Genomic DNA, 57,671 nt, shown 5'->3' on the forward strand with positions numbered 1-57,671 from the left:
GGTGACGTGGCTCTGCTCCTGGGCGGCCACGGCGATCTGATGGGCGCGCTGGACGATGTCGTCGAAGCTGAAGACGGTGGTGCCCAGTGTGGCGGCGACATTGACCGCCTGCTGCACCGACTCACGGGTGCGATGGGCGCCGTTCTGCATCGTCGAGACCGCCGCACTGGAGGCCTGACGCAGTTGCGAGATCATCTCTTGAATTTCGTTCGCCGAGGCCTGGGTTCTCCCGGCCAGCGTGCGCACCTCATCCGCCACCACCGCAAAGCCACGGCCCTGCTCGCCTGCGCGCGCCGCTTCAATGGCGGCGTTCAGGGCCAGCAGGTTGGTCTGCTGGGAGATCGATTTGATCACCTCCAGCACGCTGCCCACGCGCTCGATGTCATCGCCCAGTTGGGTGATGGCGCCCGCCGCGCCGGCAATGTCCGTTGCCAGCACTTCGATGGACTGGCTGTTGCTGTTGACCTGATCCTGGCTTTTCCGCGCATCGCCCAGGGAACGGCGGGCGGTGTCGGAGCAGTCGGTGGTGTTCTGGGCGACTTCGTTGGCACTGGCCGACATCTCGGTGATTGCGGTCGCCAGTAAGGTGTTGTCCTGACGCTGGGATTCGGCCCGCTCGGCGACGCCTTGGGACAGCTGCGCCAGCTCGTTGGCCTGGCGTTCCAGAGACACCGACTCCTCGGCGATGCGGTGCAGCATGTCGCGCAGGGAACCGGCGTAGCGGTTGACCGACTCACGCAACGCACCGATCTCGTCGGCCCGCACGATGGCCAGTTGAGTATCGATCTGACCGCCCTGCCCCAGACTCGATATCTGCGCGGTGGTTTCCTCCAGTTGAGCCAACAGGCGCTTGCCGGCCAGCCAGGCCAGACCCAGCAGCACGCCAAGCAGCGGCAGCAGAAACAACAGAATCTGTCCGGTGAGGCGGTTGGCCAGGCCGACGACGCGGGCTTCCGGAGTCACCAGCCCAATGCGCCAGCCCGTGCCGGCCATGGTCGCCAGGGTGACGTAGGCCGGGCCGTTGAGCCGACCGTCGTGCTCAATCCTCAGGGTCGAGAGGGCCGAAGTGTTGCTCGCGAGCTGATCAGCCACCGGCTTCAACCAGGGTTGTTCCTGGCTCAAACCGGTAATGGTCAGCAGGCCCTTGGTGCCCTTCGCATCGGGGAAATACAGCAAATTCCCCGAAGGATCGACCGCAAATGCGTAGCCGTCCGTAACGCCGCCTTTCTCTTTGAGGAAAGCTGCCAGACCATCAAGTTTCAAATCGATGGTCGCGACACCGGCGAACGCGCCCTGCGCCCGATAAGGGACGCTGCAGGTGGTCATTGCCACGCCGCTGACCGGGTCCTGATAAGCATCGGACCAGACGCAACGTCCCGCCGGTGCGGACTTGGCCCCGGTGTACCAGGATTCAGCCTGATAAGGCGGCGTTTTGGCCTGATTGTATTCGTCCGAGAAGCCCAGTCGGTTGCTGGCGTCCCGTGCCCAGAAAAAACTGCGACGTTCGGTGCCTGGGGAAAAGGCATTGGGCTCCGGCCACACGCCGCCACCGGCGATGGCGGAATCCCCCTGGCTGTCGATCAAGCCGGGGAAATTGCTCATGTACAGGGTTTCTTCGTGGGGCAGTGTCTCGGCCAGCAGCGCCATGGCGGCAGCGGTCCCCTCGATGCGGCTCAATGGCAACGCCAGCTGACGGGTAATGGCGCTGGCTGACTGCTCCGCCGACTCGGTGCCGGCGGCCACCAGTTGGGGTTTGCCCCCCAGGGTCATGACCGCGAAAATCGCGACGGCCGTGAGAATCAGCAATGTCAGGATCCCCAAGGTCATTCGTCCAGCAATACGGCGGGGAATCAACGACATGGTCAAGCTCCGAAGGAAATGTAGGGCTACATTTGCAACGGCCGTGACAGGGAAAAGTTGAAGCCGGACCGAGGTTTAAACGACATGGGCGACAGGAGGTTATAGGACGACTGGCCAAACGACTCCCCGCCCGCCCCGTTCAGACCTCCATTGCGTCCCGCGCCACCCGAATGTGGTCGGGCAGCTCCGCGGAATGCTCCAGCAACCACGCATCCAGCGTATGCCCGACATGGGTCAGCACGGCCTGATCGGGCTTCACCGCTGCAATGATCTGCAGCGCCACATTCACATCATTGTGGTTGCGCGGCGTCTGCGGTTGCGGCGGCATGGAGCAGTCGAGGACCAGCACGTCGAGCGCCTGGCGTTGCAAAAAAGCCTGTGTGTCGTGGGGCAAACCGACGGTGTCGGTGAGATAGGCGATGCGGCGGCCACCGCCTTCCAGCAGGTAACCCAGCGTCGGCTTGGAGTGCAGCAGCGGCAGCGCGGTGACTTGCAGTTCGCCCAGGGCGCGGCTTTCGAACGGCATGAAGGGCTGACTGAAATCGAGAATGCCGGGGTGTTTGTACAGGTCCGACAGCCCTTCCGGGTCCACCGGGCCGTGTACCGGGATCACCAGCCCTTGGCCCCAGCGCAGGTGCAACAGGCCCTGTGCATGGTCGGCGTGGTAGTGGGTTTGCAGAATGCCGCTGAGGCTGCGGGGCGGAAAGCGTTCGGTGAGGTCGGGCAAGCCGCTGTCAATCAACCAGCGTTGCTCCCCCAGTTCCACCAGCGCGCAACACGGGCGGCGGCGCAAGCGTTGGTCGGCGTGGGCGGCGCGACAGGCCGCGCATTCGCAGCCGTAAACCGGGACTTGCCGCGCATCCCCCGTGCCCAGCAGGGTCAGGCGCATGCGGGGGTTCGCTCCAGTCGCTGCAACAGTCGGGCGACGGTTTGTTCCAGCGCACCGGAGTTGTCTAGCACGATCAGCGACGGGTCATTCACCTGCAAATCGTCAGCAAACTGGGCATTGCGCGCCAGTCGGGTTTCGATGTCTTCGGCCGATTCCCGTGCCCGGCTGAGTAATCGATCCCGCAGCACCGATTGATCCACCGTCAGCAGCACCACCCACAGCGACGGATACCGCGACCGCGCTTGGGGCAGATGGCCGCGCGAGCCGTTGACCAGCACGTCGTGCCCGTCGGCCAGCCATTGATCGATCTCTTTCGGGATGCCGTAATGCAGGCCGTTGGCGGACCAGTCGAGTGCAAACGCCCCCTCGGCCTGCAGCGCCTCGAAGCGCTCGACGCTAACGGCCTGGGCCGCTTCGCCCTTGGCTTCCGCCGAACGGGTGATGACCCGACGCACGATGCGGCAGTCCCGCGCAGCCAACGCCTCGCGGGCCGCGTCCAGCAGGCTGTCCTTGCCCGAACCCGACGGCCCGATGAGATAGATCAACCTGCCTGCCATCAGAACACCCTCTTCGCTTGTCGCCAGACTTGTTGAATGATTGGCAGTGTGCCGATAGCCCGGGCGTGGATCAGGTCGGCGCGCAGGCCGACGCGAATCTCGCCGCGATCGTGCAAGCCCGCCGAACGGGCCGGTGCCAGGCTCACCGTGGTCACGGCACGCGCCAGTCCGGCGCCTGTCGAGTCATCCGCTGCATCCAACTGGGCGCCCAGGGTGAATGCCGCCTGCAACAGGCTGGCCGGATAGTAATCGCTGGAGAGAATATCCAGTAGCCCTTCTTCGGCCAGTGTCGCCGCCGCGATGTTGCCCGAGTGCGAGCCGCCGCGAACGATGTTCGGCGCGCCCATCAACACGCTCATGCCCAGACGCCGGCAGCCCTGCGCGGCCTCGAGCGTGGTCGGAAACTCGGCGATGCTCATGCCGTAGGCCGCCGACTCCTCGACGTGGGCCAGTGTCGCGTCGTCATGACTGGCCACCGAAAGCCCGCGTGCCAGGCAGATGTCGACGATGGCCCGGCGATAACGGTCGCTGTAGGTCTTGGAGTTGGCGACCTGCTCAACGATGAATTCGTCCATCTGCTCAATGCTCAGGTGGTATTTGCCCATGTAGTACTCACGGTACTTGGATTCGAGGGCGAACTGGCGCTGGCCCGGCGAATGGTCCATCACCGACACCAACTGCACCAGCGGCTGCTCGACCAGGTCGCGGAACACGCTGAGGGTGTCGGGGTGGCAAACCTCGCAGCGCAGGTGCAGGCGGTGCTCGGCGCGGGTCATGTCGGCGGCGTTGGCCTTGGCGATCGCGTCGACCATGCCCGGCAGTTGCTGCATGCGATTGCCCTTGGGATTGACGTCGCCGATGGACAGCGCGTCGAACACCGTGGTGATGCCCGCCGCGATGATTTGCGCGTCGTGGCTCATCACCGCCGAGGCCGACGGCCAGTCCACACCGGGACGCGGGCTCAGGTGTTTTTCGAGGTTGTCGGTGTGCAGCTCGACCAGCCCCGGCAGCAGGTAATCGCCGTTGAGGTTTTGCGCCTGGGACAGCTGGCTGATGCTGTCGTCGACTTCGCTGATCAACCCGTCGCGCAGGACCACGGTGCCGGTGAAGACCTGCTCGGCGGTGACGATCTTGGCGTGGGTCAGGATCTGTTCGTTCAGCATTGTTCGGTCTCCTTCGGGCTTGATGCCATGGATGCCATTGAGGCCTGCGGCTCAAGGTCGGGCGGGGTCATGTCCAGATGACGGTCGGACACCGCTTCCCGGGCCAGTCGGTCGTGGAAGATGCCGATCACCGCAGCGCCGGCGCTCTTCGCCTCATTGATCAATTCGAGGACCACCTGGCGATTGCCGTCGTCCAGCGATGCGGTCGGCTCGTCCAGCAGCATCACCGGCCACGGCACCATGAAGCCGCGGGCGATGTTGACGCGCTGCTGTTCGCCACCGGAAAACGTCCCCGGTGCCAGTTGCCACAGCCGCTGCGGGATGTTCAGCCGAGCGAGCAGATGCTCGGCGCGGGCCTGGGCGTCTTCGCGCTTCCAGCCACGGGCCAGCGCCGGTTCCATGACCACGTCGACGGTGGCGACGCGAGGAATGACGCGCAGAAACTGGCTGACGTAGCCGAGGGTGTGCTGGCGCACTTGCAGCACCTCCCGGGGCGCAGCGCCGACCAGTTCCAGCCATTCGCCCTGATGCTGCACGCGAATGCTGCCGCCTGCCGGCAGGTAGTTGCCGTACAAGGTGCGCAGCAGCGTGCTTTTGCCCGCACCGGAATGGCCGTGAAGCACCAGGCATTCGCCGCCACTGACGGCGAAGTTCAGGCCGCGCAGCACGTTGAGCACGACGCCGTTCTGCTGGTGCAGGGTGAAGGTTTTCGAGAGGTCACGGACCTCGATCAACGTGTTCATTGAAGGCATCCCGAAAGGCGGATCATGGCTGCAGCACCGAAGACACCAGCAGCTGCGAATACGGATGTTGCGGATCGTCGAGGATCTGGTCGGTGAGGCCGGTTTCGACGACGTGGGAACGGCGCATGACCATGAGCCGATCAGCGAGCAGGCGGGCCACGGCCAGGTCGTGGGTGACGATCACCACCGCCAGGTCCAGCTCGCGCACCAGGCCGCGCATCAGGTCGAGCAAGCGCGCCTGCACCGAGACGTCGAGGCCGCCGGTGGGCTCGTCCATGAACACCAGCCGTGGACCGGACACCAGATTTCGGGCGATTTGCAGGCGCTGCTGCATGCCGCCGGAAAAGGTCCGCGGCAGGTCGTCGATGCGCGCCGGGTCGATCTCCACCTGATTGAGCCAGTCCAGCCCCGCCGCCCGCAGCGCCTGATAATTGCGCACGCCCTGGGCCATCAGCCGCTCGCCGATGTTGGCCCCGGCCGACACCGCCATGCGCAGGCCGTCCCGAGGGTTCTGCTCGACGAAGCCCCATTCGGTGCGCAGCAAGGTGCGCCGCTCGGCCTCGCTGGCGCTGTACAGGTCCAGCCACTGGCCGGCGCTTTTGTGGGTGTCGGCGAGGCGGTAATCGATGACGCCGCTGTCGGGCGGGCAACGGCCGCTGAGCAGTGAAAGCAGCGTCGACTTGCCGGAGCCGGACTCGCCGACAATGCCCAGCACCTCGCCGGGGTACAGCTCGAAACTGACGTCCTGGCAGCCTTTTTCAGGGCCGTACAACTTGGTCAGGCCACGCACCTTCAGCAGCGGCTGGGTGCGATCGCTGACGGCATCGCGGTCGATCTGTTGAGCAGCGTTCATTGCGTGGCCCTCCCCTGACTGACCCGTTGCGCGCAGTAGTCGGTGTCCGAGCAGACGAAGCTTTGGGTGCCCTGGTCGTCGAGGATCAGCTCGTCGAGGAACGAGTCCTGGCTGCCGCAGATGGCGCAGTTGTGTTCCCACTTCTGCACTTCGAAGGGGTGATCTTCGAAGTCCAGGCTGGTGACGCGGGTGAACGGCGGCACCGCGTAAAGACGCTTCTCTCGACCGGCGCCGAACAGCATCAATGCCGGGCTCATGTCCAGCTTGGGGTTGTCAAATTTGGGGATCGGCGACGGGTCCATGACGTAGCGTTCGTCGACGGTCACCGGGTAGGCGTAGGCCGTGGCGATGTGGCCGAAGGTGGCGATGTCTTCGTAGAGCTTGACGTGCATGACGCCGTAATCATTCAGGGCGTGCATGGTGCGGGTCTCGGTTTCCGACGGTTCGATGAAGCGCAGCGGCTCGGGAATCGGCACCTGATAGACCATGATCTGGTCGGCGTGCAGCGGCGTTTCCGGGATGCGGTGGCGGGTCTGGATAATCGTCGCTTCGGGGGTGCGCTCGGTGGTGGCGACGCCGGCGGTGCGGGCAAAGAAACGGCGGATCGACACGGCGTTGGTGGTGTCGTCGGCGCCCTGATCGATGACTTTGAGCACGTCCTCGGCGCCGAGGATCGCAGCGGTCAGTTGCATGCCGCCGGTGCCCCAGCCATAGGGCAGCGGCATTTCACGGCCACCGAAGGGCACTTGATAACCGGGAATCGCCACGGCCTTGAGCAGGCCGCGACGGATCATGCGTTTGGTCTGTTCATCCAGATAGGCGAAGTTGTACGCCTCGTCTCGCGGCGTCGGCGGTAATGGCTGTGGGCGTGGCGGCGTGGCGGCATTCATTGGGCCTGCTCCCTGGAGGGCGTGCGCAGTTTGCGGATCAGTTCCAGTTCGGCCTGGAAGTCCACGTAGTGCGGCAATTTCAAGTGCGAGACGAAACCGGCGGCTTCGACGTTGTCGCAGTGGGCCAGGACGAATTCTTCCTGCTGGGCCGGCGAGACGATTTCCTCGCTGTATTCCCCGGCGCGCAGCGAGCGGTCCACCAGCGCCATGCCCATGGCTTTGCGTTCGGCGTGCCCGAAAGCCAGGCCATAGCCCCGGGTGAACTGCGGCAGCTCGGTGGCGGAACCGACGAACTGGTTGACCATCTCGCACTCGGTCACTTCGATGGCGCCGATGGAGATCGGAAAGCCCAGCTCTTCCGGCTCGATCCACACCTCCACTTCTCCCACCCGAATCTCCCCGGCAAACGGGTGATTGCGGCCGTAACCGCGCTGGGTCGAATAACCCAGCGCCAGAAGAAAGCCTTCATCGCCCCGGGCCAATGCCTGCAGACGTTCGGCGCGGCTGGCCGGGTACTCCAGCGGCTCGCGGGTGATGTCGGCGACTGGCGCGCCGGTGTCCCGTTCTTCCTTGATCAGGCCTTCTTTTGCAAGCAGCCCCAGTACCCGCGGACAGTCCTGAACAGCGGCGTCCGCCAGGGCTTCAGGGCCTGGGAATTCGCCTTCGGCCAACAAGGTGAAATCCAGCAAACGGTGGGTGTAATCGAAGGTCGGGCCCAATAGCTGCCCGCCCGGCACGTCCTTGAACGTGGCCGACAGACGCCGGTTGAGCTGCATGGCTGAGGTGTCGAGGGGCAGGCTGGCGCTGAAGCGGGTCAGCGTGGTGCGGTAGGCGCGCAGCAGAAAGATCGCTTCAACCAGATCGCCGGCCGATTGCTTGATCGCCAGCGCCGCCAGTTCGGCGTCGTACAGCGAGCCCTCGGTCATCACTCGGGCGACAGCGAGCGGCAGTTGCTGACGGATCTGTTCCACGCCCAGCTCGGCAACCGAGGTGTCGCCCCGGCGCTGTTTCGCCAGCAGTTTGTGGGCATTGTCGATGGCCTGTTCGCCACCCTTGACGGCGACGTACATCAGGCCACCCCTCTTGACGGCTGAGGCTTGAACAGCACCTGGGTGCTGCGCGGCAGGCCGAGCAATTCATTGCCGGCGACGAAGAACACGTCGATGCCCCGGGGGAAGTCATTGCGCGCTTCGCGCTCCTGCCAGAACGCTTCCTGCAACGGCAGGCTGACGTGGTTTTTGCTTTCGATGCCCGGGCCGCGCCAGGCCAGCTGCGTGCCACCCTGCAGACTCGGCAGCTGGACCAGCAGCGTGCAGGACTGATCGGGATAACGGTCGTTGCCCAGGTCGAAACCGCTGAGATCGTCCAACTGGCTGTCGTCGAGCAGCGCGAAGCGGGCGTTCTGCCGGTCGCTGACGATCGGGCAGCCACAATGGAAGGTCAGGTTGGCGCGAATGGCCTGGGTGTCGAACGTCGGCGCGAGCCACAGCGGCGTGTCGATGTCCAGCAGCGCCAGACACAGGGCGTGGCTGGCCGCAGCAAGGCCTTCGAGGTGCGGCGGGGTTTGCGTGGCGAGCAGGCTTTGCGCGACACCGGGACCGGCCAGCGCCTTGAGGGCGGCGCGAAAACTGCGCTGGGCATCCAGCACTGGATCGGCGAATGCCGGTTGCAACAGCGAAGCGGGCAAGGATTCAGTGGCGAGAGAGGTGCTCATCAGTTTTCTCCTCTGACCAAGGTGAAGAAGTCCACTTTGGTCGCGGCGGTTTCGGCTTGTTGTTGAGCCCGACGCAGATCCTGCGCGCGGGTCAGCGGGTCGATCAGGTCAGTCATCCAGTGCGCCTGTTGGGCGCCCTGCAAATGCGCGTCGGCGAGGGCGGCGAGTTCGGCGTGGGCCTTGTCGCGCCCGGCCAGGTAGCTGAAGCCGGTGCGGCCGTCGGCCAGGCGCACCACGCAGCGGGTCACGGTCATTTCGCCGACGTTGAACGGCGCACCGCTGCCGCCCATGCGGCCCCGCACCAGGGTCATGCCAATTTCCGGCGCACGGATCAGTTGGTAGTCGGCGTCACGCAACGCGGCTTCATGGGCCAGCAGTTCGGCGCGGCGGCTGCGCGCGAGCACGCCAATCCAGTGCTGGCGGACAGCGTGGCCGGGTGTTTGGGCGTCGGGCGCGCTGGAAGAAACGGGTGTGGCAGTCATCAAGGGCATCTCCGTCAGGTGACGATCTGATACTGGAAGCGGTCGGAGCGGCTGGTGGAATGGGCGATCTCCACCGGGTCTCCGTGCGCATCGTGGGAAAGGGTCAGCACCGTCAGCGCCGGCAGGTGACGCGGCATCAGCAGCACGCTGGCTTCTTCGCGACTGGGCAGGCGCGCGCCGATCAGGCTGAAAGTGCGGGTCAACGGCAACTGCCGCTCGGTGAGGAACTGGCGCACCGAGCCGCTGACGTAGTCGGCGATCAACGACGCGCGGGTGGCGCAGTAGCGGTGGCGAATCAGGCAGACCGGCTGGCCGTCGAGGCGGCGCAGGGTTTGCAGTTCGATCAGCGGCGCGTGGGGTTCGAGGCCCAGATGCCCGGCCTCTTCCGCTGTCGCCGTGCAGTGACGGCGTTGCAGCAGCACCGCTTCGACGCCATGGCCCAGCGCCGCGAGTGATTCGCTGTAGGCGCTGTCGGCCGCGACCGGGTACACCAGCGGACGGCCCAGCACCTGGGTGCCTTTGCCCTGGCGGCGCAGCAGGCTGCCTTCGCGCACCAACTCGTCGATGGCCCGGCGCACGGTGTGCCGGTTGACCTCAAAGCGCGCCGCCAGCTGGATTTCGGCGGGCAGGTATTCGCCGGCGGTGTAGCGGTCGAGTTCACGGCGCAGGGTTTGCGCCAGTTCGAGGTACATGGGTTCTCGGTGTAGGGCTTCGGATTGTCTAGACAACTGCATGGCTAAAAAAAGGGTTCGCACCCTCTCCTGTCGTGGTCATTAGATGAACTGCTTGCGCAGGCGCTGGGAGAAGATGTCGATGACGCTCACCACCACGATGATCACCAGCAGCACCGAGCAGGTCTGGGTGAACTGGAAGGCGCGGATGTTTTCCCAGAGGATCACGCCGATCCCGCCGGCACCGACCATTCCCACCACCGTCGCCGAACGCACGTTGGATTCGAAGCGGTACAGCGCGTAGGAAATCCACAGCGGCATCACCTGCGGGATGACCCCGAAGATCACTTCCTGCAAGGCACTGGCGCCGGTGGCTCGAACGCCTTCGACCGGGCCTGGATCGATCGCTTCCACCGCTTCGGCGAACAGCTTGGCGAGCACGCCGGTGGTGCTGATCCACAGCGCCAGCACGCCGGCGAATGGGCCGAGGCCGACCGCCACCACGAAGAGCATGGCGAAGACCATTTCGTTGATCGAGCGGAACGAATCCATGACCCGGCGCAGCGGTTGATGAATCCACCACGGCGTGATGTTGTCGGCGCAAAGGATGCCCAGCGGCACCGAGCAGACGATCGCCAGCAGGGTGCCCCACAGGGCGATCTGCACGGTGACGATCATTTCCTTGAGGTACGCGCGCCATTCGTGGAAGTCGGGCGGGAAGAAGTCGGCGGCGAAGGTCGCCATGTTGCCGGAGTCGCGGTACAGGGCGAGCGGGTTCATTTCCGCGCCGTGCCAGGCCCAGGCCAGCATCGCCAGGAACAGGCCCCAGCCCAGGTATTGCGGCCAGCTGCGCTTGCCAGCGGCCTGGATGTAAGCAGCGTGAGTGGTCATAAAAAGTCCGGTTGCGATCGGGTGAGGCGTCATGACTGGCGCGCCGTGCCTGCACGGGGCTTACCCCCACAGGCAGGCGTGCCCCGTGCATCAACCCGCCTTGGCGGTGCCTTGTTTTTCCAGCTCGGAAATACGGTCCTGCAGCTTCGCCAAACCCGCGTCGATGTCTTTCAGGCGGGTGGCCTTTTCGTCGGCGCTGAGGGTGGTGCTGGCCGTGGTTTCGGTCTTCTGCTTGAACAGCTCGAGCTGGCGAATGGTCAGCAACTGGTCATCCGAGGACTTGAGGAACTTGCCCATCTGCATGTTCTTCAGCACGGCCTTTTCTTCGTCGGTGTCGCCGTAGTTGGCGAAGAAGTCGCGGATCTTGTTCTTCTCCGCGTCGGACATGCCCTTGCGCCAGACCATCGGGTCGGCCGGGATCAGCGGCGATTTCCAGATCACCTTGAGCATTGCGGCCTTGTCGGGCTGAGTGACTTCCAGACGGTCCCAGCTTTCGGTGTTGAAAGTGGCGACGTCCAGTTGCCCTTTGGCCACGCTGAGGGCGTTGACTTCGTGGCTGGAATTCAGCGTACGTTTGAAAGCGGTGGCGGCGTCGACGTGGTTCTGCGCGAACACGTAGTAGCCCGGCACCAGGTAGCCCGAGGTGGAATTCGGGTCGCCGTTGCCGAAGGTCAGTTCCTTGGCGTGCTTGAGCATGTCCTCGACCGAATTGATCGGGCTGTCCTTGCGCGCAATGATCACGCTCCAGTAGCCGGGCGCACCGTTGGCCGCAGCGGTCTGGGCGAAGATCTCGCCGCCGGAACGGTCCACCGCTTCCATGGCCGCCTTGTTGCCCAGCCAGGCCACGTCGACCTTGTTGAAACGCATGCCCTGAATCAGGCCGGCGTAGTCGGAGGCGAAGGTGGCGTTGACTTTAAGCCCGGTCTTTTTCGACATGTCGTCGAGGAACGGCTGCCACACGCTTTTCAGGTTCTGCGACGACTCGGTGGACATGATGCCGAAGTTGATGACGTTGTCATCGGCCTGCGCGTTGCCCAGCAGGCAACCGGCGACGACAGCGGCAGACGCGAACACGCGCCCGATACGGTTCAACATGGGAAACTCCCGGAGCTGGTTTTGGGTGTGGGGTTGGGTGTTGCCTGTTACCGGTGCCGCCACTGAGTCAGGCGCGAGCCATCATCAGTCGCGACGGTCGTTCGGTGTCCCGCGCGCTGCCGTCGAACATCAGGCTGGTGTCAGCGTCGGCGCCATACAGGTCGTTGAGAAACTGGCTGTTGAGCTCGGCGCCGTCGCCGTCGAAGTGAATGCGCCCGCCCTTGAGTGCCACGGCACGCGGGCAATAGCGCACGGCGTAATCCACTTGATGCAGGGTGACGACGACGGTCTTGCCGTCCCGGCGATTGATGTCGGCGAGGATTTCCATGACCTTGCGCGCGGACTCGGGGTCGAGGGAGGCAATGGGCTCGTCGGCGAGAATGACTTCGGCCTGCTGGGTCAGCGCGCGGGCGATGGCCACCCGCTGCTGCTGGCCGCCGGACAAGGTCGAGGCCCGCTGCGGCGCCAGATCGGCAAGGCCGACGCGGTCAAGGTTGGCCATGGCCCGGGCTTTCTCCTCGGCGTTGAACAGCCCCAGGCTGCCACGCCAGCGAGGCATACGCCCCAGACAGCCGAGCAGGACGTTGTCGAGGACGCTGAGTCGATTGACCAGATTGAACTGCTGAAAGATGTAGCCGATGTCAGCGCGCAGGCGGCGCACTTTGCCGTTCAGCCGGCCCGAAGCCTGCACTTCCCGGCCCAGTACCTGAACGCTGCCGCCGTTGCTGCGATCACAGCAGGCAAGGCCAGCCAGATGGCGCAACAGCGTGGATTTGCCGGAACCGGAAGCGCCGATCAGCGCGACCATTTCCCCGTGTTGTATAGACAATGCAAGGTCAACCAAAGCGGTCTTTCGGGCGAATGTCTTGTTCAAGCGGTCGACGTGGATGGCTGCGGTCATGGGCTTCTCTGGTGTTTGGATTCCAGCGTCCTGCCGGGGATGAATGATCAGCCGCACGACCGTCCTTGGCCGCGTTCGGTGCGAGTGACATTAGGGGCAGCCTGTGGCAGTTCCATGAATCGACGATGACGGCGGCGTTTCACTTCGGAGACGGTTTGATGCGGGATTTTTCGGGGGGTTTGTGGACATCACGAGGTTAAAGGGCGGTCTAGCGGCGGTGCGGGCTAGACAAGTTGGAGGGTTGTTGAGGATTCAGTGGAGGGGATTGCGGAAGGGCTGAAACAAATAATTCGTGCCGTTGGTCCATTGGCAGAATGCGATGCCGCTAGTGGGACCGGCTTTAGCCGGGAAAGCGTCGGATGTCACGTTGCGGAATTTAGGGTGTTCAGACTGGCCTCTTCCCGGCTGAAGCCGGTCCTACAAGAGCACCGCATCCCGTCAGTGAGACCTGTGACGCGGAGCGTCAGGGGATGCATTCCCACGCGGAGCGTAGGGAACGATCACCTCGTACCTAGTGGGACCGGCTTCAGCCGGGAAGCTTTTGATCTTGATTTGCTTTTGATCTTCATACGCAAAAGGCTCAGTCACCGCCAATCGCGACTTGGGTGCAGGCTGAACGGAGGTCTCGCGGAGTGGGCCGAGCCGCATGGATGCGGCGAGAGCTGCCCCCCGCCATGGATGGCGGATGGCAGCGGGCCCACGGAGCGAGACCGGAGTGAAGGAACCCTGAGGAACGAAGGGCCCAACCGAGAGCAGGCACTTTTGCTTACTTTTGGTGCTTTTCAAAAGTAAGTCGCCGAAGGCGAAACAGTCTGCCCCCAGGCAGACGCCCTTGATCTAGATCCGGAAAGTGCCGACCAGATGCTGCAGCCGTGCCGTCTGATGCTCCAGATGCGCACAAGCATCCAGAGTAGATTTCAGGTTATCGACGCCCTCCTGATTCAGCGTATTGATCTCCGTAATGTCGACATTGATCGACTCCACCACCGCCGTCTGCTCCTCGGTCGCGGTCGCCACCGACTGGTTCATGCCATCGATCTCACTGATCCGGCGGGTCACGCTATTGAGCCGTTCGCCCGCCTGATTGGCGATGGTCACACTATTCTCGCTCTGGCGCTGGCTCTCGGTCATGTTGATCACCGCATCGCGCGCGCCGACCTGCAACTCCTCGATCATGCCCTGCACCTGCTGCGCCGAATCCTGGGTGCGGTGGGCCAGATTCCTCACCTCGTCCGCCACCACCGCAAAACCACGCCCCGCTTCCCCTGCCCGCGCCGCTTCGATGGCGGCATTGAGCGCCAGCAGGTTGGTCTGCTGAGAAATACCGGTAATCACTTCCAGAATCTGCCCGATGTTGGCGGTCTTGTTGTTCAGCGTTTCAATGTTGGCGCACGACTCGCTGATCTTCTCCGACAGCTGATTCATCGCCGTGATGGTCTGGCTGACAACGCCCTGCCCTTCGCTGGCCAGTTGCGTGGCCTCGCTGGAATGCTGTGATGCCAGCGCGGCGTTCTGGGCGATTTCCTGAGCGGCGGCGCCGAGCTGGTTGATCGCGGCGGCCACACTGCTGGTGCGGCTGGTCTGCTGATCGGAATTGCCCATCGACGAGTTCGAGGCACCGACCACACGGGCCGCGACTTCACCCAGCTGCCCGGCGGTGGAGGCCACTTCGCGGATCGAGCCGTGAATACGCTCCACAAAACGGTTGAACGACTGCGCCAGCGCGCCAAACTCATCCTGGGACACGATGGCCAGACGCATGGTCAGGTCGCCTTCTCCGTCGGCGATGTCCTGCATCGCCCGGCCCATCTGGTGCAACGGCTGCATCAGCACGCGGATTAACAGGCCCAGCAGCACCATGATGATCGCCACAGCGATGACCATCGCGAAAATTGCCGAAGAGCGGAATTCGCTCAGCATCGAGTAGGCCGCGTCGCGGTCAAGCACCAGCGCCACGTACCAGTTCGCCGACGACAGCCCCTCCACCTTGGTAAACGAGATGATCTGCGCCTTGCCGCCGGACTCGATTTCCGCCACGCCCGGCGCGATGGTTGGCGCACCGCTCGGATAGGCTTCGCTGACGTTCTTGAGGATCAGCTTGCTGTCCGGGTGAATCAGAATCTTGCCGTCGGCGCTGACGATGTACGCATAACCGTGGCCGCCGAAGTTCAGCGAGTTGATGGTCTTGCTGATCGCGTCCAGAGAAATGTCCGCACCCGCGACGCCGATCATCTGCCCTTGCTGGCGGACCGGCGTGGCCAGTGTCACCACCAGCTTGCCCGACGAAGCTGCGATGTACGGCTCGGTGACGATAATGCCCTGCGCCGCGTCGGCCGCCTTGTACCAGCCACGGGCCCGCGGGTCATAGTCGGCCGGGCGATTGCCCGTCGGCACGGAGAACATCACGCCGTCCTTGCTGCCGAAATAACTGAGCTGGAAATTGTCCGGATACACCGGCAAACCGATCGCCCGCTGCAAGCTGCCCTGGGCCGGACCGTCGACCGCGATCTGCTGGGCCATGGAGTTGAGCAACTGCGTGCGGCTGTCGAGCCAGGTTTGAATGTTTTGCGTGGTCAGACTGCCCATCTGTTGAAGTTCGGAGGCGACGCTGTTCTTCAGGGTTTCGCGCTGGCGATAATCGTTCACCAGAATAAAACACGAGAAAGCAACTACCACGATGAGTGCAGCGGCCAGCAAGATCTTTTTGCTGAAACCCAGACGTTTGATCATATGCGTGTGTCCATAACAGAGATGACAGCGACAAGAGTGCGATGCCGATAGGTGCGCTGCGCTTTGCACGGGTGCTGCAGGAAAGAGAAGGCACGGCCTGAAAGATGTTTCGGCAGCGAACGCAGGGAATTTAGGGCCGGTTGTCGATGAAAGTTGAGTGCTGTTCTATGAGGGGAGAAATAGTTCAACTTCAATTCAATTGCGGGGCACTAGTTCAAATAGTGGATCCAATAAAGACCGTTAGTTATATAGGGCTTATATAGCCGAGCTAAATACTGGCAGGTTTAATAGCCAATCTGTTTGCGCAGCCAATTGCGACCGACTCCGACAGTAGGACCGGCTTCAGCCGAGAAGTTTTTGAGGGATCACACCCGATCGGTCATCGCTGCCATGGCCACGGAGGTGGCGGCGGTGCGGGTTTCGACGCCAAGTTTGATGTAAATGTGTTCCAGGTGTTTGTTCACCGTTCGCGGGCTCAGTTGCAGGATGTCGGCGATGTCTTTGTTGGTTTTGCCGCAGGACACCCAGCGCAGCACTTCGATTTCCCGGTCGGTGAGCTGGAAGCGGCGGGACAATTTGCCGTAGGCGGATTTGTCTTCGAACGTCACCGGCTGCGACGCCGTGCGGGCGGTTTGCAGGATGCGCGCGGTGCGCAAATGTGAAGCGACCCGGGCCAGCACTTCGGCGCACTCTATCGGTTTGGTGACATAGTCGATGGCGCCGGCCTCGAAACCCTGCACCACGTGCTCGCTGTCGGTCAGCGCGGTCATGAACAGCACGGGGATGTTGGCGGTGTCCGGTTGCGCCTTGATCTGGCGGCAGGTGTCGAAGCCGTTCAGGCCGGGCATCATCGCGTCCAGCAGAATCAGGTCCGGACGCCGACGCTGGATGCGGGTCAACGCACTGTGCCCGTCCAGCGCCACCAGCACCATGTACCCCGCCTCGTCCAGCGCATCGGACAGCAGCGCCAGGTTATCGGGTACGTCATCGACGATCAGGATGACGCCGTTTTCAGCGGCTCGGGTCATGGCGTCCATTAAGGGCTTCCTTCAATTGAAGACTGAGTTCATCCAGGCGAAAACCGGACGCCAGGGTTCGCAGGCGGGTGACAAAACCGGCGCTGTAGGTGTTCTCGCGCTCGATGGCGTCGAGTTTTTGTTGAATGCCACGGATGTAGCCCAGGCCGCTCAGTTCATACAGCTCTTCCAGATCCTCCCGCGACGGCAACACCCCCGGCGTCTGCACGAGCAACGGGGCGCTGCGCAAACGCCGCTGCCAGGTCAGTTGCAGATGATGCTGAATGCGGTCCAGCAGTTGCGGCAAATGCAGGGGTTTGGCCAGGTAGTCACTGCACACCTGCAGGCTGCGTTCCTTGTCATCGGCGAAGGCATTGGCGTTGGCCGACAGCACGATGATCGGCGCCAGGGACAGCGCGTTGCGGCGGATCATGCGACTGGTCGCCCAACCGTCCATGTCCGGCATGGACAGGTCCATCAGGATCAGGTCCGGGTGCAGCAACGACACCTGCCTGACCGCCTCTTGCCCGTTGGCCGCCTGCGCCACGTCAAAACCCAGCGGCATGAGCATGCCGCTGATGACCTTGCGGTGCTCGATGTGATCGTCCACCACCAGAATCAACCGCCGCGGACCGTCGTAACCGATGACGTCGTGGTTGACGTCGATGATCGCCTTGGGCACCCGCACTTCGGACAGGAACAGCCGCACCTGAAACCGCGTCCCTTCCTCGGGCTGGCTGCTGACGGACAGGGCGCCGCCCATCAACGCCGTGAGCATCCGCGTGATGGTCAGCCCCAGCCCCACGCCGTTGTCTTGCCGTACCAGGCCGCCCCGTTCGAACGGCTGGAAAATCCGTTCGATCTGTTCCGGCGCGATGCCGATCCCGGTGTCGATGATGTCGAAGGTCGCTGTTTCGCGCCGGTAACTGACCCGCAGGCAGACTTCTCCGCTGTCCGTGAAGTTGATCGCGTTGCCCAGCAGGTTGATCAGAATCTGCCGCACCCGCTTCTCGTCGCCGCGCACCACTTCCGGCATGCGCCCGATCAGCTCCAGGCGAAAGTGCAGGCCTTTCTCCCGGGCCGTGCTGGCGAACATTTTCTCCAGATCGTCGAGAAACTCCTGAAACAGGATTTCCGTCGGCTCCAGCCGCAGCTTGCCGGCTTCGATCTTGGCCACGTCCAGCAGACCGTCGATCAGCGACAGCAAATGCGAACTGCTGCGCATGATGGTCGCCAGGGAATCGAGGTGTTTACTCGGGGTGGCGACGTCCCGCTGCAAGATCTGGGTGAAACCGAGAATGCTGTTGAGCGGCGTGCGCAGCTCGTGGGAAAGCCCGGTGACGTAGCGACTCTTGGCGGCGTTGGCGGCCTCCGAAGCTTCCTTGGCCTCCTGCAGCGCCTGATCGGTTTTGTGGTGCGCCTCGATTTCCTGCATCAGCAACGCTGTCTGCCGCTCGGATTCTTCCAGGGCCACGCGCCGGCTCTCACGGGTCAGCACCACCCACCAGGCCAGTACGCCGGCGAACACGCAAAAGGTCAGGAACGCTTTGAGAAACGCCAGCATCAGGGTGTGATGCACCTGCGGTGATTGATCGATCAGCCCATGTGAGACCTGGCTGTAAATCATCGTCAGCGCCCCGGTCAGGGTCAGCACCAACACGGTGAGCAGGCCCAGATAGTGCGCCAGCCGGGTGTGCAGGTACTGGCGCGGCAAGCGGGGCAGCAGGCGGCCGATCAGGTCCTCGAATTGCATCGACAGCCGCGAGCGGGTTTTGCATTGATCGCCGCAGCGGGCGTCCAGCGAACAGCACAACGAGCAGATGGGCGAACCGTACGCCGGGCACCAGGCCATGTCCGGGGTTTCGAAACGGTTGCTGCACACGCCGCAGCGCAGGCTGGTCTGGCGGCCGAGGGGGAACAGCAGACCGGGGTCGCTCTCCCGGGCGATGTAGTAACGGCCTTTGGTCAGCCAGGCGATCAACGGCGCCGCGATCAGGGCGCTGGTCAGGGAAATCAGCGGCGGCGCAGCCCGCGCCACCTCCCCCAGCGCACCGAAATGGGCACACATCGACAACAATGAGGCAATGAACATCGCGCCGACGCCCACCGGGTTGATGTCGTAGAGGTGCGCGCGTTTGAATTCAATGTACTTGGGCGAGAGGCCAAGGGGCTTGTTGATCACCAGATCAGCGACGAGCGCGCCAATCCAGGCGATGGCGACGTTGGCGTACAGCCCGAGCACTTCCTCGATGGCGTCGAACACGCCCAGTTCCATGAGGATCAGCGCGATAGCGACGTTGAACACCAGCCAGACCACCCGGCCCGGATGGCTGTGGGTGACCCGGGCAAAGAAGTTCGACCAGGCCAGGGACCCGGCGTAGGCGTTGGTCATGTTGATCTTGATCTGGGAAATGATCACGAACAGCACCATGGCCGCCAGCGCCCATTCCGGCGAGGCAAACACATCATTGAACGCCACCAGGTACATCTGCGTCGGCTCGGCCGCGCGCTCGATGGGCACTTGATGTTGCAGGGCGAGGAAGGCGAGAAAGGCGCCGGCCATGATTTTCAGGCCGCCAGGGATGACCCAGCCGGGCCCGGCCATCAGCACCGCGGCCCACCAGCGCTTGCGGTTGCGGCGGGTTTTCTCCGGCATGAACCGCAGGTAATCCACCTGCTCGCCGATCTGCGTCACCAGGGACAACGCCACGCTGAACGCGGCACCGAACAGCAGCAGATTGAACGTGCCGCCCTCGCCCTCCCGGCCGGCAAAGGTGGTGAGGTCGGACAGGGCGTCGGGGTTTTTCCAGATCACGAACACGTAGGGCACGATCAGTAACGTCAGCCACAACGGTTGCGACCACATTTGCAGGCGACTGATCAGGGTGATGCCGTAGGCCACCAGCGGGATGACGATGATCGAGCAAATCACGTACGCCAGCGCCAGCGGAATGTGGGTGTACAGCTCCAGCGCCAGCGCCATGATGGCCGCTTCCAGGGCGAAGAACAGGAAGGTGAAACTGGCGTAGATCAACGAGGTGATGGTCGAGCCGATGTAGCCGAAGCCGGCGCCACGGGTCAGCAGGTCCATGTCCACGCCATAGCGCGCGGCGTAGTAGCTGATGGGCAGCCCGGTGAGAAAGATCACCACCGTCATGGCGATGATGGCCCATAAGGTGTTGGTGAAGCCGTAGCTCATCACCAGCGCGCCGCCAATGGCTTCCAGTGCCAGGAACGACACGGCCCCGACAGCCGTGTTGGCGATGCGGAATTCCGACCATTTGCGGAAAGACTTGGGCGTGAAACGCAACGCGTAGTCTTCCATGGTCTCGTCGGCGACCAGACGATTGTAATCGCGGCGCACCTTGATGATGCGTTGAGAGCCGGAGGGTCGCACTGAGGGGTTCCTGATGAGAGAGAGCGAATTCGCCACTCACCGTCCTTGCTGGCGCGAAACTGAGAACTGTGTTCAAACAGCAACTTCTGTGCCGCGGGCGCAATCATGCCTCGGTCCGGCGTTCCCGGCCCTACGTCAAATGACGTACGCGCATACGTCACGCTGCGTATACCTCGATTCCCGCGCCCGCCTCATCCTTGCTCGCAGCTCGCGACGGCCCCTCACCCGGCCGCCGCGAATCACCAGCACAGGAGCGGGAACATGGATTCACGACTGACAGGCCCCACGCGCTTTTTCCCCCGACGCCTGGCATTGGGGGCGGCAGCCCTTTCGCTGATCGCCGCCAGCGTGTTCAGCCAGATGACCCTGGCCGACGACGTCAACACCACCGGCCTGGCCGTCACGCCGACCGAAGTGACCGTCGGCCAGCTGCACTCGGCCACCGGCACCATGGCGATCTCCGAAACCGGTTCGATCCAGGCCGAACGCCTGGCCATCGACCAGATCAACGCGTCGGGCGGCATCCTCGGTCGCCAGATCAAAATCGTGCAGGAAGACGGCGCGTCCGACTGGCCGACCTTCGCCGAGAAAGCCCGCAAGCTGCTGGTCAACGACAAGGTGGCCACGGTGTTCGGCTGCTGGACATCGGCGTCGCGTAAAGCGGTGTTGCCGGTGTTCGAGAAAGAAAACGGCCTGTTGTACTACCCGACCTTCTACGAAGGGCTGGAACAGTCGAAAAACGTGATCTACACCGGGCAGGAAGCCACCCAGCAGATCCTTGCCAGCCTGGACTGGATCGCCAAGACCAAGGGCGCCAAGACCTTTTACCTGATCGGTTCGGATTACATCTGGCCGCGCACCTCGATGAAGATCGCCCGCAAGCACATCGAGAACGTGCTCCACGGCACGGTCGTCGGCGAAGACTACTACCCGCTGGGCAATACCCAGTTCGGCTCGCTGATCAACAAAGTCAAATTGAAGAAACCTGACGTGGTGTTCGCCGCAGTCGTGGGCGGCTCCAACGTGGCGTTCTACAAGCAGCTCAAAGCCGCGGGCGTCGATTCAACCAAGCAGACGCTGTTGACCCTCTCGGTCACCGAAGACGAACTGCTGGGCATTGGCGGCGAGAACATGAAGGGCTTCTACGCGTCGATGAAGTACTTCCAGAGCCTGGATAACCCCAACAACAAAGCGTTCGTCGAGGCGTTCAAGGCCAAGTACGGCAAGGATTCGGTGATGGGCGACGTGACCCAGGCCGCCTACCTCGGTCCGTGGTTGTGGAAAGCCGCGGTCGAGAAAGCCGGCAGCTTCGACGTCGACAAAGTGGTGGCGGCGTCCCCGGGCATCGAGCTGAAAACCGCGCCCGAAGGCTACGTGAAGATTCACGAAAACCACCACCTGTGGAGCAAGACCCGCATCGGTGAAGTCCAGGCCGACGGCCAGTTCAAGGTGGTTTACGAGTCGGAATTGATTGAGCCGAATCCATTTCCGAAGGGTTACCAGTAATTGCTGCTGACATGGCGCGCTGATCGTTCCCACGCTCTGCGTGGGAATGCCGGTCCGGCCGCTCTGCGGCCATGCAGGACGCGGAGCGTCCGGGGATGCGTTACCACGCAGAGCGTGGGAACGATCAGGCGCCCCTCTACCTTTCACCTCGGAGACCATCATCATGGAATGGCTATCGGAATTTGGTGCCATCGCGGCCATGCAGGGGTTCAACGGGCTTTCCGTGTTCTGCGTGCTGTTGTTGATGGCCCTGGGGCTGGCGATCATTTTTGGTCAGATGGGCGTGATCAACATGGCCCACGGTGAATTCCTCACCATCGGCGCCTACACCACTTACCTGCTGTCGACCCTGGTGCAGACCTATTGGCCGTGGATGCAGCCGTACTATTTCTTCTTTGCCATCGCGTTGTCGTTCGTGGTGGCCGGTGCCGTGGGTTGGGTGGTGGAGTGGGTGATGATCAGTCGCCTCTACCACCGACCGCTCGACACCCTGCTGGCGACATGGGGCCTGTCCCTGGTGATGCAGCAAGCGTTCCGTTCCATCTTCGGCGCCCGTGAAGTCAGCGCCAACCCGCCCGAATGGCTGATGGGCGCGGTCAACCTCACCGAATCCATCGAAATCCCGCGCAACGGCCTGTTCGTCATGGGCCTGACCGTGCTGATGACCGGCGGGATTTTTCTCATGCTGTACCGCAGCCGCTGGGGGTTGCACGTCCGCGCCACGGTGCAGAACCGCATCATGAGCCGAGCGGTGGGCATCAATACCCGCAAGGTCGACCGCATGACCTTCGCCCTGGGCTGCGGCGTTGCCGGGGTCGCGGGGGCGGCGTTCACCACCATCGGTTCCACCGGCCCCACCGCCGGCTCCCTGTACATCGTCGACACCTTTCTGGTGGTGGTTTTCGGCGGCGCGGCCAGCCTGTTCGGCACCATTGCCTCGGCGTTCGCCATTGCCCAGACCCAGTCCCTGTCGGAATTTTTCATGAGTGGCTCGATGGCCAAGGTCCTGACCCTGTCCATTGTGATCCTGATCCTGTTGATGCGCCCTCAGGGGTTGTTTGCCAGCAAGGTTCGTAAATAAGTGTGCGCCAGAGAGGTAGCCCCATGAACGCGCTAAACAAGATGCTCGGCGGACGCCAGGGCGTGGTCGGCCTGCTGATCCTCGCGGCCCTGATCCTGGTGGTCTTCCCCCTGACTCTGGACGCCTTTCGCCTGAACATGGTCGGCAAATACCTGACCTACGCGTTCGTCGCCGTGGGCCTGGTGTTGTGCTGGGGGTACGGCGGCATTCTCAGCCTGGGGCAAGGGGTGTTTTTCGGCCTGGGCGGCTACTGCATGGCGATGTTTCTCAAGCTGGAAGCATCTGATCCGGAGAGCACGAAAATCCAGTCGACTCCGGGCATTCCGGACTTCATGGACTGGAACCAGATCACCGAACTGCCGTGGCTGTGGGTGCCGTTTCACAGTTTCACGTTCACGGTGATGGCGGTCATCGTGTTGCCGGTGCTGCTGGCGTTGATCATTGGCGTCGCGCTGTTCAGACGCCGGGTGGGCGATGTGTATTTTTCCATCGTCACCCAGGCCATCGCGTTGATCCTCACGGTGCTGATCATCGGCCAGCAAGGCCTGACCGGCGGGATCAACGGCATCACCGATCTCAAGACCCTGCTGGGGTGGGACATCCGCAGCGACAGCGCCAAACTGCTGTTGTACTTCATCAACGCAGGCCTGCTGTTCGCCTGCATCCTGTTCGGCAAATTCATCCTCCATTCCAAACTCGGCCGGCTGCTGATGGCCATGCGCGACAAGGAAGAGCGGGTGCGGTTTTCCGGTTACGACGTGGCGGCGTTCAAGGTCTTCGTGTACTGCGTCGCGGCGTGTTTCTCGGCCATCGGCGGGGCCATGTTCGCCTTGCAGGTGGGGTTCATGTCGCCCTCGTTCGTGGGCATCGTGCCGTCCATCGAGATGGTGATCTTCGCCGCCGTCGGTGGGCGCATGTCGCTGCTGGGCGCCGTGTACGGCTCGCTGCTGGTGAACTACGGCAAGACCTATTTCTCCGAGTCGTTCCCCGAATTGTGGCTGTACCTCATGGGCGGGCTGTTCATCGCTGTGGTCATGTATTTCCCCAACGGCCTGGCCGGTTTGTGGGAGAGCCACGGGCGCAAATGGTTGGCGGGCTTCACGCGCAAGCCGGCACCGGTGATTGCCTCCCCGGCCCCGGTCATCACGCCACCCCCCGCCCCCGCTGACAAGAAAGCCGCCAGCCCGCTGGAGATTCAGCCATGACCCGCCCGACAGGCTTTCAGATGAACAAACCGGTCCTGGCCATTGAGGGCCTGACCGTGTCCTTCGACGGTTTCAAGGCGGTGGATGACCTCAACCTGTACATCGACCGCAACGAAGTGCGGGTGGTCATCGGCCCCAACGGCGCGGGGAAGACCACGGTGCTCGACCTGATCTGCGGCAAGACCCGGGCCACGGGCGGCAGCATCCAGTTCAAGGACCGCGAGCTGACCACCATGAACGAGTACGACATCGTCCGTGCCGGGGTCGGGCGCAAGTTCCAGACGCCGTCGATCTACGACAACCTGAGCGTGTTCGAGAACCTGGAGATGTCGTTTCCGGCGGGGCGCTCGGTGTTCGGCGCGCTGTTCTTCAAGCGCACCCAAGAGGTGCTGGACCGGGTCAATCAAGTGGCCGCCGACATCTTCCTCGGTGACAGGCTGCAGCAGCAGGCGGGCCTGTTATCCCACGGCCAGAAGCAGTGGCTGGAGATCGGCATGTTGCTGATGCAGGACCCGGAACTGCTGATGCTCGACGAGCCGGTGGCGGGCATGAGCGTCAGCGAGCGGGCGCAAACCGCCGACCTGTTGAATCGCATCAGCCAGGGCCGCTCGGTGCTGGTGATCGAGCACGACATGGAGTTCGTCAAGAGCATCGCCCACAAGGTCACCGTGCTGCATCAGGGCAAGGTGCTGGCCGAAGGCAGCATGGAGTCGGTGCAGAACAACCCGAAAGTCATCGAAGTCTATCTGGGCCATTGAGGAGCGCAGCATGTTCAACATTCAGCAGCTGGCGTGTGGTTATGGCCAGAGTCAGGTCCTCCACGACCTGAGCCTCTCGGTGCAGAAACAGGAAATCGTCGCGGTGATGGGCCGCAACGGCATGGGCAAGACCACGCTGTTCAAAAGCCTGATGGGCATCCTGCCGCAATGGGGCGGCCAGGTTCAGCTGGACGGCGTGGACGTGTCCGCCATGGAAACCCACAACCGTGTCGCCGAGGGCATGGCCTACGTGCCACAGGGGCGGATGATTTTTCCGTCGATGAGCGTGCTGGAAAACATCCAGACCGGCCTCCCCGCCTCGGCCGGCGGCAAGGTCCCGGAAGACCTGTACGCGCTGTTCCCGGTGCTGTTCGACATGCGCGGCCGACGCGGGGGCAACCTGTCCGGCGGCCAGCAACAGCAGTTGGCCATCGCCCGGGCCCTGGCGACCAATCCCAAGGTGTTGTTGCTCGACGAGCCCACCGAAGGCATCCAGCCGTCGATCATCAAGGACATCGCCCGCAGCCTCAAAGAGATCCGCACCCTGCGCAACCTGACGATCATCGTCTCGGAGCAGGTGCTGTCCTTCACCCTGGAAATCGCCGACCGCTTGCTGGTGATCGAGAAAGGCCGCTTCGTCATCGAAGAAACCCGGGCCAATGTCGATGAAGCGACGATCAGTCGGTATTTGTCGGTGTAGCAAGGCCCGGAGACATGCAGCGTCATTAGCACCTACCGAGAACCCAAGGAGAACCCCCCATGACCGATACCTTGATCAAAGTCGACCTCAACCAGCCTGTCACCGAAAACGAGCAGATCCACAACCGCTGGCACCCGGACATCCCGATGGCCTGCTGGGTCAAGCCGGGGGATGATTTCATCCTCGAAACCTACGACTGGACCGCTGGCGCGATCAAGAACGACGACGATGCCAGCGACGTGCGCGACGTCGACCTGACCACCGTGCATTACCTGTCCGGGCCGGTCGGTGTGCATGGCGCCCAGCCCGGCGACCTGCTGGTGGTGGAGCTGCTGGACATCGGCGCCCGAGCCGATTCGCAGTGGGGCTTCAACGGCTTCTTTTCCAAACAGAACGGCGGCGGCTTCCTCACCGAGCATTTCCCCCTGGCGCAGAAATCCATCTGGGATTTCAAAGGGATGATGACCAGCTCCCGGCACATCCCCGGCGTCGAGTTCGCAGGCTTGATTCACCCCGGCCTGATCGGCTGTCTGCCGGACCACAAGATGCTCGCCGAATGGAACCGCCGCGAACAGGAACTGATCGACACCGACCCGGACCGCGTCCCGGCCCTGGCCTGTCCGCCCTGCGCCGGGACGGCGCACCTGGGCAAACTCAAAGGCCCGGCCCGCGACCTGGCCGCCGCCACGGGCGCACGCACCGTGCCGCCCCGTGAGCACGGCGGCAACTGCGACATCAAGGATTTGTCCCGGGGCTCGAAAGTGTTCTTCCCGGTCTACGTCGACGGCGCGGGTCTGTCCGTGGGCGACCTGCACTTCAGCCAGGGCGACGGCGAAATCACTTTCTGCGGCGCCATCGAAATGGCCGGCTGGGTGCACATGCGCGTCGAGCTGATCAAGGACGGCATGGCCAAGTACGGGATCAAAAACCCGGTCTTCAAGCCCAGCCCCATCGTGCCGAACTACAACAACTACCTGATCTTCGAAGGCATCTCGGTCGACGAAGCCGGCCAGCAGCACTACCTGGACGTCAACGTCGCCTACCGCCAGGCGTGCCTGAACGCGATCAACTACATGACCAAGTTCGGTTACTCCCCGGCCCAGGGTTATTCGCTGTTGGGCTCGGCACCGGTGCAGGGTCACATCAGCGGCGTGGTCGACATCCCCAACGCGTGCGCCACCTTGTGGCTGCCGACCGAGATCTTCAAATTCGACATCAACCCCAACGCCAATGGCCCGACGAAATTCATCGACGGCACCGTGGACTTGCCGATCGCGCAGGATAAATAACGCCGGGCTGACTCCCGACCTGCATGCGCGAATGAATCCGCGCCTGCAGCATGCACTCTGACGAGAGGATTTAAGCCATGCCCCTGTACGAATACGACTGCCCTGACTGTGGGGATTTCACCTCGCTGCGGCCCATGGCCGAGAGCGCGCTGCCGTGCGAGTGCCCGGCATGCGGCGCATCGAGCCTGCGGGTGATTCTGTCCGCGCCGGGGCTGAGCACGATGGCCGGCAACACCCGCACCGCCATCGCCCGGAACGAGCAAAGCGCCCACGCGCCAAAAACCATGGACCAGTACAAAGAGAGCCGGGGGCACCCCAGCGGCTGCAGTTGCTGCGGCCCGACGAAAAGACTCCAACCCACCAAAGCCAATCCCCACGCCCTGAAAGGCAAGCCGGCGGGCCGACCGTGGATGATCAGCCATTGATTGACTCATGGGGCCAATTCGCCCCTTCACGTCAGGTAAAGGGGGCAGTAAAGGGGCGAGCGGCCGCGCATCAGTGCTGCGACACCAGATGACAGCGCACCGATTCCCCAGCGCCTTTTGCCGGTAGTAATGCTTGCGGCCTTTCGCAGCCTTGGGTGGCTTTCGGACAACGATCCCGAAAAAAACACCCCGTCGGCAGCGTCCGATTGCCCGGCAGCTCGGTCGGCGCCGACACCTGGGCGTCGTCCACCGCCACCCCGAGACGCGGCACCGCCTCCAGCAGCAATTGCGTGTAAGGGTGACGCGGCCGCTCCAGCACTTCCGCCGCCGTACCCAACTCCACAATCTGCCCCAGGTACATCACCGCCACCCGGTCAGCCATGTGCCGCACCACCGAGACGTTGTGAGAGATCAGGATGTAGGTCAGGTCGCGACTGCGCTGCAGCTCGGCCAGCAAATTGAGGATCTGCGCCTGCACTGAGATGTCCAGTGCCGAGGTCGGCTCGTCCAGTACGATGATGTCCGGGTTGGACGACAAGGCCCGGGCAATCGCAATCCGCTGACGCTGCCCACCGGAAAACTGATGAGGAAAGCGATCAAGGTATTCCGTGCGAATGCCCACCTGGGCCGCCACCTTCTCCGCAATGCCACGCATTTCGTGGCGCGGCGCCGAACGCTGGACGAACAACGGCTCGGTGATCACTTTCCACACCGGCAGCCTGGGGTCGAGGGACGACTGCGGGTCCTGAAACACAATCTGCACGTTGCTGCTGCGTTCCTTGTCGCTGTTGTAGATCCAGTCGAGTCGTCCCAACGTCGGCTTGATCAAGCCCATCAGCAACTGCGCCAGGGTGCTTTTGCCGCAGCCGGATTCGCCGACCACGCCGAGGGTTTCGCCGGCACGGACCTGCAGATCGATGCCGTTGAGGGCATGGGCCAAAGCCTTGGGACGACCGAGCCAGTCCTTGCCCATCGGGTAATGCACGCGCACATCTTGCAGACCGAGGATGGTCGGGCTCTCGCCAGGCGATGTCTGCAGGGCTGAATGGATCATGGCCGCGACTCCTGTGGGGTGGCGTGTAAGGGCGCGCTCAACCAGCAGGCGCTTTTGCGGTCGGCGGCGGCGTCGATGGTCTGCATCGGCGGGCGTTGCAGGCATTGGGCTGTGGCATGGGCGCAGCGATCCAGGAAAGTGCACCCTTCCGGCAACGCCGACAGATTGGGCACCTGGCCGGGAATGGTCGTCAGATCCTGGCCCGGTTCGACTTGCTCCGGCAATCCGCTGAGCAGGCCCTGGGTGTACGGATGCCGGGGGTCCGCCATCACTTGCGCGGTGACGCCCTGCTCCACCACTGCGCCGGTGTACATCACGTACACCCGGTCGCAGAACTGCGACACCAGCGCCATGTCATGGGTGATCAGCAGAATCGCCGTGCCCCGCGCCCGGGCCTTCTCCCGCAGCAGCAACAGCACTTGCCGCTGCACCGTGACGTCCAGCGCGGTGGTCGGCTCGTCGGCGATCAGCAATTGCGGATCGCAGGAGAACGCCAGCGCAATCATCACCCGCTGACGCATGCCGCCGGAAAGCTCGAAGGGGTAGCTGTTCATCACCTGCTCGGGGTCGGCGATGTGCATGTCCCGCAGCAACGCGATGGCCTTGGTCTTGGCGTCGGCTTTGCTCAGCCGTTGGTGATGAATGATCACGTCAAGCATCTGCCGACCGATGCGCCGGGTCGGATTGAGCGCGGTCATGGGTTCCTGAAAGATCATCGCAGCGTCGCGGCCACGCACACTCAGCAGGTCTTTCTCTTTGGCGGTGAGCATGTCGCGGCCGAGAATGCTCAGGCTGCCACTTTTCACCTCGTAGGCGCGCTCCGGCAGCAGGCGCAGGCTGAGCATCGCGGTGACCGACTTGCCGGAGCCTGACTCGCCAATCACGCCCACGATCTCCCCGGGATTGACGTGCAGCGACACGCCATTGAGGGCCTTGACGGTGCTTTTGTAGGCCGGAAATTCAATGCACAGGTCGTCGATGACCAGCACCGGGGCCGGGGCGGCAAGGGATTGTTGTGCGGAAGCTTGCATGGTCATTTCCCCTGCTGCCGTGGGTCGAGCAAGTCACGCACGCCGTCGCCCAAAAGGTTGAAACCGGTGGCGGTGATCAGAATCGCCACGCCGGGAAAGGTCGAGTACCACCATTGATCGAGGATGTAGTTGCGCCCGGTGGCGACCATCGCGCCCCACTCCGCCGTCGGCTGTTGCGCGCCCAGGCCAATGAAGCCCAGGGCCGAGGCCATGAGGATGGCGCTGCCGATGTCCAGGCTCAGTTGCACCAGCAACGGCGGCATGGCGTTGCGCGCCACGTGCCAGATGACCATGTGCCAGCGCCCGGCGCCGAAGGTTTCGGCCGCCTTGACGTAACCCATCTGGCGGATGCTCAGGGCCTGCCCCCGGGCCAACCGCACGTAGAAGGGAATCCGCACCAGCGTGATCGCCAGCATGGCGTTGAACAGGCTCGGGCCCAGTGCCGCGGCCAGGGCCATGATCAGCACCAGCGACGGCACCGACAGCATGATGTCCATCAGGCGCATGATCAGCCCGTCGAAACGCCCACCGATGATCCCGGACATGCAGCCCAGCAAGCCGCCGGCAAAACACGAAGCGAAGGCCACGAACAGACCGACGCCGACGGATTGCCGGCTGCCGTACAGCACGCGGCTGAACAGATCCCGGCCCACTTCGTCGGTGCCGAACCAATGGGCGGCGGACGGCGCGGCCAGGCGCTGGGTCAGGTTCAGCGCGTTGGGATCATGGGACGCGAGCCAGGGCGCAAAGGCCATCACCAACAGCACTATTACAGTAATCAGCAACCCGGCCATGGTCAGGGGACTGCGGCGAATCTGATGGGCCAGGTAGGCCCATTTGTCCTGCCAGCGCGAGGCGGCCGGCAGTGGCGCCACGGCGGGCGCGGTGATCGGAGTCGTCATGTCAGTTGACCTCGCCAATGCGCGGATCGATCAGGCGGTACAGCAGATCGATCGCCATGTTCAGCAGCACGTAAATGAAAGAGACCATGATCGCGAAGCCCATCACCGCCGGGAAATCCAGCGACTGGATCGACTTGACCACGTAGGCACCCATGCCGGGCCAGGCGAACACGGTTTCCGTGAGCACTGCGCCGTAGAGCAGATCACCCAGGGTCAGGCCCAGTACGGTCACCGAGGGGATCAACGCGTTGGGCAAGGCATGGCGCAGAATCACCGCCCATTTCGACAGCCCGTAGGCCCGCGCGGTACGGATGTAATCTTCGCCGAGCTGGTCGAGCATGGCCGAACGGATCTGCCGCGCGACGACGCCGAGGTTGACGAAGCCCAGGGTGATGGCCGGCAGAATCAGGTGCTGCACCGCGTTGAAAAACAGCCCGGTGTCGCCGGCCAGCAGCGTGTCGATCAGGTAGAACCCGGTAACGGTTCGGGGCGGGTCCAGCCCTTCGTCAAGACGACCGCTGCCGGGCAGCCAGTTCAAGTGGCCGTAAAACAGCACGATCAGGCCCAGCCCGAGCCAGAACGCCGGGGTCGAAATCCCGGTCACCGCCAGGGTTCGCGCGAGCTGGTCGATGAAGCGGTTGTGGTACACCGCCGAGAGTACGCCCAGCGGCACGCCCACCAGAATCGACAGGGTCAGCGCCGCCAGCGCCAGTTCCAGCGTGGCCGGGAAGAACGCCTGCAAATCTTCGAGCACCGGGCGATGGGTGCGAATCGACGTGCCCAGGTCGCCGTGCAGCAGGTCGAGCATGTAGCGGCCGTATTGTTGATACAGCGGCAGGTCCAGCCCCAACTGATGGCGGATGTTTTCGACGATGGCGTCGGTGGCGCGGTCCCCGGCGATCAGTCGCGCGGGGTCGCCCGGAATCAGGTGCGAGATGGAAAAGGTAATCAGAGAAACGCCGAACACCACCAGCAGCAGGCCGCCCAGGCGTTTGCGCAGCATATTCAGGAAGGCCATGGGGCACCTCGGTCACGCAGTCGATCAATAACGCGAAACAGCTCGCGGACACAGCGCTGCTTCACAGGACCCCGCCTCCCTTGCAGGGCCCTGTGAGTCACAGCGATTTACGGGATGCAGCGCTTACTTGGTGATCGTGCCGACGTTGAACACCTGTTCCAGCATCGGGTTGAACACGTAGCCCTTGACCTTCTCGCTCATCGGCAAGGTGTAGGCCTTCTGATAGAGGTAGGCGTAGACGCTGTCGTTGAGCACGATCTTCTGCGCCTGCTGATACAGCTCGGTGCGCTTGGCCATGTCGTTGGTGGTCGCCGATTCACGGATCAGCTTGTCCACCGCCGGGTTGTCGTAGAACGAACGGTTGCCGGCCAGGCCTTTCAGCTTCGAGTCGAAGAAGAAGTTCATGAACATGTAGGGGTCGGCGAAGTCCGGGCTCCACGAGCCGATGGCGATGTCGAAATCACCGGTGCCCAGGCGCTCACGCATGCTGGCGTTGGCGAGTTTTTCCAGCTTGAGATTTACGCCCAGCGGTTGCAGGTCGGCTTGCAGGGTCAAGCCGATGGGCTCCCAGTTCGGGTCCTTGTCGGAGTACATGAACGTCAGGTTGCTGACCTTCGGCGACACTTTCCCAAGATCGGCTTTGGCCTTTTCCATATCCTGCTTGAACGCCGGCAGCTTCTCGTCGTAGGCCCACATGCCCTGGGGGATCGGCCCGTTCAGCGGCTTGGCTTTGCCTTTCAGGATGCCGTTGATGATGCCGTCGTAATCCAGGGATTCGACAATCGCGCGCCGCGCATCAGGGTTGTTCATCGGCGCTTTCTGGGTGTTGAGGTACAGCAGCGTCACCCGCAGCGACGGGTAATCGCCGACGACGATGCCGGACTTTTTCGCCAGCGCTTCGAGCTGGTCTTCGGGCATGTCTTCGATGATGTCCAGGTCACCGTGTTCCAGCTGCAGACGACGCACGGAAGCCTCGCCGATGATCTTCACCACGACTTTTTTCAGGGTCGGCTTGGGACCGGCGTAGTAGCTGTTCTGCTCCATGGTCAGGGTCTGGCCTTTCTGCCAGTTGACCAGCTTGAACGCCCCCGAACCTGCGGTGTGGTTGGACAGGTAGGCGTCCGCGCCTTCGGTTTTCTTCGCAACGTCCGGGTTGATGATCGCCGCGCCGTTGTGGGCCAGCGTGGAGAGGAACGGCGCGTACGGCGCTTTCAGGGTGAAGCGCACGGTCAGCGGATCGACCACCGACACGGCCATGTCCTCGGGGAAGGCGCCGGACGGGCCTTGCTTGAGCTTCATCACCCGGTCAAAGGAGAACTTCACCGCCTCGGCGTTGACCTCGGCACCGTCATCGAATTTGTTGCCGGGCTTGAGCTTGAATTCCCAAGTCAGGTTGTCCGCCGAGGTGGTCCAACTGCTGGCCAGCTCCCCTGCCACTTCGGTGCTGCCCTTGCCGTTTTCGACCTTGTAGGTCACCAGCCGCTGGTACGCCGGGTAGGTCACGGTCCAGTCGTTGTTGTCGATGGTCACGGCCGGGTCGAGGGTTTGCGGGTCGGACGGTTTGCCGATCATCAGGGTGTCCTGGGGCACGGCTGCGCTGGCCGATTGCCAGGCGCCGAGGCCCATGGCGGTGCAGAGGACTGCCATCGCCAGCGTGCGTGGGGTAAGGATTGATTTCATGCCGGTTCCTTGATCGTTCGGGGTCTGAAAGTTCGTCAGGTTTGTTATTGAAGCTATACCGGGCAGTTCAAGCTCACAGGCCTCAGGCCTCAGGCCTGCGAAATGGCGCGCCCTGCTCTTGCGAGGTCGGGTGACGCCAGATTCAGCCGGGATTCATGGTTGTCCCGGTCGTGTGCGGTGTTGCGTGATGCGTGATGCGTGATGCGTTTTTAGTGAGCGGGCTGGATCGAGCCGTCGTCGATCAGCGGATAGTCATCGGCGTCGGGCAGTTCGTAGTGCCACCACTCGCTGTCGATGTAGGTGAAGCCTGCCGCCAGCATGATCCCCAGCAACAGCAGGCGGTTGCGCTGTATGTCGGCGGGCAGGTCGGCAAAGAACTGATGGGACTGCTCGCGCATGTCGTCGAAGCCGGTGCCCATGTCCAGGGCGTTGCCGCTGGCGTCGATCAGGGTCAGGTCCACGGCCACGCCCCGGGTGTGGTGGGAACCCAGGCTGGGGTCGCGCACGTATTCGGGGTTGGGCAGCGCCTGCCACAGCAGGTATTGCGCGTACCCCGGGCGATAGGCGTCGAAGATACGCAGGCGCAACCCGGCCTGGCGCGCCAAGGTGCTGGCCTTGCGCAGACAGCGCTCGGCGTCGCGGTGCAGCAGGCAGCGCGGGTCCTGGTAAATCTGCTTGCCGGCGAGGTTGTCGACGCCGGCGTAGATCAGGTCGACCTCGACCTGCAGCGCGTGGGCATCGACTTCGACGAGGGGGCTATTCACGTAACGAAACTCCAGATCAGCGTGTTCATTCATCATGTATTGGGGGCGATGCTTCCCCCCGTAGGACCGGCTTTAGCCGGGAAGCCTTATCTATTCAAACTGGCCAAACAGTTGTTGCAGCTCACGGTTCTTCGCCAGCCTCTGGTCGAGGTGGTCGCCGTATTTATCGGCCACCGCCGACACCATCAAATTGAACAGGCAGGTCAGCGGCGCCAGGGAATCCCAGAACTGCCCCACATCGGAATTGAGCTGCAGCAGATCGCTCGGGTAATCCCTGGCCCATGGGCAGTGAAAGTCGGTGATAAACGCCAGGCCTACGTTCTGTTGATGGGCGACTTCGCAGAAGGTCCGCGTCACGGCGGAATAGGTTCGGAAGTCGGCGATCACGGCGTAGGGATTTTTGAACTGGGAATTCAGTGATTCGGCGTAGGTGCCGGACAAACCATCGACGTAGTACACCTTAGGCCGGATGTACTCCAGGTGACTGAAAAACGCGTTGAGGATGCCGCGGGTGGTCTGGATGCCGACGATGAACACCGCGTCGGCGCTGTGCAGCCGCTCAACGATGCGGGCGAAGGTTTCGCCACGGGCCAGGGCGTAGACCCGCTGGATCGCTTCCAGCTCACGGTTCATCGAGCGTTTCAGCGCATCGCCCTGGGTGTTTTCTTCACGAAAGGCGCCGAGCCGATCAGTGATCACCCAAGGGCTGGCGCTGTCGCCGCGCAGGCTCTGTTTGACGTCGTCGATATTGCGATAGCCCAGCGAACGCAGGAAGCGCCCGACTGAAATGCCGGTGGTGCCGGTCTGCTGGGCGATGCTGTCAGCGGTCTCGAACGGCAGCTTTTGCGGATTGGCCAACAGGTAGCCGGCGATGCGCTTACCCGTCGGCGTCAGATCGCTGAACCGCTGTTCCAGTGCATCGAGGAAGGGACGCTTTTCCATGGGAATTCCGCAGAGAGAGCCGGGTTGTGTGGACCAGGATAATGTTATCCGGCGGTCATTTTGCAACAGGATGTTAGCAACATAACATCGCGTTTCACGGCCTTACAACGACTTTTTCAAGAGATTTCAGGAGGGGGATTTTGGTGATTCAGGGTGGTGCGGACGAGAGAGGAAATGCCCTTTTTGTGGGCGATATTCACTGGTACAGGATGACCTAACGGGAGCGGACCGGTGTGCGGAAAGACCACTTCAGGCGAGACATCTGCGGACTTGAGCCCGAACTTGACCACCGGCTACGACGGAACCCGCGAAGGGCGAATAATTCGCCGATCCACGGGGACCGTCGTAAGCAACAGCGAGTTTTTTACCGCCCTCCTTCGGAAGACTTTTCATCCTTGAATATCTGGGAATATCTGGCTATCAAGCAGATGGCGGCGATTCCCCTGTTGGCTCAGTGTGAACACTGAAGGCCTTGCAACGGAATCGCTGCACTCATGACCCGAGAATCCGGGCAAATGATTCTCTTGCTGTGTTCAACTTGAAAGCGGCAGCCAGCAGATCCGTTCCGTTTTGAACCGCGTACAGCCTCAACACCGTCAGTTCCGGATACTCGACTGAGCCATTTGATCCAAAACCAGTATCGATCGAACCATTGGGAGTTACCCTGTACAGACGAGGCTGAGTGTTCCCATTGTCAGATTTAGCAACGAGATAACGCCCTTCACCGTCAACCTGCATGGTCTTAAAGGCAGCCGTAGAATCTATTACAAGCGGGTTCCCATTATTGAATGTGCCGTCGGCAGCGCCATTGTCGGCCAGTCTCATCAGCGCAATCTTGTCGTCGCCTTGTTCAGTAAAGGTAAGGACCACCGTACTTTTGCCGTCAGCTGAGACATCAAGCTGCAGCAATCTATGCCGACCGCCCTGGCCAGTAATGATGACTCTTCCGCCGGAACCAAAGGTCGAATCAAGTGTGCCATTGGGCGTGAACCTGACCACCACACCCTGAACTGTACCGTCCGAAGTGGTCTCCCCAATCGCAATGAGTCTTCCCTGGTCATCTACACCATAGTCAGTCCAGTTGTTACCTATGGTTTTCGAATCCAGCTTGAGAAAGCCGCTGCCGTGAAACCCCGTATCCGGTAATCCGTCCGATGTTATTTTGACAAGATAGTTCGCCGAATAATATTCAGGACGGTCGGCATTGCTTGGGATGCTCGACAGGAAAAAGATACCGCCTGCCCCTTTTCTTTCACTCCGTCGAAAGGTAGCAAAGCGAAGATTTAACTCATTTGAGGGGTCGCTAAATTCAAATGGCTGGCGGTTTTCAAAGATGGCTGTGCCATTACCGGTACTGCCGAAGTTTTGGTCCAGTTCCCCTGTTGAAGTGAGCCGCAGTGCCGCAGAGGACGTGTAATAACCGGGATCGTTGGAGATGGCTATGGCGTCCCCCACACAGGTAATCGACCCATCCGAATCAAAGATCATGCCGTCAATGACGATGTATGCGGATTCGGCAATTCCAACCAGCAACGACGGTAACTCCAGCCTCCCGCCATTGAAGGAGGTATCCAGAGAACCGTCGGCGTTGTAGCGAGAGATCCAGCTTTTCCTCTCTACAGTTTGTTCCCCTTGGTCGCTATTCTTTCTAGGTAGATCCCCTTCGCCGACCACGTAGAATCGTTGACCGGCATCCGGATTTGGGTCGATGAATACTGCCAAAGGGACTGGACCGCTAAAAAAGAAGTATGGGTCCAGCTCTCCACCCGCCCGAGAGGCGGGAGGGTTTTCACTGCCTGCATCCCCGAAAAACCTGAAGAGCAAAACTTCGGATGGAAGCGTTTTCGGATCCTGAGCAATCGCGAGTATATCCGTACCTTTTTGAATCCCCAGCCTGCGGAACCCATTAAGATTGTCATAAGTTCTGGAGCCGTTAATACCAAACTCGCTGTCCAGAGTCCCATCAGGCATTATCCGCGTCATGCGTGCATACTGCTTCGATACGGCATCCTGTCCAGCCACGATGATTCGTTCTTGTTTATCCAACTCCATGTACACCAACGCATCTGAAATGCCGCCCATCTCGCTCAGCAAAAGCGCTCTACCACCATTGAAACTTGCGTCCTCCTTCCCGTTCTTGTCCAGCTTCATGACACCAAATTCCACGCTTCCCTGCGATTGCAGGTCCTTGACTGAAAGCAGGATGATGACTTCGCCGCCATCCAGGACCGTGACTTTTTTAGCATAAACGTTGGCCCCTTCGATCTTGATGATCTGCTCACCGCTATTGCCGAAGCCGGAATCGAGTTTACCGGCCGAGGTATATCGAGCCAGGACCCCCTCCATAGCATTGGGGCCCTGCGCCCTGCCAGCAAGCGTGATGCTTCCATTACCATCAATCCCATAGTCCACCCATTGCAGCCCGCGTTCTGGACTGGCCGCAGGTAACGTCAAGACGCCGTTTGTCCCAAACGTGGTCACGGGGGCGCCGTTCTCGTCAATTTTTACCAGATGGTAGGATTCAACCTGGGTGTTGTAGTTGAAAAGACTGCAACAGAAAAGTATGTCTCCACTTACCTGTACAGTGCGCCGGATGGTGACAAATCCATGGGTAGCAGCTTGAGTGTGCGGCGGACGCGAGTTATCAACGTGAGATAAATCAACACCGCGGCTGGCCGCTTCTTTAGACAAGTCGACCTCGTAAATCATCCGCCCCTCATTCCCGAAACCCTTATCGATTGCGGCTGAGGTGCCTAAGGTGGTAATACGGATTGCCGCAGGTTGGAGATATCGATCGGATCCGGTATTAACTTCCGTAACGCCAACGCAGGTGATTTTGCCGTTGTTATTAAAAATCAGCCCCTGAACATCCATGACGGCTCTTAAACTGTCATCGACGAATGGAAGAGCCAAGTTCCCAAAAGCAGGATCAACAGCACCCGTCGGCAGCCGGCCAGCTATCACACTTGGGTTACTGGCACTCGTACCGTAGGTAATGACATAAATCCTTTGATCAGTATCTGTCGTCGGATCAGTGATAAACGGATCACGAACATATCTGACATAACCACTGCCGCCGAATTGGAGATCCTGATCCCCAGCAACATGCGCGGCGTTGGCAAGAGAGGTGCTTCCGTTGCGATTATCGTTACCCATGACTTTTCATCCTTTGAATGTGTTTGCGGTTTCCAGAGCCTAGCGCCTGGCCTGATCACATTCAAACAGGATGAAATCCACCTGATTTATTGCAAATTAGAAAATCCCTTTGAATACATCAGCTTGGAGATTGATAGTGCGGTTCGCAATTGAACTTACTTCCAAACAATCTAAATGCTTATAAATAACCGAAACAAGGATTACCGTACTATTCCCTTTTATCCTGCAACGTACCACTGCTCGCAACGAGTACGCCGGCTGACCTACAGGCGCTGTGCATTGCACACAGCGCCCACTCGACCCGCAGACGCTTAACGCAAATTAGTCTTCGCCAACTCCAGCACCATATCCGCTTTACCGTTCATCACGGCCTTGAGCATGAACAGGCTGAAGCCTTTCGCCTGGGCGAGTTTGATCTTCGGCGGCATGCCCAATTCCTGTTTCGCGGTCACCACATCCACCACCACAGGCCCTGGATGTTCGAAGGCTTTCTTCAGCGCATTGGGCAGGTCCGCCGAGTCTTCCACGCGAATGCCCAAGATCCCCGCGCCGATGGCGATGTTGGCAAAATTGGTGCTGTTGAAGTCAGTGTCATGGGGCACATAACCGCCTGCCTGCATTTCCATCGCCACAAACCCCAGCGAGCTGTTGTTGAACACCACCAGCTTGATCGGCAGGTTCAGTTGGCGGATCGACAGCAAGTCCCCCATCAGCATCGACAAGCCGCCGTCACCGCAGAGCGCCACCACTTGCCGCTGCGGGAACGCCGCTTTCGCGCCCAGCGCCTGAGGCATCGCGTTGGCCATGGAGCCGTGGTTGAACGAGCCGAGCAGCGAGCGCTTGCCGTTCATGGTCAGGTAACGCGCCGCCCACAGGGTCGGCGTGCCGACATCGACGGTGAAGATCGCGTCCGGGTCGGCGTAGGCGTCAACCAGTCGCGTCAGGTATTGCGGGTGAATCGGCTCGCCATGGCCTGACGGCGTGGCCAGTTCATCCAGCTCGTCGCGGGATTTGGCGTAATGATCCAGCGCCTTGTCGAGGAACTTGCGGTCGGTGTGGGCCTTGAGGCGAGGCAGCACGGCGTCGAGGGTTTCAGCGACGCCGCCTGCCAGACCGAGGGCCACCGGCACGCGACGGCCGAGGGCCGTCGGATCGATGTCGATCTGGATGACGGTGGCTTTTTCCGGGTAGAAATTGCGGTATGGGAAGCTGCTGCCGAGGATCACCAGCGTGTCGCAGGCCATCATCGCGTGGTAGCCGGAGCTGAAACCGATCAGCCCGGTCATGCCGACGTCGAAGGGGTTGGCGTATTCGATGTACTGCTTGCCGCGCAGAGCGTGAACCACCGGCGCAGACAATTTCTCCGCCAGCGCAACCACCTGATCGTGGGCCTCGGCACAGCCAGCGCCGGCCAGAATCGTCACTGCTTTCGACTTATCCAGCAGGTCCACCAGGCGTTGTAAATCGGCTTCGGCCGGGATGACCCGCGCAGGCGCGTGATCGACCCACTGGGGCTTGATGTCGGGCGCTGCGCTCAGGGCGACATCGCCGGAAATCACGATCACCGCGACGCCGCGCTGGCTGATGGCCGCGCGCATCGCCCGCTCCAGCACCCGAGGGAACTGCTCGGGGGTGCTGACGGTTTCGACGAAGTGGCTGCACTCTTTGAACAGGTCGGTGGGGTGAGTTTCCTGGAAGTAATTCAGGCCGATCTCGGAAGACGGGATCTGCGCCGCGATGGCCAAGACCGGCACACCGCTGCGATGGCAGTCATACAGGCCGTTGATCAAATGCAGGTTGCCCGGGCCGCAACTGCCCGCACACACCGCCAGCTTGCCGGTGGACGCCGCTTCCGCCCCGGCCGCGAACGCCGCGACTTCTTCGTGACGGGTGTGCATCCACTTGATCTTGCCCAGGCGCTGGAGGCTGTCGGTCAGACCGTTCAGGCTGTCGCCGCTGACGCCCCAGATCTTCGAGACGCCGGCTGCGGCGAGGGTTTGGGCGAGGTAATCGGCGATGGTTCTGCTGGACATGGGGCAAGTTCCTTGTCGAGTCGAATGAGCGCGCGAGGCCGGAACAGACATCACGCGTGGTCTCAAATCGACCCGTCACGCCGGGCACAGTTCAGTGCGTGTGGGCAAACGTGCCTACCCACCCACAGACGCCTGCCATCACACCGGCGGCTGGCCCGGCGCCTTGCTCGGCGCGGCGATCTGCACCTTGGGGTTGATTGGCGTGACATTCGGCGTCGCGTACTGCTGTTTCAGGTGACCGTCCTGATCCAACAGCCAGGCATCGAGGATCTCCCGCACCACGGGACCCGCCACCCGTCCGCCCGCCTCGCCGTTCTCGATCATCACCGCGACGACAATCTTCGGATTGGCCGCGGGGGCAAAGCCGACGAACAAGGCGTTGTCGCGGTGCCGTTCCAGCGTCTTGTCGCGGTTGTAGCGTTCGCCCTGCTTGATCGCCACCACCTGCGCGGTGCCGCTCTTGCCGGCGATGCGGTACTGCGCACCTTGCGCGGCCGCACGGGCGATGCCGCGCGGGTCGTGCATCACCGCTTGCATGCCGTTGTTGACCTGATCCCACTCGTGGGAATCGCGCAGCACGATGTTCGGCATCGGATGCTCGTCCACCGGCGCCACGCCGCCGATTTCCTTGGCCAGATGCGGACGGTGCCAGATGCCCTTGCTGGCGATCAGGGTCGTCGCCTGGGCCAGTTGCAGCGGCGTCACCTGCATGTAGCCCTGGCCGATGCCGAGGATCACGGTTTCCCCCGGGAACCAGGCCTGACGCCGGGTGATGCGCTTCCATTCTTTCGACGGCATCAGCCCCGCCGATTCTTCGAACATGTCCAGCGAGACCTTCTGGCCGATACCGAACATGGTCAGGTAATCGTGCAGGCGGTCGATGCCCAGCTTGTGGGCCAGGTCATAAAAATAGGTGTCGTTGGAGCGCATGATTGCCGCGTACAGGTCCACCCAGCCATCGCCGCTGTGGTTCCAGTTGCGGTACTTGTGATCGAAATCAGGCAGCTGGAAATAGCCCGGGTCGAACACCCGCGTAGACGGCGTGACGACCCCGCTGTCCAGGCCGGCAATCGCCACTTCCGGCTTGATGGTCGAACCCGGCGCATACAACCCGCGCAGCACACGGTTGAACAGCGGCCGGTCGACCGAATCACGCAGCGCCGAATATTCCTTGAAACTGATGCCGGTAACGAACAGGTTCGGATCGAAGCTCGGTTTGCTGACCATCGCCAGCACTTCGCCGGTGGCCGGATCGATCGCCACCACTGAGCCGCGACGATCGCCCAGGGCATGTTCAGCCGCCTCTTGCAGCTTGATGTCCAGGCTCAGCGTGATGTTTTTTCCAGCCACCGGATCGGTGTGTTTGAGCACGCGCAACACCCGCCCCTGCGCGTTGGTTTCCACTTCTTCGTAGCCGACATGGCCGTGCAGCTCGCTCTCGTAGAAGCGCTCGACACCGGTCTTGCCGATGGACTGTGTGCCGCGGTATTCCACCTGATCGAGCTGAGTCGCTTCCTTCTCGTTGATCCGCCCGACGTAGCCGATGGAGTGGGCGAAATGCTCCGCCAGCGGGTAGTGGCGAACGAACTGCGCCTCTACGTCCAGGCCCGGCAGGCGGAACTGATTGACCGCCAGCAGGGCGATCTGCTCTTCGGTCAGTTCATACAACAGCGTCACCGGCACGAAGCGGTGCGGCGAGTTTTTCATCGCCTTGTCGAAGATGATGCGGTCCTCGTCGGGCAGGTTGAGGATCTGCATCAGTTCGTCGATCACCGCATGCCAGTCGCCTGCGCGCTCGCGGGTCATGGTCAAGTTGAAGCTGGGCCGGTTGTCGGCGAGGATCACGCCGTTGCGATCGAAGATCAGCCCGCGCTCGGGCGGAATCGGCAGGACATGGACGCGGTTGTTTTCGGAGATGGTCGAGTGGTAGGCGAATTCGGTGACTTGCAGGAAGTACATGCGGCACACCAGCGCGACGCTGAGCATGGCCACGAACACGGCGCAGGCGATCAAGCGTTTGTTGACCAGCCGGGTTTCCTTCTCGTGGTCTTTTAAAGGTATTGGATCGGGCATTTCTGTAGCTACTCGGTGAACAGATGGACAGCACAGTCAGCACCCCGCGTGAATAGGCGGGACGCAAATGGCGTGCACGATACCAATAAGTGGTCCTGACGACGGCCTGGTGTTTATGAAGATTCTGTCAGGTTCGAGCCGCCGCCCGCGCTGACACTCAATCCATAAGGCCCGGTTGGGTGAAACGACACGCGCCGTCGCCGGCTCATTGTTACTCGAAAGGACCGTGACTGTTACGGGATCGGTAAGAGTCATTTACAGAATTCACTCGCCGCAACACGTCGTAACACATCTATCATGCCAGTTGGCGTGAAAAAACAGGGATCAGTTACGGCAACTCCCCGCTCAGCGTGCGCTATTCGGCCGCCGGGCTGCCAGAGACCCAATGTCACACCCCGCCAAGAGCCACTTGCCGTGCACATCGTATGCGCGGCAATACCCGTGATAAAGAACGCAGAGCACAGCCCCGGCACGGACCATTCCCCAATGGCCTGTGGGGGCGTGGTTTTGCAGGAGCCCTGAATGACAGAGAAATCCAAAGGCCTCACCCGCCGCCAGTTGCTGAAAGGTTCAGCCACGACGCTGGCCGTGGGCGCCGCCGCTACGGCCCAGGCCGCCACCGTCGTTGGCGTTCCGCAGTGGGTGCCCTTCGACCACAACGGTCCGATGCACTACGACACCCCCGGCTGGCAGTTCTTCACCGACGCCGAGGCCACTGCGGTGGAAGCCATTGTCGCCCGACTGATTCCCGCCGATGACCTCAGCGTCAGCGGCAAGGACGCCGGGTGCGCGGTGTTCATCGACCGTCAGCTGGCCGGCGAGTACGGCACCTTCAGCCGTCTGTACATGCAGGGCCCGTTCGTTCAGGGCACGCCGATGCAGGGTGACCAGTCGGAACTGGTGCCGCGCCAGCGCTATCGTCTCGGCCTCGCCGGCCTCGAAGGCTATTGCCAGAAGCAGTTTCAGAAAAGCTTTAGCGGCCTGACCGCAGAACAACAGGACAAAGTCCTGACCGGTCTGGACAAGGCGGAAATCACGCTGGACGGCATCGACGCCAAGCTGTTCTTTCAGCAGGTGCTCGGCAACACCATGGAAGGCTTCTTCGCCGACCCGGTCTACGGCGGCAACCGCGACATGGTGTCGTGGAAAATGATCGGCTTCCCCGGTGCCCGCTACGACTATCGCGAGTACATCGGTCTGCACAACCAGAAGCTGAATCTGGTGCCGCTCTCCATCATCGGCAGCTCCGCCTGGACCAAGAAGGGTTAATTCGACATGGCCAAAAAACTACCTTCCACGGACGTCGTGGTTGTCGGGCTCGGCTGGGCCGGATCCATCATCGCCAATGAACTGGCTGACGAAAACCTGAAGATCATCGGCTTCGAACGCGGCCCTTGGCGCGACACCGCCGCTGATTTCAACGTCGCGTCAGCGGCGGACGAACTGCGCTACAACCGCCGTCAGGACCTGATGCTGAGGACCCGGCAAAACACCACGACCATTCGTAACAGCGTGACCGAGACAGCGCTACCCATGCGCAGCTGGGGTTCGTTTCACCCGGGCAATGGGACCGGCGGCGCAGGCAATCACTGGGCCGGCATCACCTTCCGTTTCCAGCCCCATGAATTCCGGCTGCACAGCCACTTGACCGAGCGTTACGGCAAGGAGTTGTCGCCTGAACTGACCTTGCAGGATTGGGGCACTGACTGGGACGAAATGGAGCCGTTCTACGCCAAGTTCGATCGCCTGGCGGGCATCTCCGGCAAGGCCGGCAACATCAAGGGCGTGATCCAGGAGGGCGGCAACACCTTCGAAGGCGCTCGCTCGGAGGAATACCCGAACCCGCCGACAGCACAGACTTACGCGCCGACGCTGTTCGCCGAAGCCGCGAAGAACCTGGGCTACAAGCCGTTCCCGGTGCCCTCGGCCTTGGTTTCGCGTCCGTACGTGAACTCCCTTGGCGTAGCCATGGGTGCCTGCACCTTCTGCGGTTTCTGCACCAACTACGGCTGCGCCAACTACTCCAAAGCCAGCGCCATCACCACGGTGTTGCCGGTGCTGGTGCGCAAGCCGAACTTCACCGCGATGACCAACTGCGAAGTCCTGCGCGTGACCATGGACAGCAGCGGCAAGCGCGCCACCGGCATCGTCTACATGGATTCCAACGGCGAAGAGTGGGAACAACCCGCCGAACTGGTGGTGATCAGCGCCTTCATCTTCGAAAACGTGCGCCTGATGCTGCTCTCCGGCGTCGGCCAGCCGTACGACCCGGTGACCAATACCGGCACCACGGGCCGCAACTACGCCTACCAGACCGCCAACAGCGTGCGCATGTTCTTCGATGACAAGAACTTCAACCCGTTTATCGGCGGCGGCGCCATCGGCATGGGCATCGACGAATTCAACAACGACAACTTCGACCACTCGGGTCTGGGTTTCGTCGGCGGCGGCAGCACCCGCGTGACGCCGATCGGCGCCGCGCCCATCGACTCCCGCCCTCTCCCGCCCGGCACCCCGGCCTGGGGTTCGGAGTGGAAGAAAGCCACGGTGAAGAACTACGCCAGCACCATGTCCATCGGCTGCGAAGCAAGCAGCTACGCGACCCGCACCAACTACCTGTCGCTGGACCCGACCTATAAAGATCCGCTGGGTCGTCCGCTGCTGCGCATCACCTTCGACTTCCCGGAGAACGACCGCAAGATGGCCGCTTACGTCACCGGCAAGGTCGGCGAAATCGCCAAGAGCATGAACCCGCGGCAGATGGTGCCCAGCTCCCAGCAAGGGCATTGGAACAGCGCGCCGTATCAGTCGTCGCACATCGTCGGCGGTTTCATCATGGGCGCCGACCCGAAAAACAGCTCGGTGAACAAGCACCTGCAAGTGTGGGGCGTGCCGAACCTGTTCGTGGTCGGCTCGTCTGCGTTCCCGCAGAACCCGGGCTATAACCCGACCGGCACCGTCGCGGCGCTGGCCTTCAAAGCGGCGGATGCCATCCGCACCCGCTACCTCAAGCGTCCAGGGGAGATGATCAGCGTATGAAGACTCTTCTGACGGTCTGCGCAGGCGTTATCGGCCTGTCTGTTTCCCTGGCTCATGCCGCAACCGGCGCCGATTCCTACAACATCGTGGAAAAAGGCCGCTATCTGACCACTCTGGGCGACTGCACCGCGTGCCACACGATCCCGGGCAAGCCGCTGTTCTCCGGTGGCGTGATCCTCGACACGCCGTTTGGCAAGCTGGCCGGCGCCAACATCACCCCGGACCCGGCGACCGGCATCGGCCGCTGGAGCTTCGAGGATTTCCAGAACGCCATGTCCAAGGGCCACGGCCTGGACGGCAAGCGTTTGTACGGCGCTATGCCGTTCACCGCGTACACCAAGGTGCTGCGTGAGGACAATCTGGCGATCTTCGCGTACCTGAAAACGGTCGACCCGGTGGAAAACAAGGTTGAAACCAACCAGCTGCCCTTCCCCTTCAACGTGCGCACCAGCTTGATCGGCTGGAACCTGATCAACTTCAAGGAAGGCGAATTCAAGGCCGATCCGCAGAAGTCCGAGCAGTGGAATCGCGGCGCGTATCTGGTGGAAGGTCTTGGGCACTGCGGCACATGCCACACGCCGAAGAACCTGATTGGCGGTGACAAGAACGATCAGTTCCTCACCGGCGCCAATCTGCAGAGCTGGGTCGCACCGAACATCACCTCCACTGGCCACGATGGCATTGGGGCGTGGAGTGAGGCGGACATCGTCAAGTACCTGAAGACCGGTGCGAACCGCTTCGACATCGCGTCCGGGCCAATGGCCGAGGAAGTCGAGCATTCTTCGCAGCACTGGAAGGATGAGGATTTGCTGGCGGTGGCGGTGTACTTGAAGGACGGTGCCAAGCCGGTTGAGGCGGCCAAGCCAGTCGCTGCGGATGATGCGGCGATGGTGGCGGGCAAGGCGATTTATGCGGATCGCTGCTCGGCGTGTCATACGCCGACCGGTGAAGGCGCGGCCAATCTGTTCCCGAAACTGGCGTTGGCGCCGTTGGTGAATAGCAACGATCCGTCGTCGCTGATTCGTGTGGTGCTGGCGGGCAGTCGTGCGGGTGCAACGGATGCTGCGCCGACGGCTCCGGCGATGCCGGCGTTTGGCTGGAATCTGTCGGATGAGAATGTCGCGGATGTGCTGACGTATGTGCGTAATACGTGGGGCAATGCGGCGCCGGCGGTGTCCGGTTCGGATGTGAAGGATGTGCGTGAGGGGTTGAGGGCGAAGTAGGTTTTTCGTTTGCCTGACGTTGGAGATCAAGATCAAGATCAAGATCAAGATCAAGATCAAGATCAAGATCAAGATCAAGATCAAGAGCGTCTGCCTAGGGGCAGACGTTTCGCCTTCGGCGAGTTACTTGGAAAAGCACCCCAAGTAACCAAGGGTGCTTGCTCTCGGTTGGGCCCCTCCTTCGTCGGGGTTCCTTCACTCCGGTCTCGCTCCGTGGGCCCGCGCCGAACGGACATCCATGTCCTGACGGCGCTCTCGCCGCATCCATGCGGCTCGGCCCACTGCGCGAGACCTGCGTTCAGCCTGCACCCAAGTCGCGATTTGTGGTGTCTGAACTTTTTGTGTTTGAAGATCAAAAGCAGATCAACCGCTTCCCGGCTAACGCCGGTCCCACTGGCTGCACGCGTTGCTTTTAGTGGGACCGGCTTTAGAGGGGAAGAGGCCTGTTTGCGCACCGATATCGTCGGAGGGTGAGCTGGATACCCAGCCATCATTCACTTGTACGATGTCTTATCAGGAGGTATTACTAGCGTCCCGTAAAAAAATAATAGAACGGAGATCGCTACATGGACTCATCCCTGTCCGCCTTGCCCCCGCACGCTGAAACCGCTGGTCACTCAAGTGGCAACACGCGCCGCAGTTTCCTGAAAAAATCCCTCGCTGTTTCCGCCACGCTGGCCACCGTCGGCAGCGCCGCTCTGCCCCGCCTCGCATCTGCCGCAGAACCCCTGAGCCAGCGTTATCCAGATCCGCTCATTCACATTCTCGACGAAAGCTTTCTCGAACTGCGGGTTTTCAACGCCAGCGTGGAAAAACTTGCCACAGGCATGCGTTGGGCCGAAGGGCCGGTGTGGGTCGGCGACGGGCGTTACCTGCTGGTCAGCGATATCCCCAACAACCGCATCATGCGTTGGGACGAAATCACCGACACCTTCACGGTGTACCGCGAGCATTCCAACTTCTCAAACGGCATGTGCCGCGATCGCCAGGGCCGCCTCATCGTCTGCGAAGGTTCGACCACGACCAGCGAAGGCCGGCGCATCACCCGGACGGAATACAACGGCACCATCACCGTGCTGGCCGACAGCTTCGACGGCAAACCCTTCAACTCCCCCAACGACATCGTCTGCAAAAGCGACGGCTCGATCTGGTTCAGCGACCCGCCCTTCCAGACCAGCAACAACTACGAAGGCCACAAAATCACCCCGACCCAGCCCCACGCCGTCTACCGCATCGACGGCGAGAGCAGGAAAGTCACCCGGGTGATCGACGACCTCGCCGGTCCCAACGGCCTGTGCTTCTCCCCTGACGAAAAGACCCTGTACGTCGTCGAAGGTCGCGCCAAACCCAACCGCCTGATCTGGGCCATCGCGGTCAAGGACGACGGCACCCTGGGCGAACGCCGCAAACACATCGAAGGCCTGGACTACGCCGCCATCGACGGCATGAAGTGCGACGAAGCGGGCAACCTGTGGTGCGGCTGGGGAGGCAACGGCGACCCCAAGGCCGACCTCGAAAAACTCGACGGCGTGCGAGTCTTCAACCCCCAGGGCAAGGCCATCGGGCACATCTCGCTGCCAGAACGCTGCCCGAACTTGTGCTTCGGCGGACGCGAAGGGAATCGGCTGTTTATGGCGAGCAGCCACTCGATTTATTCGCTGTTTGTGAATACGCGTGGGACTGGGTTTGTGGTGTAAGGGGCTGGTTGGATCACAAGACGGTCAAACGACCGTCTACCTGCGCACTGCTCTTGGACTAAAGAGGACCGTCCCCTTTAGGATTTATGTGTCACAGTCCGAAAATATGAAGATTTCCAAGTTGGAATGCCTCGCTCAGCTCAACTTCCTCATTAACGTCCCCCTCACTCAAACACTTGCATGGCCTATTCTCCAGCGCTGCGCGCACCAGATCATGTAGCGCCGACGATTTAAAATTGACCTCAAGCCATAGTGTACTGTCATCATCATGACTCAAGCGTGCGTCATAATCCGCTTTAGTCTTAGAATTTTGATCTTTCAAGTACAAAAATTCTTGATCTGCCCGAACGCAAGACTCACTCGCCTTTAAAGAATCCATAATGCGCTGAGCTGTAAGATCGTTGGAAAATACCAGTCTATATTCATGACTCATGAGCAGTGCGGCCTCCCTCGAACTGTGGGTAAATCAATGGGAATACGAATGCCGATATGACTTTTGTTTGGATCCGTCGTGCCGGTGCCATGATCATCTAGAGTGTTTCCAGAAGGATTCACTTTATTGAGCGAAAGGAGTCCGACCCCTTTAACAGTCCCTCTAAGCCTGATTGGTCGCAGGCGAGCGAGATTTTCTGCCCCCAACGCAGGGCAGGTCTTTCATAGGGTGCCGGTGCAAAAGATCGGTATCGCGCCTGGCGTTGCGAGTTGCGCCTGCCCACCGGCCTTACGCCCAAATATCAAGTTCTCCATGGCTTGAGCAAAGCCCAGCCCCTGTATCCAAAGTCCGTCGTGGATGAAGCTCAAGACGTAGCAGCAACCCTTTTCGTCCATCAACAGCGCTCCGTGGCTATGATGGACTTCGGCGATGCTCACCAAGGTACTGCCCAGGCGTTGCTGCCACTCAAGGAAGTCTTCGCTTCCATGCAGATGTTCGAATGTGCCAAAGGCGACATCACTGGTAGCGCACTCCTCTCCTGCGCCGCAGATGCCTACCTTCACCCCGACAAGCTGTTCAAGTAGAGCAGCGGCAGGATGCTCGGGTGGAACATAATGCGGTAGTGGTATGGTGGAAGTGCTGGGCCAGCCTGGGGCAAGAAACAGTGGGCTCAGGCTTTCAGGAAGTTCGATCAGCGGGGGTACGTTCAGTGTGTCGGTCACGATTTTACCAAGTTGCTATCGGGTGATATAAAGAAAAAATAAAGGGATCCGTCCCCTTCAACTCCTCTTTCATGGGGCGCCCTCTTTACGCTCTAGTTTTTTTGGGAGTGCGTAAATCCTTATTATGTCCTCGCCGCTAGCTGAATCATGGAATCGACTTTCGTAGAAATCAAAAATCGTCCCGAGATTGCATCTTGCAAAATGCTTTTTTACAACATTCAACTCTCTTGAGCTTTCATATTTCTGTTTAGCTTTTATTTTAGCTGCGAAATCAGTCGAATCTGCTCCTGGGTAGACGAAGATGTGCGGCATTAATACGCCCTCTTCTGCAAGCAGATCAAAGTCCGGAAAGCTTACTGCGAATAAGGTATCGTTATCCTCCTGGGTTGTTGATAGCGCTTTAATTGAATTCATTAGAAAAAATGAAAAGCCGATCAAAAAGTCCGAAATCTTGTCACTCTCCATACTTTTCTGTAATAGCTTCAGCCGATGACGCCTGGAGATTAATGGTATTTCATCGGAGCTTTCAAAGCCGGAAAAAAACACGTTCATATCATTGTAAGGTTCTTTGCTGATAATTTTTAGATACAGCTTTGTCAACTTCATTTAGTCGGGATACTCCATCCATGACTGTTCAGCCAGTCGATAGTTTTTCGAGAGAACGTCACATTTCCCTTTCCTTTGTCATGGATCGATCCGTCTAGATTGTAGCCGGATCCGCACTTGCAGTGAGCATGCCACTGACTGTATGGCACCTCCTCCTGTGGGCGATCAATCCGAATGATGTCAGTAGGGCATTGACGTTTGTCGACTTTTTGTTGTGCTTGTTTAGGTGTACCACCTGTCCGCCCGCTGGCTTTAGCGAGTCCCAGCGGGTCGATCCAACCCGTCGGATTCGGCACGTAGTGATAGAGATTCAGCCCACCACTGTAGCCAATCGGATCCTTGCTAATAAACCGACCGACCCTTGGATCATAGTACCGATGGCGGTTGTAGTGCAGGCCGGTTTCGTGGTCGTGGTATTGGCCCTGGAATCGGATTGGGTTGGTCGGGCCGATCTGCTGAGCGAATTTAGAGCGCTGTTCGGTTGCTTCACCCCACGCTTTGTATTGGGCGCTCCAGGCGGTGTTGCCGTTTTGGTCGGTTATTTCCTGGGGCGTGCCGAGGTGGTCGCATTGGTACCAGGCGAGTGCGTCAATCGGCAGCGCGACTGGCTTGTAGGTCCAGAGCGGATCTTCTTTGAAGTTGTAGCGCCCTTCGTAAGTGGGTTGGCTTGCGAGGCGGATGGTTTCGTGGCGGATGGCCTGCGCCACGGGAACGAAGGTGCCGGGTTCATGGATGTAATGGACCGTGCGGCCTAGCGCGCCGGCATAGGGCGGAGGGCTGCTTTCCCACGCCAGGTTGTCGCCGTCCCAGCCGTACAGGGTGAAGCCGCAGCCGAGTTCGCGCTCTTTGCTGGCGTGTTCGTTTTCGTTCCAGCCTGTGCCGGCTTCGGGACGTGGCCTGTATTGCGCTTTCGAGAATTTGTAGAGGCGGCGTCCGAGGGGGTCGTAGCCGAAGTCGACAGTCAGACGCGGATCGCGGAAGTGCACCAGACGATCGAATAGATCCCAGTGCAGTCCGCTGCGCAGACCGTTGGTCCAGCGCTCGGTTTGGTTACCGCGTTCGTCGTATTCGTAGTGGTTGCCGGCGTAGTCGCGCAGCAGGTTGTCCACGAGTTTATGGCGGACCGGTTCGGGATCGAGTGGGCGGCGTACGGGTGCGGCGCTGTCATCGAGCAGGTTGCTGGCCGGGTCGAAGGCGAAGGTTTCTGTGCCCAGGCGACTCGTTGCGGCGAGCAGGCGGCTCACCGGGTCGTAGCGGTATGAGAGCGGACCGCGGCGGCTGTCGCTGATGTCGGTGAGTTGGCCAGCAGCGTCGTAGGTGTAGGTGCGTTTGATGAGCGTGGATTTGTCGTCTGCTCGGCCCAGTAGCTGTTTTTGAAGTCGTCCTGCTGGATCCCAGCTTTGGGTTTGCAGGAGTTGGTTGCCCTGATGGCGGGCGATTTCGCGATGCAGATCATCGCGTTCGTAACTAAGCAGTTCTTGCTCATCCAGCTTCAACCCAAGCAGATGACCGCTGCCGTAGGTCAGCCAGCTGACGCGATGGCCGTCCGGGCGGATGGTCGCGACGCGATTATTAAGGGCGTCGTACTCATGCAGCCAGACGGCAACCAGTGGTTTATCCAGGTTCGAGTAATGCTGGTGCTCTCGCAGCAAGTTTCCAGCGGGATCATGAAACCACTGCAGCCGGCTGACGGCGTTGGTCGCCATGACCAGATGGCCGTTGCCGTCGTAGGCAAAGGTTTCGCTTTGGGCTTGTTCGCCGAGGGTGGCGCGGCGTTCGGTCAGGCGGCCCATGGGGTCGAATGTCAAAGCAATAGAGCGCTGGCCGTTGATGGTCTCGGCGAGGCGACCGGTTTCGGGATCGTACTGATAGCGGGTCGAGCGCCCGTCGAAGCCGCGCTCTTCCAGCAGTCGCCCGACTGGATCGTAGTGAAAGTCGGCGCGGCGTTCGTTTTCGTTTTCCAGCGCAACGAGGCGGCCAAGCTTGTCCCAGCGATAGCGCAAGGTTTGCTCGGCGGCGTCGACGCGTTCGGCGATAAATCCCGCAGCGCTGTAACGCCAGGTGGTGCAACGTTCCAGGCCGTCCGAGTGGGCCAGCAACCTACCTTCGGCATCGCGGCTAAAGCGTTCTTCGGTTTTGTCCGGGTGCTTGATCAGTACCAGTTGACCGGCTTTGTATTCGTACGCGGTGCTGTGGCCAGCAGGGTCGGTGAAGCGAACCATCTGGCCGCGATCGTCGTACTCCCAGCTACTCACCTTGCCCGAGCAGTCGGTGTACTTAACGAGTTGTCCGGCGTCGTTGTAGGCCAACGACTTGGTATTGCCGTCGGCGTCCTTGATCGCTGTAGGAAGACCGAATTTGTTGTAGGCGTACTCGGTGACGTTCTCTAGCGGATCAATCGCCTCAACGAGATTGCCGCGAAAGTCGTAGTCCCGTTTCCACAACCCACCCTCGCCATCGCTGATCTTGATCAGATGGCTTTTATCGTCGTAGGCGTAATTCATCACGCTGTGATCAGCGCGAGTGTGCTCGGTCAGGTTGCTGAGTTTGTCGTAGCGGTAACGGTCGGTGCTGCCATCGGTATGGACGTGGCGGATGATGTTCTTCGCGGCGTCACGGAAGAACCATTCGGAACGGCCATCGGCATGACAAATGCGGTAGGTGTAACCCAAGCTGTCGTAGTAATGCCGGGTTTCGTGACCCAAAGCGTCAGTGACGTAGGTCAGGCGGATGTTTTCGTCCCACGCCAGTCGGGTTTCGAAACTGCCGTCATCGGCCCATTCGCGAATAGCCTTTGCGTCGGGACCTGTTCCCTGCCATTGCAGGTTCAGACCGCGATTGGTGCGGTCGGTGTAGCGCGTGATCAGGTGGTTTTGATACTGGTAGCGCCAGGCCGAACCGTTCTCGTCCTGAGCCAGAACAAGGTCACCAAAATCATCGTATCGATACGCGCACAGTTGGCGTTTGACGTCGCCATCACGCACTTCCCAAAGGCCCGTCAAACGCCCTTGATCATCAATCAAAGTGCCCAGGCGAAGATGGACTTTGTTTACATCTTTCTCAAAGTAAGTCACCAGCTCGGAGAGCACCGCCCCCCCACCGTGCCGATGCTCGTAATGCAGCATCACCCCGGCGCCATTCGGCAAAACCTTATTGATCAGAACAAACCGCTGACCTCGCCTAACATAGGTCTCCCTGTGCTCCAGGCCCCGCATCAGCACCAACCGATCCTTGCTGAGGCGAATGACGGTCAGGTTCTCAATGGCGTTGAAGTGAAAGAGTTTTACCTTGGGAAGAGGGAACTCATGGCTGCGTCCGTCGAAGTCATGAAACACCAAACCGTCGCCGACGAGATCAAAACGTGTAGTAAACGCCGTAATCCACCGCGCACCGATAACATCATCATCAAACGCATCCAGACTCGAACAATAAGTCCGCGTCCACTCAATGGGAAAAGGCCCCGGCAGGCTGAAATCGGTATGGCTTACCGACTCCGAACCCATCGCAAAACTGATGCTCCTCGCCGTCGACCCACAGGCACATTCACAAGGGCACGGACACGTACAGTTCTTCCGCTTGTTAGGCCGGGCTTTCGCAGGCTTCTCGAATCCAACCGTCTCCAGCTTCCCTTCGCCGCCCTGGCGCCTGGCCTGATTAACAACCCCCGGCTTGATGTTGAAGGCTTGCCCATGCCCATTGCGCGAACGCCAACTGACCACGGCGTCACCCAGCATGAGCAGCAGCGAACCAATGGAATTCTGAACCCCAGGATCCGCCAGACCAGTCATCCTGGTGCGAAGCTCCGGCCCCATGGCGCGCAACAATTTGGCCTGTCTACCTATCTCTTTCTTAACCGACTCCGGCACAAAATTTTCGACGGCGCCGTTAACCGCACCCTTACCCGCAGCAACGCAAACATCCGCAGCCGCCGCAAAAATGTTGCCAATGGCAGCCTTGGGGTCATAGGCCCACTGATCCCCAGCGGCCTGAACCAACTGCTCGGCCTTAAGCAAATCAGCCTTGGCGTTCAGCTTCGGGTCAACCAGCTGTTCAAGACCGGCAGCGATCTCAAGGAGCACGCCTTCCCCAAGTTTCCCGGCATCCTCAAGAATCCCCGGAAGCTTCCCCTGCGCCTGGGTCACAAAGTCATCAAGCGTCCCGACGATGTCGGCATTGAGGTGCCCGATCAGCACCTCGATCAGTGAATCGCCAAGCACCATCTTGCCCGCCTGACGCATCTCCTGGCGCACCAGAAACAGCGTCGGCCGCAGGCTCATTCGCGCTGCCGCCATGGTCGGCGGCGTCGGCAAGACGCCAATCAAATTGATGCCCAGACTCACCCAATCCAGCGGGTCGCGCTTTTCGCTCGTGGCCAGCCGAACGATGTCATTCAGCGCATCGACCAGTGCCATGATGTTGCCCACCACGGGCAAAAAGCCCGCAGCGTTCTTGATCCGCTCAAGCGAAACGACCCCGCCGCTGATGTCCTGCAGCCAGGCATCGACATTGGCCGCACCCGCCCCGACGTCCTCAAGCTGAATCAGATCAAGCGGAACAATCGCCACCTGAGCTTCGCGCTCTGCAATGCCCGCGCTCATGACAACTTCTCGCCGGCCAGCAGGCCCGACACTTCAAGCAAGCCCCCATCGACCGTGGGCACTGGCAGGCTCGGAAGCTTTCCGCTTTTGATCATTCCAGTCAGAAGGCCTGAAGCGATCGGCAGAGCCGCAGTCGCCAGCGGCGGCAAGACCAATCCCGTCGCCCCAGCGTCAACCGCGGCCGTCATGACGTGCGCAACATCCCAGTTCTTGCTCGGCAGCCCCTCGCTAACCTCCGTCTCTAACAGCGCCGGAACCTCCCCCGCACTCGGCGGCAGGACCGGCCATTCGGGCTTGCCGATGAAGCTGCTCTCCGTCCAGGTGTCCGCCGGGTCTTTGCCGAAGGACACCCGTCCAGGCCCGGGTGCAGCACCGGGAACGGTCGCGAATCCCTTGGCATCAAGGGACCCTTTAAGCCGCTGGCCCAGGGCATCGATCACCTCGAAACCGCCGCCCTGAATCCCTTGCTGCCCCGCGTACTGGTTGAACAACTCAAGGTCGCCCTGCCCCGGTTTCGGGGGCTCGGGGAACACGCCCGCGAGGTTTTTCGCCGAGGTATAGGCGAAGTTGGCGGCATGGGCGGTGTACGGGCCGGTGGTGACGTGGGTGATCCCGGCGGCGTTGTAGGTGGTGGCGCTGCCGCCGCCCTGAATCACCAGTTCGGTTTTGGCGGTCAGGGTGATGCGCTCGGCGTTGGCGGTGATGTTGAGTTTGGCCAGCAGGTTGATGCTGTCCTTCAGGGCGCGCACGTCGATGTCGCCGGAAGCCGCAACCAGACGCCAGCCGAGGCTTTGCACGAACAGGCGCATGCCCTGGCTGGCGCTGGCCAAGAGGCGTTTACCCACGGAAAAGCTGGTGTGACCTGTGCTGCTCAACGCCAGGTGCTCGCCGGTGGCGATGTGACTGGAGCGTGGCGTGGTCAGGGCGATGCCGGCCGGGCTGGCGAGGACCAGATGCGGTTCGGTGAATTCGGGAAACTCGTTGGCACTTTTGTTCGCGGGGCCGCTGCCGAGCACGCCCTGATGCTGGGCGTGCAGGGCTTTGGCGACGTCATCCTGATCGCCGGGTTCCTGGGCCTGCAATTCCTTGGCCTGCAGCGCGAAGCCGTCCTGCTGATCGGCGGCAGTGGCCAGGCGTTCGGCGGTTTCCGGCAAGTCCTTATGGTGCTTCGACTCGTTGGGACGCGGCTCGGTGGTGATCAACAAACCTGCAGCGGCGCGCACGGCGCCATGGCGGTCGGTGCGCAACTCGAAACCCTCGCCCCTGGGCTGGCCGCCGGCGGGTCGCGGCTGGGTCAGGTAACCGAGGTTGATGGCACTGGCGCCATGATCGCTGCGCAGGGCAATGCTGATCTCGCTGGTGGTGTCGTCGATGCGCAGTTCGTTGGCGCGGCCGCCTTTGTATTCCTTGCTCTTGACCGTAGCCACGGTCTTGAAATCGGGCAGTTTGTAGGGCGGCAAATGGGCGCCGTTGTACAGGCAACCGGTGATGAGGGGCTGGTCGGGATCGCCTTCGAGGAAGGTAATCAGGACTTCCATGCCAACCCGCGGCAGGTTGATCGCACCGAAGTTCTGGCTGGCCCAGTTCGAGGCCACGCGCATCCAGCAGCTGGTCTTGTCGTTGTGCTCGCCTTCGCGGTCCCAGAAGAACTGCACCTTCACCCGGCCATGCTGATCGCAGTAAATCTCCTCCCCTTCGGGCCCGGTGACCACGGCACTTTGTGTGCCCAGCACCTTCGGTTTCGGGTGCTCCAGCGGAGGCCGGTAGTGGACGTCCCACGGCGTCGCGCTGAAACGATTGCGATAGCCCTGACGGAAATCGCTTTTCAAGTCAGTGACGTCGCTGGTGATGACCTCTTCCAGCACCTGGGGCTGCTTGCCTTCGTGGAAAACCTCGGTCAGCAGCCACAGGTCGTTCCACAGCGGGTTGGCGTGCCCGGTCAGGGCGAGAAAATGGCCACTGACCAGCCGCGGTTGATCGCTGCTGCCTTCGGCCAGCCGGTAGTCGCTGCGGTGGCGCTCGAGAGCGCGATTGGCCAGATGGCGGCCACGTTCGCGATCGGCGAAGCGGCCGGGGTAGTCATAATCTTCGAGGTCGGGAACGGCCGCACTTTTGGCCGTGCTCTCCAGCTGGAACTTCGGTTTGGTGAAGTCGTAATCGCGGCGCGTGGTGCGGCTGGTGCGGGTGTTCATGCGCAGGCCGAAGCGCTTGATCACCTGGGCGTCGGCCACCAGTCCGGTGTCCTGCTGGTAGAGCACCGGCGCCAGCTTCGGGAACACCGTCTGGTCGTCGCCGAACACCAGCAGATGGCCCTTGGCGCTGTGCTGAAAATGAAAGTGAATGCCTTCCTCTTCGCATAGCCGCTGGATGAAATGCAGGTCAGATTCGTCGTACTGCACGCAGTAGACGCGCTCGGGGTAGGTCGCGCCGAGCTGGAACCGGTAATCGATGGAAAGAATGCCGTGCTCTTCCAGGACCTGGCTGATGATCTGCTGCACCGTCATCTGCTGGAAAATCCGCTGATTGATCCGGTGCGCCAGATAAGCCAGCTGCGGTCGCAGGGAAATTCGATAGCGGGTCAGGCGCTTGCCGGCATCACCCTGGGCGATGCCGTAAACCAGCCCGTGAACCCCGGTGCCGTCCTCGGCCAGCTGCAGAAACGTCTGCGCGTGCAGCAGGCTTTCCAGATCGAGCGCTGCCTTTTCGCTGACCAGCTCCAGCTCGAATTCGTAGGGTTGGTTGAGGCGCTCCCGACCGGTGAAAGACAGCACTTGAAACAACGTGTCCTGCCCGTTGAGGGTCAGGCTGAATTGGGCTTGGTTGGCCGGTGCGAACATCCCTTGTTCCTTATGCGCTGTTGCGGCAGACGTCGATGCAAAGGGGGTGATCAACGACTGCAAGTGCGTGGAAGGACAGCGAACCGCCAGGCGTTGGCAGTGCTCTCCGCGGTCTGAAAATCACGACCGATCGGGTTGATCGCGCATTCAGAGGACGACGGAGATATCAAGGGCCGTGCCAGCGGGCGCGGAGCCCTTGTGCCACAAGGGTTTGCAGGAGATTCTTGCGGGCTGGGCGAGATGCCTGGTCAGGACTCACGGGAAATGTGCGCAAGAAGTTGCGCACCCCTGCGCAAGTCCTTGCGCACTCCTCTGCAGCCCACGAGCGACGTGCCCTGCAGGTCGGTAAGCCAGCAATTGGGGACGGTCACTGCGCAACTTTTTGCGCATGATGGCGATGGGGAGTCACAGGGAAGCGAGGGGTGTGACAGGGTGTTCAGAGGTCCGGCAGGAATCGGCGGCGTTGCGCCACCGATCCACATGGCGCCGGATCAGTATTCGGCGTCGGCGTCCGCCAGATGGGTGTTGAATGCAGGCCGCGTCCCGCCCATTCGCGCAAGGAAATACAGCGCCACCCCCACCAGCATCAGCGCCCCGGCACGCAGCCAGGTTTCGGCACTTTGCTGAGTCAGCAGGATCAGGCACGACACAATCGCCAGCACCGGCACCCACGTCGGGACGCGGAAGTGGTCAGCCTCGACGGTGTCCTTGCGCAGGACCAGCACGGCGAGATTGGTGCTGATAAACACGAACAACAGCAGCAAGACCACCGTCTCCGCCAATGTTGCCAGTGAGCCGGTCAGGGTCAGGATGATCGCAACCACTGTCGTTGCGACAATGGCCACCCACGGCGTCCGCCGCTCAGGCAGCACGTAAGATAGCGCATTGGGCAGCAGGCCCTGGCGCGACATGCCATACGCCAGACGGCTGGACATGATCATGGTCAGCAGCGCGCCATTGGCCACGGCCACCAGCGCAATGAAAGCGAATAACTGGGGCGGAATGCCCAGATGCGACGCCTTGACCACTTCCAGCAGCGGTGCCGAG

44 protein-coding genes and 2 pseudogenes (2 of these 46 only partly in view) are annotated in these 57,671 nt (G+C 61.4%); 11 read left to right on the forward strand and 35 right to left on the reverse strand.

Annotated features, from left to right (window positions below):
- The 19 genes and pseudogenes from AC07RO_RS06150 to AC07RO_RS06240 all read right to left on the reverse strand — a co-directional run.
- A protein-coding gene (locus AC07RO_RS06150) for a methyl-accepting chemotaxis protein (RefSeq protein WP_495085749.1) crosses the window boundary here: on the reverse strand, window positions 1-993 show its 5' portion. It extends 147 nt beyond the left edge of the window; the window shows 993 of its 1,140 coding nt (coding positions 1-993); its start codon is at window positions 991-993; its stop codon lies off the left edge, out of view.
- A gap of 261 nt (window positions 994-1,254) precedes the next feature.
- Window positions 1,255-1,860 (reverse strand): annotated as a pseudogene (locus AC07RO_RS06155) (cache domain-containing protein); the annotation flags it as partial.
- 139 nt (window positions 1,861-1,999) lie between these two features.
- Window positions 2,000-2,749, reverse strand: a complete 750-nt coding sequence (gene phnP, locus AC07RO_RS06160; RefSeq protein WP_495085563.1) for a phosphonate metabolism protein PhnP — start codon at window positions 2,747-2,749, stop codon at window positions 2,000-2,002.
- Window positions 2,740-3,306, reverse strand: coding sequence for a phosphonate metabolism protein/1,5-bisphosphokinase (PRPP-forming) PhnN (phnN, locus tag AC07RO_RS06165; RefSeq protein ID WP_495085564.1), 567 nt, complete (start codon window positions 3,304-3,306; stop codon window positions 2,740-2,742). Before phnN ends, phnP begins: the two co-directional genes overlap by 10 nt.
- Window positions 3,306-4,469, reverse strand: coding sequence for an alpha-D-ribose 1-methylphosphonate 5-triphosphate diphosphatase (locus AC07RO_RS06170; RefSeq protein ID WP_495085565.1), 1,164 nt, complete (start codon window positions 4,467-4,469; stop codon window positions 3,306-3,308). Before AC07RO_RS06170 ends, phnN begins: the two co-directional genes overlap by 1 nt.
- Window positions 4,463-5,212 carry a phosphonate C-P lyase system protein PhnL gene (phnL, locus tag AC07RO_RS06175; RefSeq protein ID WP_495085566.1) on the reverse strand — a complete coding sequence of 250 codons (750 nt, stop codon included), beginning with the start codon at window positions 5,210-5,212 and terminating at the stop codon, window positions 4,463-4,465. The genes AC07RO_RS06170 and phnL overlap by 7 nt, the downstream gene beginning before the upstream one ends.
- 22 nt (window positions 5,213-5,234) lie before the next feature.
- Window positions 5,235-6,065: a phosphonate C-P lyase system protein PhnK gene (phnK, locus tag AC07RO_RS06180; RefSeq protein WP_133775369.1), complete on the reverse strand. Its 831-nt coding sequence runs from the start codon at window positions 6,063-6,065 to the stop codon at window positions 5,235-5,237.
- The gene (locus AC07RO_RS06185) at window positions 6,062-6,955 is read right to left on the reverse strand and encodes an alpha-D-ribose 1-methylphosphonate 5-phosphate C-P-lyase PhnJ (protein WP_495085567.1); all 894 of its coding nucleotides are present in this window, start codon (window positions 6,953-6,955) and stop codon (window positions 6,062-6,064) included. The genes phnK and AC07RO_RS06185 overlap by 4 nt, the downstream gene beginning before the upstream one ends.
- Window positions 6,952-8,025 (reverse strand): carbon-phosphorus lyase complex subunit, encoded by a 1,074-nt coding sequence (locus tag AC07RO_RS06190; protein WP_495085568.1) that lies wholly within the window; start codon window positions 8,023-8,025, stop codon window positions 6,952-6,954. Before AC07RO_RS06190 ends, AC07RO_RS06185 begins: the two co-directional genes overlap by 4 nt.
- Window positions 8,025-8,642, reverse strand: a complete 618-nt coding sequence (gene phnH / locus AC07RO_RS06195) for a phosphonate C-P lyase system protein PhnH (protein ID WP_495085750.1) — start codon at window positions 8,640-8,642, stop codon at window positions 8,025-8,027. Before phnH ends, AC07RO_RS06190 begins: the two co-directional genes overlap by 1 nt.
- A 26-nt stretch (window positions 8,643-8,668) precedes the next feature.
- Window positions 8,669-9,151, reverse strand: a complete 483-nt coding sequence (gene phnG, locus AC07RO_RS06200) for a phosphonate C-P lyase system protein PhnG (protein WP_495085569.1) — start codon at window positions 9,149-9,151, stop codon at window positions 8,669-8,671.
- Between the two features lie 14 nt (window positions 9,152-9,165).
- On the reverse strand, window positions 9,166-9,885 hold the full coding sequence (gene phnF, locus AC07RO_RS06205; RefSeq protein WP_495085570.1) for a phosphonate metabolism transcriptional regulator PhnF: 720 nt from the start codon (window positions 9,883-9,885) through the stop codon (window positions 9,166-9,168).
- A gap of 39 nt (window positions 9,886-9,924) precedes the next feature.
- On the reverse strand, window positions 9,925-10,713 hold the full coding sequence (gene phnE / locus AC07RO_RS06210) for a phosphonate ABC transporter, permease protein PhnE (RefSeq protein WP_495085571.1): 789 nt from the start codon (window positions 10,711-10,713) through the stop codon (window positions 9,925-9,927).
- Window positions 10,714-10,803: 90 nt separating this feature from the next.
- Window positions 10,804-11,808, reverse strand: coding sequence for a phosphonate ABC transporter substrate-binding protein (phnD, locus tag AC07RO_RS06215; protein ID WP_282370651.1), 1,005 nt, complete (start codon window positions 11,806-11,808; stop codon window positions 10,804-10,806).
- A 67-nt stretch (window positions 11,809-11,875) separates the two neighbouring features.
- Window positions 11,876-12,709, reverse strand: coding sequence for a phosphonate ABC transporter ATP-binding protein (phnC, locus tag AC07RO_RS06220; protein WP_495085572.1), 834 nt, complete (start codon window positions 12,707-12,709; stop codon window positions 11,876-11,878).
- 837 nt (window positions 12,710-13,546) lie between these two features.
- Window positions 13,547-14,311 carry a methyl-accepting chemotaxis protein gene (locus tag AC07RO_RS06225; protein WP_407073227.1) on the reverse strand — a complete coding sequence of 255 codons (765 nt, stop codon included), beginning with the start codon at window positions 14,309-14,311 and terminating at the stop codon, window positions 13,547-13,549.
- A 93-nt stretch (window positions 14,312-14,404) separates the two neighbouring features.
- Window positions 14,405-15,439: pseudogene (locus AC07RO_RS06230) on the reverse strand (HAMP domain-containing protein); the annotation flags it as partial.
- A gap of 365 nt (window positions 15,440-15,804) precedes the next feature.
- Window positions 15,805-16,476 carry a response regulator gene (locus AC07RO_RS06235; RefSeq protein WP_192172203.1) on the reverse strand — a complete coding sequence of 224 codons (672 nt, stop codon included), beginning with the start codon at window positions 16,474-16,476 and terminating at the stop codon, window positions 15,805-15,807.
- Entirely contained in the window at window positions 16,451-19,852 is a 3,402-nt protein-coding gene (locus AC07RO_RS06240) for an ATP-binding protein (RefSeq protein WP_495085573.1), read from the reverse strand. Before AC07RO_RS06240 ends, AC07RO_RS06235 begins: the two co-directional genes overlap by 26 nt.
- Window positions 19,853-20,113: 261 nt before the next feature.
- On the opposite strand from AC07RO_RS06240, the gene urtA reads away from it, so the two are divergent.
- The 7 genes from urtA to AC07RO_RS06275 all read left to right on the forward strand — a co-directional run bounded on the left by urtA (window position 20,114) and on the right by AC07RO_RS06275 (window position 26,816).
- Window positions 20,114-21,358 carry an urea ABC transporter substrate-binding protein gene (gene urtA / locus AC07RO_RS06245; protein WP_495085574.1) on the forward strand — a complete coding sequence of 415 codons (1,245 nt, stop codon included), beginning with the start codon at window positions 20,114-20,116 and terminating at the stop codon, window positions 21,356-21,358.
- Between the two features lie 163 nt (window positions 21,359-21,521).
- Window positions 21,522-22,439, forward strand: coding sequence for an urea ABC transporter permease subunit UrtB (gene urtB, locus AC07RO_RS06250; protein ID WP_423571535.1), 918 nt, complete (start codon window positions 21,522-21,524; stop codon window positions 22,437-22,439).
- A gap of 23 nt (window positions 22,440-22,462) precedes the next feature.
- A complete protein-coding gene (urtC, locus tag AC07RO_RS06255; protein ID WP_495009791.1) occupies window positions 22,463-23,644 on the forward strand; it encodes an urea ABC transporter permease subunit UrtC in 1,182 nt (393 codons plus the stop codon).
- Window positions 23,641-24,402 (forward strand): urea ABC transporter ATP-binding protein UrtD, encoded by a 762-nt coding sequence (gene urtD, locus AC07RO_RS06260; RefSeq protein WP_192172207.1) that lies wholly within the window; start codon window positions 23,641-23,643, stop codon window positions 24,400-24,402. The genes urtC and urtD overlap by 4 nt, the downstream gene beginning before the upstream one ends.
- 10 nt (window positions 24,403-24,412) lie before the next feature.
- Window positions 24,413-25,102, forward strand: a complete 690-nt coding sequence (urtE, locus tag AC07RO_RS06265; RefSeq protein ID WP_282370635.1) for an urea ABC transporter ATP-binding subunit UrtE — start codon at window positions 24,413-24,415, stop codon at window positions 25,100-25,102.
- Window positions 25,103-25,161: 59 nt separating this feature from the next.
- Complete coding sequence (fmdA, locus tag AC07RO_RS06270; RefSeq protein WP_495085575.1) at window positions 25,162-26,391, forward strand: formamidase; 1,230 nt, start codon at window positions 25,162-25,164, stop codon at window positions 26,389-26,391.
- Window positions 26,392-26,468: 77 nt separating this feature from the next.
- Complete coding sequence (locus tag AC07RO_RS06275; protein ID WP_192172210.1) at window positions 26,469-26,816, forward strand: FmdB family zinc ribbon protein; 348 nt, start codon at window positions 26,469-26,471, stop codon at window positions 26,814-26,816.
- Between the two features lie 70 nt (window positions 26,817-26,886).
- Here AC07RO_RS06275 and AC07RO_RS06280 read toward each other — a convergent pair whose 3' ends face one another.
- From AC07RO_RS06280 to mrdA, 10 genes are all read right to left on the reverse strand, one after another.
- A complete protein-coding gene (locus tag AC07RO_RS06280) occupies window positions 26,887-27,870 on the reverse strand; it encodes an oligopeptide/dipeptide ABC transporter ATP-binding protein (protein WP_495085576.1) in 984 nt (327 codons plus the stop codon).
- Window positions 27,867-28,901 (reverse strand): ABC transporter ATP-binding protein, encoded by a 1,035-nt coding sequence (locus AC07RO_RS06285; protein ID WP_495085577.1) that lies wholly within the window; start codon window positions 28,899-28,901, stop codon window positions 27,867-27,869. The genes AC07RO_RS06280 and AC07RO_RS06285 overlap by 4 nt, the downstream gene beginning before the upstream one ends.
- Before the next feature lie 2 nt (window positions 28,902-28,903).
- Complete coding sequence (ddpC, locus tag AC07RO_RS06290) at window positions 28,904-29,803, reverse strand: D,D-dipeptide ABC transporter permease (RefSeq protein ID WP_485618663.1); 900 nt, start codon at window positions 29,801-29,803, stop codon at window positions 28,904-28,906.
- A 1-nt stretch (window position 29,804) separates the two neighbouring features.
- Entirely contained in the window at window positions 29,805-30,821 is a 1,017-nt protein-coding gene (locus AC07RO_RS06295) for an ABC transporter permease (RefSeq protein ID WP_495085578.1), read from the reverse strand.
- Window positions 30,822-30,944: 123 nt separating this feature from the next.
- Entirely contained in the window at window positions 30,945-32,501 is a 1,557-nt protein-coding gene (locus AC07RO_RS06300) for an ABC transporter substrate-binding protein (protein WP_495085579.1), read from the reverse strand.
- A 209-nt stretch (window positions 32,502-32,710) separates the two neighbouring features.
- Window positions 32,711-33,265 (reverse strand): D-alanyl-D-alanine dipeptidase, encoded by a 555-nt coding sequence (gene ddpX / locus AC07RO_RS06305; RefSeq protein WP_342345360.1) that lies wholly within the window; start codon window positions 33,263-33,265, stop codon window positions 32,711-32,713.
- A 90-nt stretch (window positions 33,266-33,355) separates the two neighbouring features.
- On the reverse strand, window positions 33,356-34,207 hold the full coding sequence (locus AC07RO_RS06310) for a MurR/RpiR family transcriptional regulator (RefSeq protein ID WP_495085580.1): 852 nt from the start codon (window positions 34,205-34,207) through the stop codon (window positions 33,356-33,358).
- Window positions 34,208-34,699: 492 nt separating this feature from the next.
- Window positions 34,700-37,363 carry an NHL repeat-containing protein gene (locus AC07RO_RS06315; RefSeq protein ID WP_495085581.1) on the reverse strand — a complete coding sequence of 888 codons (2,664 nt, stop codon included), beginning with the start codon at window positions 37,361-37,363 and terminating at the stop codon, window positions 34,700-34,702.
- Between the two features lie 311 nt (window positions 37,364-37,674).
- Window positions 37,675-39,396 carry a ubiquinone-dependent pyruvate dehydrogenase gene (gene poxB, locus AC07RO_RS06320; protein ID WP_346628244.1) on the reverse strand — a complete coding sequence of 574 codons (1,722 nt, stop codon included), beginning with the start codon at window positions 39,394-39,396 and terminating at the stop codon, window positions 37,675-37,677.
- Window positions 39,397-39,534: 138 nt separating this feature from the next.
- Window positions 39,535-41,469, reverse strand: coding sequence for a penicillin-binding protein 2 (gene mrdA / locus AC07RO_RS06325; RefSeq protein WP_495009779.1), 1,935 nt, complete (start codon window positions 41,467-41,469; stop codon window positions 39,535-39,537).
- Window positions 41,470-41,991: 522 nt separating this feature from the next.
- On the opposite strand from mrdA, the gene AC07RO_RS06330 reads away from it, so the two are divergent.
- The 4 genes from AC07RO_RS06330 to AC07RO_RS06345 all read left to right on the forward strand — a co-directional run bounded on the left by AC07RO_RS06330 (window position 41,992) and on the right by AC07RO_RS06345 (window position 47,428).
- Window positions 41,992-42,738 (forward strand): gluconate 2-dehydrogenase subunit 3 family protein, encoded by a 747-nt coding sequence (locus AC07RO_RS06330; protein ID WP_282373519.1) that lies wholly within the window; start codon window positions 41,992-41,994, stop codon window positions 42,736-42,738.
- A gap of 6 nt (window positions 42,739-42,744) precedes the next feature.
- Window positions 42,745-44,508 carry a GMC family oxidoreductase gene (locus tag AC07RO_RS06335; protein WP_192172221.1) on the forward strand — a complete coding sequence of 588 codons (1,764 nt, stop codon included), beginning with the start codon at window positions 42,745-42,747 and terminating at the stop codon, window positions 44,506-44,508.
- Window positions 44,505-45,731, forward strand: coding sequence for a c-type cytochrome (locus tag AC07RO_RS06340; RefSeq protein ID WP_192172222.1), 1,227 nt, complete (start codon window positions 44,505-44,507; stop codon window positions 45,729-45,731). Before AC07RO_RS06335 ends, AC07RO_RS06340 begins: the two co-directional genes overlap by 4 nt.
- Window positions 45,732-46,297: 566 nt before the next feature.
- Window positions 46,298-47,428: an SMP-30/gluconolactonase/LRE family protein gene (locus AC07RO_RS06345; RefSeq protein WP_495085582.1), complete on the forward strand. Its 1,131-nt coding sequence runs from the start codon at window positions 46,298-46,300 to the stop codon at window positions 47,426-47,428.
- A gap of 91 nt (window positions 47,429-47,519) precedes the next feature.
- Here the strand turns inward: AC07RO_RS06345 and AC07RO_RS06350 are convergent, their stop codons facing one another.
- From AC07RO_RS06350 to AC07RO_RS06375, 6 genes are all read right to left on the reverse strand, one after another.
- Window positions 47,520-47,861, reverse strand: a complete 342-nt coding sequence (locus AC07RO_RS06350; RefSeq protein WP_346628241.1) for a hypothetical protein — start codon at window positions 47,859-47,861, stop codon at window positions 47,520-47,522.
- A 221-nt stretch (window positions 47,862-48,082) separates the two neighbouring features.
- Window positions 48,083-48,583, reverse strand: a complete 501-nt coding sequence (locus AC07RO_RS06355) for an SUKH-3 domain-containing protein (RefSeq protein WP_495085583.1) — start codon at window positions 48,581-48,583, stop codon at window positions 48,083-48,085.
- 69 nt (window positions 48,584-48,652) lie between these two features.
- The gene (locus AC07RO_RS06360; protein WP_346628239.1) at window positions 48,653-49,189 is read right to left on the reverse strand and encodes a hypothetical protein; all 537 of its coding nucleotides are present in this window, start codon (window positions 49,187-49,189) and stop codon (window positions 48,653-48,655) included.
- Entirely contained in the window at window positions 49,186-53,787 is a 4,602-nt protein-coding gene (locus tag AC07RO_RS06365) for an RHS repeat-associated core domain-containing protein (RefSeq protein ID WP_495085584.1), read from the reverse strand. Before AC07RO_RS06365 ends, AC07RO_RS06360 begins: the two co-directional genes overlap by 4 nt.
- Window positions 53,784-56,624: a type VI secretion system Vgr family protein gene (locus tag AC07RO_RS06370; protein ID WP_495085585.1), complete on the reverse strand. Its 2,841-nt coding sequence runs from the start codon at window positions 56,622-56,624 to the stop codon at window positions 53,784-53,786. Before AC07RO_RS06370 ends, AC07RO_RS06365 begins: the two co-directional genes overlap by 4 nt.
- 491 nt (window positions 56,625-57,115) lie before the next feature.
- Window positions 57,116-57,671: the 3' end of an APC family permease gene (locus tag AC07RO_RS06375; RefSeq protein WP_495085586.1), read on the reverse strand. The gene runs 794 nt beyond the window's last position; the window shows 556 of its 1,350 coding nt (coding positions 795-1,350); its start codon lies beyond the right edge, outside the window; it ends in the stop codon at window positions 57,116-57,118.

This window comes from Pseudomonas sp. GW821-FHT07F05, from assembly GCF_059418765.1.

Excerpts from the sequence above, each read along its gene's own strand:
- AC07RO_RS06315 (WP_495085581.1), bottom strand. The coding sequence starts at position 37,363 with ATGGGTAACGATAATCGCAACGGAAGCACCTCTCTTGCCAACGCCGCG.
- AC07RO_RS06275 (WP_192172210.1), top strand. The coding sequence starts at position 26,469 with ATGCCCCTGTACGAATACGACTGCCCTGACTGTGGGGATTTCACCTCG.
- AC07RO_RS06350 (WP_346628241.1), bottom strand. The coding sequence starts at position 47,861 with ATGAGTCATGAATATAGACTGGTATTTTCCAACGATCTTACAGCTCAG.
- AC07RO_RS06280 (WP_495085576.1), bottom strand. The coding sequence starts at position 27,870 with ATGATCCATTCAGCCCTGCAGACATCGCCTGGCGAGAGCCCGACCATC.
- phnD (WP_282370651.1), bottom strand. The coding sequence starts at position 11,808 with ATGTTGAACCGTATCGGGCGCGTGTTCGCGTCTGCCGCTGTCGTCGCC.
- phnE (WP_495085571.1), bottom strand. The coding sequence starts at position 10,713 with ATGACCACTCACGCTGCTTACATCCAGGCCGCTGGCAAGCGCAGCTGG.
- AC07RO_RS06285 (WP_495085577.1), bottom strand. The coding sequence starts at position 28,901 with ATGCAAGCTTCCGCACAACAATCCCTTGCCGCCCCGGCCCCGGTGCTG.
- AC07RO_RS06330 (WP_282373519.1), top strand. The coding sequence starts at position 41,992 with ATGACAGAGAAATCCAAAGGCCTCACCCGCCGCCAGTTGCTGAAAGGT.
- AC07RO_RS06225 (WP_407073227.1), bottom strand. The coding sequence starts at position 14,311 with ATGGGCAATTCCGATCAGCAGACCAGCCGCACCAGCAGTGTGGCCGCC.
- urtA (WP_495085574.1), top strand. The coding sequence starts at position 20,114 with ATGGATTCACGACTGACAGGCCCCACGCGCTTTTTCCCCCGACGCCTG.
- AC07RO_RS06370 (WP_495085585.1), bottom strand. The coding sequence starts at position 56,624 with ATGTTCGCACCGGCCAACCAAGCCCAATTCAGCCTGACCCTCAACGGG.
- AC07RO_RS06335 (WP_192172221.1), top strand. The coding sequence starts at position 42,745 with ATGGCCAAAAAACTACCTTCCACGGACGTCGTGGTTGTCGGGCTCGGC.
- AC07RO_RS06340 (WP_192172222.1), top strand. The coding sequence starts at position 44,505 with ATGAAGACTCTTCTGACGGTCTGCGCAGGCGTTATCGGCCTGTCTGTT.
- fmdA (WP_495085575.1), top strand. The coding sequence starts at position 25,162 with ATGACCGATACCTTGATCAAAGTCGACCTCAACCAGCCTGTCACCGAA.
- AC07RO_RS06185 (WP_495085567.1), bottom strand. The coding sequence starts at position 6,955 with ATGAATGCCGCCACGCCGCCACGCCCACAGCCATTACCGCCGACGCCG.
- urtC (WP_495009791.1), top strand. The coding sequence starts at position 22,463 with ATGAACGCGCTAAACAAGATGCTCGGCGGACGCCAGGGCGTGGTCGGC.
- phnP (WP_495085563.1), bottom strand. The coding sequence starts at position 2,749 with ATGCGCCTGACCCTGCTGGGCACGGGGGATGCGCGGCAAGTCCCGGTT.
- phnG (WP_495085569.1), bottom strand. The coding sequence starts at position 9,151 with ATGACTGCCACACCCGTTTCTTCCAGCGCGCCCGACGCCCAAACACCC.
- AC07RO_RS06235 (WP_192172203.1), bottom strand. The coding sequence starts at position 16,476 with ATGGACGCCATGACCCGAGCCGCTGAAAACGGCGTCATCCTGATCGTC.
- AC07RO_RS06295 (WP_495085578.1), bottom strand. The coding sequence starts at position 30,821 with ATGGCCTTCCTGAATATGCTGCGCAAACGCCTGGGCGGCCTGCTGCTG.
- AC07RO_RS06300 (WP_495085579.1), bottom strand. The coding sequence starts at position 32,501 with ATGAAATCAATCCTTACCCCACGCACGCTGGCGATGGCAGTCCTCTGC.
- AC07RO_RS06360 (WP_346628239.1), bottom strand. The coding sequence starts at position 49,189 with ATGAAGTTGACAAAGCTGTATCTAAAAATTATCAGCAAAGAACCTTAC.
- urtE (WP_282370635.1), top strand. The coding sequence starts at position 24,413 with ATGTTCAACATTCAGCAGCTGGCGTGTGGTTATGGCCAGAGTCAGGTC.
- AC07RO_RS06170 (WP_495085565.1), bottom strand. The coding sequence starts at position 4,469 with ATGCTGAACGAACAGATCCTGACCCACGCCAAGATCGTCACCGCCGAG.
- phnN (WP_495085564.1), bottom strand. The coding sequence starts at position 3,306 with ATGGCAGGCAGGTTGATCTATCTCATCGGGCCGTCGGGTTCGGGCAAG.
- phnK (WP_133775369.1), bottom strand. The coding sequence starts at position 6,065 with ATGAACGCTGCTCAACAGATCGACCGCGATGCCGTCAGCGATCGCACC.
- AC07RO_RS06365 (WP_495085584.1), bottom strand. The coding sequence starts at position 53,787 with ATGAGCGCGGGCATTGCAGAGCGCGAAGCTCAGGTGGCGATTGTTCCG.
- AC07RO_RS06190 (WP_495085568.1), bottom strand. The coding sequence starts at position 8,025 with ATGTACGTCGCCGTCAAGGGTGGCGAACAGGCCATCGACAATGCCCAC.
- AC07RO_RS06345 (WP_495085582.1), top strand. The coding sequence starts at position 46,298 with ATGGACTCATCCCTGTCCGCCTTGCCCCCGCACGCTGAAACCGCTGGT.
- poxB (WP_346628244.1), bottom strand. The coding sequence starts at position 39,396 with ATGTCCAGCAGAACCATCGCCGATTACCTCGCCCAAACCCTCGCCGCA.
- phnF (WP_495085570.1), bottom strand. The coding sequence starts at position 9,885 with ATGCAGTTGTCTAGACAATCCGAAGCCCTACACCGAGAACCCATGTAC.
- ddpC (WP_485618663.1), bottom strand. The coding sequence starts at position 29,803 with ATGACGACTCCGATCACCGCGCCCGCCGTGGCGCCACTGCCGGCCGCC.
- AC07RO_RS06310 (WP_495085580.1), bottom strand. The coding sequence starts at position 34,207 with ATGGAAAAGCGTCCCTTCCTCGATGCACTGGAACAGCGGTTCAGCGAT.
- urtB (WP_423571535.1), top strand. The coding sequence starts at position 21,522 with ATGGAATGGCTATCGGAATTTGGTGCCATCGCGGCCATGCAGGGGTTC.
- phnC (WP_495085572.1), bottom strand. The coding sequence starts at position 12,709 with ATGACCGCAGCCATCCACGTCGACCGCTTGAACAAGACATTCGCCCGA.
- mrdA (WP_495009779.1), bottom strand. The coding sequence starts at position 41,469 with ATGCCCGATCCAATACCTTTAAAAGACCACGAGAAGGAAACCCGGCTG.
- urtD (WP_192172207.1), top strand. The coding sequence starts at position 23,641 with ATGACCCGCCCGACAGGCTTTCAGATGAACAAACCGGTCCTGGCCATT.
- phnL (WP_495085566.1), bottom strand. The coding sequence starts at position 5,212 with ATGAACACGTTGATCGAGGTCCGTGACCTCTCGAAAACCTTCACCCTG.